58 protein-coding genes (2 of these 58 running past the window's edge) are annotated in these 57,671 nt (G+C 34.8%); 7 read left to right on the top strand and 51 right to left on the bottom strand.

The features are described from left to right. Positions 1-464 carry the 5' portion of a GNAT family N-acetyltransferase gene (locus BN2390_RS07350; RefSeq protein ID WP_053983701.1) on the bottom strand. The gene continues 22 nt to the left of window position 1, outside the view, so 464 of the gene's 486 nt are visible here — the first part of the coding sequence; it begins with the start codon at positions 462-464; its stop codon lies beyond the left edge, outside the window. A 581-nt stretch (positions 465-1,045) separates the two neighbouring features. Next, the gene (locus tag BN2390_RS07355) at positions 1,046-1,450 is read right to left on the bottom strand and encodes a pyridoxamine 5'-phosphate oxidase family protein (protein WP_053983702.1); all 405 of its coding nucleotides are present in this window, start codon (positions 1,448-1,450) and stop codon (positions 1,046-1,048) included. A 131-nt stretch (positions 1,451-1,581) separates the two neighbouring features. Here BN2390_RS07355 and BN2390_RS07360 point away from each other — a divergent pair, with 131 nt between their 5' ends. Next, on the top strand, positions 1,582-1,908 hold the full coding sequence (locus tag BN2390_RS07360; RefSeq protein WP_053983703.1) for a winged helix-turn-helix transcriptional regulator: 327 nt from the start codon (positions 1,582-1,584) through the stop codon (positions 1,906-1,908). A 122-nt stretch (positions 1,909-2,030) separates the two neighbouring features. Here the strand turns inward: BN2390_RS07360 and BN2390_RS07365 are convergent, their stop codons facing one another. After that, positions 2,031-2,333: a hypothetical protein gene (locus BN2390_RS07365; protein WP_053983704.1), complete on the bottom strand. Its 303-nt coding sequence runs from the start codon at positions 2,331-2,333 to the stop codon at positions 2,031-2,033. 159 nt (positions 2,334-2,492) lie between these two features. Between BN2390_RS07365 and BN2390_RS07370 the strand changes: the two genes are divergently transcribed. After that, positions 2,493-2,969, top strand: coding sequence for a hypothetical protein (locus BN2390_RS07370; RefSeq protein ID WP_053983705.1), 477 nt, complete (start codon positions 2,493-2,495; stop codon positions 2,967-2,969). 48 nt (positions 2,970-3,017) lie between these two features. Here the strand turns inward: BN2390_RS07370 and BN2390_RS07375 are convergent, their stop codons facing one another. The 15 genes from BN2390_RS07375 to BN2390_RS07445 form a co-directional block, all read right to left on the bottom strand. Further along, a complete protein-coding gene (locus tag BN2390_RS07375) occupies positions 3,018-5,171 on the bottom strand; it encodes a PTS sugar transporter subunit IIABC (protein WP_053983706.1) in 2,154 nt (717 codons plus the stop codon). 305 nt (positions 5,172-5,476) lie between these two features. Next, positions 5,477-6,637: a carboxynorspermidine decarboxylase gene (gene nspC, locus BN2390_RS07380; protein ID WP_053983707.1), complete on the bottom strand. Its 1,161-nt coding sequence runs from the start codon at positions 6,635-6,637 to the stop codon at positions 5,477-5,479. 10 nt (positions 6,638-6,647) lie between these two features. Next, positions 6,648-7,847, bottom strand: a complete 1,200-nt coding sequence (locus tag BN2390_RS07385) for a saccharopine dehydrogenase family protein (protein ID WP_053983708.1) — start codon at positions 7,845-7,847, stop codon at positions 6,648-6,650. Between the two features lie 59 nt (positions 7,848-7,906). Next, positions 7,907-8,749 (bottom strand): polyamine aminopropyltransferase, encoded by an 843-nt coding sequence (gene speE / locus BN2390_RS07390; protein WP_053983709.1) that lies wholly within the window; start codon positions 8,747-8,749, stop codon positions 7,907-7,909. 25 nt (positions 8,750-8,774) lie between these two features. After that, positions 8,775-10,229, bottom strand: coding sequence for an aminotransferase class I/II-fold pyridoxal phosphate-dependent enzyme (locus tag BN2390_RS07395; RefSeq protein WP_053983710.1), 1,455 nt, complete (start codon positions 10,227-10,229; stop codon positions 8,775-8,777). Between the two features lie 454 nt (positions 10,230-10,683). Next, positions 10,684-12,681: a glycoside hydrolase family 31 protein gene (locus BN2390_RS07400; protein ID WP_053983711.1), complete on the bottom strand. Its 1,998-nt coding sequence runs from the start codon at positions 12,679-12,681 to the stop codon at positions 10,684-10,686. 146 nt (positions 12,682-12,827) lie between these two features. Beyond that, the gene (locus BN2390_RS07405) at positions 12,828-14,756 is read right to left on the bottom strand and encodes a glycoside hydrolase family 127 protein (protein ID WP_053983712.1); all 1,929 of its coding nucleotides are present in this window, start codon (positions 14,754-14,756) and stop codon (positions 12,828-12,830) included. Between the two features lie 12 nt (positions 14,757-14,768). Continuing rightward, positions 14,769-15,602, bottom strand: coding sequence for a carbohydrate ABC transporter permease (locus tag BN2390_RS07410; RefSeq protein ID WP_154668874.1), 834 nt, complete (start codon positions 15,600-15,602; stop codon positions 14,769-14,771). 10 nt (positions 15,603-15,612) lie between these two features. Beyond that, the gene (locus BN2390_RS07415) at positions 15,613-16,521 is read right to left on the bottom strand and encodes a carbohydrate ABC transporter permease (protein WP_053986285.1); all 909 of its coding nucleotides are present in this window, start codon (positions 16,519-16,521) and stop codon (positions 15,613-15,615) included. 100 nt (positions 16,522-16,621) lie between these two features. Beyond that, the gene (locus BN2390_RS07420; RefSeq protein ID WP_053983714.1) at positions 16,622-17,932 is read right to left on the bottom strand and encodes an extracellular solute-binding protein; all 1,311 of its coding nucleotides are present in this window, start codon (positions 17,930-17,932) and stop codon (positions 16,622-16,624) included. A 118-nt stretch (positions 17,933-18,050) separates the two neighbouring features. Next, a complete protein-coding gene (locus BN2390_RS07425; RefSeq protein ID WP_053983715.1) occupies positions 18,051-19,256 on the bottom strand; it encodes a sugar ABC transporter substrate-binding protein in 1,206 nt (401 codons plus the stop codon). A gap of 11 nt (positions 19,257-19,267) precedes the next feature. Next, positions 19,268-20,785 carry a response regulator transcription factor gene (locus BN2390_RS07430; protein ID WP_053983716.1) on the bottom strand — a complete coding sequence of 506 codons (1,518 nt, stop codon included), beginning with the start codon at positions 20,783-20,785 and terminating at the stop codon, positions 19,268-19,270. 2 nt (positions 20,786-20,787) lie between these two features. Next, on the bottom strand, positions 20,788-22,605 hold the full coding sequence (locus tag BN2390_RS07435) for a cache domain-containing sensor histidine kinase (protein WP_242847655.1): 1,818 nt from the start codon (positions 22,603-22,605) through the stop codon (positions 20,788-20,790). A 196-nt stretch (positions 22,606-22,801) separates the two neighbouring features. Then, positions 22,802-28,591: an Ig-like domain-containing protein gene (locus tag BN2390_RS07440; protein WP_053983717.1), complete on the bottom strand. Its 5,790-nt coding sequence runs from the start codon at positions 28,589-28,591 to the stop codon at positions 22,802-22,804. Between the two features lie 252 nt (positions 28,592-28,843). Then, positions 28,844-29,164: a hypothetical protein gene (locus tag BN2390_RS07445; protein ID WP_053983718.1), complete on the bottom strand. Its 321-nt coding sequence runs from the start codon at positions 29,162-29,164 to the stop codon at positions 28,844-28,846. A gap of 162 nt (positions 29,165-29,326) precedes the next feature. Here BN2390_RS07445 and BN2390_RS07450 point away from each other — a divergent pair, with 162 nt between their 5' ends. From BN2390_RS07450 to BN2390_RS07470, 5 genes are all read left to right on the top strand, one after another. After that, positions 29,327-29,881, top strand: coding sequence for a hypothetical protein (locus BN2390_RS07450; protein WP_053983719.1), 555 nt, complete (start codon positions 29,327-29,329; stop codon positions 29,879-29,881). Between the two features lie 109 nt (positions 29,882-29,990). Further along, a complete protein-coding gene (locus BN2390_RS07455) occupies positions 29,991-30,455 on the top strand; it encodes a hypothetical protein (RefSeq protein ID WP_053983720.1) in 465 nt (154 codons plus the stop codon). Positions 30,456-30,739: 284 nt separating this feature from the next. Further along, positions 30,740-31,216, top strand: coding sequence for a hypothetical protein (locus tag BN2390_RS07460; RefSeq protein ID WP_053983721.1), 477 nt, complete (start codon positions 30,740-30,742; stop codon positions 31,214-31,216). Between the two features lie 100 nt (positions 31,217-31,316). Continuing rightward, the gene (locus BN2390_RS07465; protein ID WP_053983722.1) at positions 31,317-31,790 is read left to right on the top strand and encodes a hypothetical protein; all 474 of its coding nucleotides are present in this window, start codon (positions 31,317-31,319) and stop codon (positions 31,788-31,790) included. Between the two features lie 307 nt (positions 31,791-32,097). Then, the gene (locus BN2390_RS07470; RefSeq protein ID WP_053983723.1) at positions 32,098-32,922 is read left to right on the top strand and encodes a dipicolinate synthase subunit DpsA; all 825 of its coding nucleotides are present in this window, start codon (positions 32,098-32,100) and stop codon (positions 32,920-32,922) included. A 108-nt stretch (positions 32,923-33,030) separates the two neighbouring features. Here the strand turns inward: BN2390_RS07470 and BN2390_RS07475 are convergent, their stop codons facing one another. The 33 genes from BN2390_RS07475 to BN2390_RS07630 form a co-directional block, all read right to left on the bottom strand. After that, on the bottom strand, positions 33,031-34,110 hold the full coding sequence (locus tag BN2390_RS07475; protein ID WP_053983724.1) for a ComEC/Rec2 family competence protein: 1,080 nt from the start codon (positions 34,108-34,110) through the stop codon (positions 33,031-33,033). Between the two features lie 491 nt (positions 34,111-34,601). Beyond that, the gene (locus tag BN2390_RS21640; RefSeq protein WP_154668794.1) at positions 34,602-34,772 is read right to left on the bottom strand and encodes a hypothetical protein; all 171 of its coding nucleotides are present in this window, start codon (positions 34,770-34,772) and stop codon (positions 34,602-34,604) included. A 97-nt stretch (positions 34,773-34,869) separates the two neighbouring features. Continuing rightward, the gene (locus BN2390_RS07480) at positions 34,870-35,688 is read right to left on the bottom strand and encodes an HNH endonuclease (protein WP_053983725.1); all 819 of its coding nucleotides are present in this window, start codon (positions 35,686-35,688) and stop codon (positions 34,870-34,872) included. Between the two features lie 259 nt (positions 35,689-35,947). Further along, a complete protein-coding gene (locus tag BN2390_RS07485; protein WP_053983726.1) occupies positions 35,948-37,099 on the bottom strand; it encodes a hypothetical protein in 1,152 nt (383 codons plus the stop codon). 124 nt (positions 37,100-37,223) lie between these two features. After that, positions 37,224-37,919, bottom strand: coding sequence for a M15 family metallopeptidase (locus BN2390_RS07490; RefSeq protein WP_053983727.1), 696 nt, complete (start codon positions 37,917-37,919; stop codon positions 37,224-37,226). A gap of 2 nt (positions 37,920-37,921) precedes the next feature. Then, positions 37,922-38,170: a hypothetical protein gene (locus BN2390_RS07495; RefSeq protein ID WP_053983728.1), complete on the bottom strand. Its 249-nt coding sequence runs from the start codon at positions 38,168-38,170 to the stop codon at positions 37,922-37,924. A 59-nt stretch (positions 38,171-38,229) separates the two neighbouring features. After that, entirely contained in the window at positions 38,230-38,673 is a 444-nt protein-coding gene (locus BN2390_RS07500) for a hypothetical protein (protein WP_198524876.1), read from the bottom strand. Between the two features lie 189 nt (positions 38,674-38,862). Further along, a complete protein-coding gene (locus BN2390_RS07505; protein WP_053983730.1) occupies positions 38,863-39,081 on the bottom strand; it encodes a hypothetical protein in 219 nt (72 codons plus the stop codon). 32 nt (positions 39,082-39,113) lie between these two features. Next, positions 39,114-39,521: a hypothetical protein gene (locus BN2390_RS07510; RefSeq protein ID WP_053983731.1), complete on the bottom strand. Its 408-nt coding sequence runs from the start codon at positions 39,519-39,521 to the stop codon at positions 39,114-39,116. Then, positions 39,518-40,390 carry a hypothetical protein gene (locus BN2390_RS07515; RefSeq protein WP_053983732.1) on the bottom strand — a complete coding sequence of 291 codons (873 nt, stop codon included), beginning with the start codon at positions 40,388-40,390 and terminating at the stop codon, positions 39,518-39,520. Before BN2390_RS07515 ends, BN2390_RS07510 begins: the two co-directional genes overlap by 4 nt. A 10-nt stretch (positions 40,391-40,400) precedes the next feature. Continuing rightward, positions 40,401-40,988 (bottom strand): collagen-like domain-containing protein, encoded by a 588-nt coding sequence (locus BN2390_RS07520; protein WP_053983733.1) that lies wholly within the window; start codon positions 40,986-40,988, stop codon positions 40,401-40,403. Positions 40,989-41,000: 12 nt separating this feature from the next. Further along, entirely contained in the window at positions 41,001-41,681 is a 681-nt protein-coding gene (locus BN2390_RS07525; protein WP_053983734.1) for a phage tail protein, read from the bottom strand. 1 nt (position 41,682) lies between these two features. After that, positions 41,683-42,237, bottom strand: coding sequence for a phage tail protein (locus BN2390_RS07530; protein WP_053983735.1), 555 nt, complete (start codon positions 42,235-42,237; stop codon positions 41,683-41,685). Positions 42,238-42,241: 4 nt separating this feature from the next. Next, on the bottom strand, positions 42,242-43,354 hold the full coding sequence (locus tag BN2390_RS07535; RefSeq protein WP_053983736.1) for a baseplate assembly protein: 1,113 nt from the start codon (positions 43,352-43,354) through the stop codon (positions 42,242-42,244). Further along, positions 43,351-43,665, bottom strand: coding sequence for a hypothetical protein (locus BN2390_RS07540; protein ID WP_207642818.1), 315 nt, complete (start codon positions 43,663-43,665; stop codon positions 43,351-43,353). Before BN2390_RS07540 ends, BN2390_RS07535 begins: the two co-directional genes overlap by 4 nt. Before the next feature lie 3 nt (positions 43,666-43,668). Beyond that, the gene (locus BN2390_RS07545) at positions 43,669-44,208 is read right to left on the bottom strand and encodes a phage tail protein (RefSeq protein ID WP_053983738.1); all 540 of its coding nucleotides are present in this window, start codon (positions 44,206-44,208) and stop codon (positions 43,669-43,671) included. A 1-nt stretch (position 44,209) separates the two neighbouring features. Further along, positions 44,210-44,407: a hypothetical protein gene (locus BN2390_RS07550; RefSeq protein WP_053983739.1), complete on the bottom strand. Its 198-nt coding sequence runs from the start codon at positions 44,405-44,407 to the stop codon at positions 44,210-44,212. Positions 44,408-44,410: 3 nt separating this feature from the next. Beyond that, positions 44,411-45,301, bottom strand: coding sequence for a phage late control D family protein (locus tag BN2390_RS07555; RefSeq protein WP_053983740.1), 891 nt, complete (start codon positions 45,299-45,301; stop codon positions 44,411-44,413). Positions 45,302-45,305: 4 nt separating this feature from the next. Beyond that, a complete protein-coding gene (locus BN2390_RS07560) occupies positions 45,306-45,515 on the bottom strand; it encodes a tail protein X (RefSeq protein WP_053983741.1) in 210 nt (69 codons plus the stop codon). After that, entirely contained in the window at positions 45,508-47,367 is a 1,860-nt protein-coding gene (locus BN2390_RS21925) for a phage tail tape measure protein (protein WP_053983742.1), read from the bottom strand. Before BN2390_RS21925 ends, BN2390_RS07560 begins: the two co-directional genes overlap by 8 nt. 153 nt (positions 47,368-47,520) lie before the next feature. After that, positions 47,521-47,856: a hypothetical protein gene (locus tag BN2390_RS07570; RefSeq protein WP_053983743.1), complete on the bottom strand. Its 336-nt coding sequence runs from the start codon at positions 47,854-47,856 to the stop codon at positions 47,521-47,523. Between the two features lie 33 nt (positions 47,857-47,889). Beyond that, a complete protein-coding gene (locus tag BN2390_RS07575; protein ID WP_053983744.1) occupies positions 47,890-48,402 on the bottom strand; it encodes a phage major tail tube protein in 513 nt (170 codons plus the stop codon). Continuing rightward, positions 48,402-49,847: a phage tail sheath protein gene (locus tag BN2390_RS07580; RefSeq protein WP_053983745.1), complete on the bottom strand. Its 1,446-nt coding sequence runs from the start codon at positions 49,845-49,847 to the stop codon at positions 48,402-48,404. Before BN2390_RS07580 ends, BN2390_RS07575 begins: the two co-directional genes overlap by 1 nt. Before the next feature lie 14 nt (positions 49,848-49,861). Further along, on the bottom strand, positions 49,862-50,368 hold the full coding sequence (locus BN2390_RS07585) for a hypothetical protein (protein WP_242847656.1): 507 nt from the start codon (positions 50,366-50,368) through the stop codon (positions 49,862-49,864). A 15-nt stretch (positions 50,369-50,383) separates the two neighbouring features. After that, on the bottom strand, positions 50,384-51,043 hold the full coding sequence (locus tag BN2390_RS07590) for a hypothetical protein (protein ID WP_053983747.1): 660 nt from the start codon (positions 51,041-51,043) through the stop codon (positions 50,384-50,386). A 1-nt stretch (position 51,044) separates the two neighbouring features. Further along, a complete protein-coding gene (locus BN2390_RS07595) occupies positions 51,045-51,365 on the bottom strand; it encodes a hypothetical protein (protein WP_053983748.1) in 321 nt (106 codons plus the stop codon). Positions 51,366-51,379: 14 nt separating this feature from the next. After that, complete coding sequence (locus BN2390_RS07600) at positions 51,380-52,423, bottom strand: major capsid protein (protein WP_053983749.1); 1,044 nt, start codon at positions 52,421-52,423, stop codon at positions 51,380-51,382. A 15-nt stretch (positions 52,424-52,438) separates the two neighbouring features. Beyond that, on the bottom strand, positions 52,439-52,780 hold the full coding sequence (locus BN2390_RS07605) for a hypothetical protein (protein WP_053983750.1): 342 nt from the start codon (positions 52,778-52,780) through the stop codon (positions 52,439-52,441). Continuing rightward, entirely contained in the window at positions 52,780-53,862 is a 1,083-nt protein-coding gene (locus BN2390_RS07610; RefSeq protein ID WP_053983751.1) for a head maturation protease, ClpP-related, read from the bottom strand. The genes BN2390_RS07605 and BN2390_RS07610 overlap by 1 nt, the downstream gene beginning before the upstream one ends. Continuing rightward, positions 53,863-55,401 (bottom strand): phage portal protein, encoded by a 1,539-nt coding sequence (locus BN2390_RS07615; protein ID WP_082238667.1) that lies wholly within the window; start codon positions 55,399-55,401, stop codon positions 53,863-53,865. 51 nt (positions 55,402-55,452) lie between these two features. Next, positions 55,453-55,686, bottom strand: a complete 234-nt coding sequence (locus BN2390_RS07620) for a DUF6148 family protein (RefSeq protein WP_053983752.1) — start codon at positions 55,684-55,686, stop codon at positions 55,453-55,455. 145 nt (positions 55,687-55,831) lie between these two features. Then, positions 55,832-57,661: a phage terminase large subunit family protein gene (locus tag BN2390_RS07625; protein ID WP_053983753.1), complete on the bottom strand. Its 1,830-nt coding sequence runs from the start codon at positions 57,659-57,661 to the stop codon at positions 55,832-55,834. Further along, positions 57,654-57,671, bottom strand: partial view of a MerR family transcriptional regulator gene (locus tag BN2390_RS07630; RefSeq protein ID WP_053983754.1) — the 3' portion only. Its footprint extends 516 nt past the window's final position; the window shows 18 of its 534 coding nt (coding positions 517-534); the start codon falls outside the window, past its right edge; it ends in the stop codon at positions 57,654-57,656. Before BN2390_RS07630 ends, BN2390_RS07625 begins: the two co-directional genes overlap by 8 nt.

The following is a 57,671-nucleotide window of genomic DNA, read 5'->3' on the forward strand; positions in this document are numbered from 1 at the left end:
TCATTCCATTTACTTCCACCATGTGAAGAAGCGGATACGCCTAGATGCTTAAATCCAAACTTTTGATAGTAATGGACTAAATGGTCTTTACAAGTTAATACGATTCCTGTCTTTCCTCTTTCTTTTGAAAGCTTTATAAGATGGCTGACAAGTTGTTCTGCAATACCTTGTTTACGGTATTGTGGCAATACGTTTAGTCCGAATACGGTTTGATAAGCCCCTTCTGGCTTATGGAGTGCTGTATCATGATAGAGGGCATCAGGTAATTCTGGCTTGTCTGTTACACAGCCGTTAATAAACCCTACCACTTTTCCCTCTTCTACTGCCACTATAAAGTTTTCTTGAAACACATTAAAGCGTTTTCGCATATCTTCCTCCGTTGCGGCTTCTGCTGGCGGAAAACAAATTTGCTCGATCTTAATAAGTGCTTCTAATTCTTCTTGCTTTGCTTGCCTAACTTCCATAATATTCTCCTCCATTCTATCTATTTTTCTTCATCTAATACTGCTTTTAAAATTGTGTCTATATCTTCATTGATGCTCATGCTTTTATGAGCAAGGAAACGAATAATGACAGATGTATTATACCCTACACCTCATTCAATTAAAATAAGTTTTTTATCTTTAACACCATCTAAAAGCCTTTATAACTTTTCCATATGGGGTGCTTCATTTAAAGTATTTGTGTTTCTTTATTACTATCATTCATATAGGGTTCTTTATCTTATCTCAATAGAAGTATCTTCTTTATAAGCGTAATAAAATCAGTCTTTTAAAAAATGGCTACTTATATTTATCTTATAAGTAGCCATTCTATATTCTAATTACTTTATTAATAAGTCTTTATAAATCCTATAGCCCTCATCTTAAAAGCCATTGATTATCTTCTTATGTATTACATCTTTATGTTCTTCTAAGAATGTCTGGACTGTACTTAATGCAATTTCAGCGGCTCTATGTTTAGGAAATCTAAACTCAACTGTTGAAGTACATCAAAAGGCAATAGAGCATAATCCTTTACTGATTACTTGTATCAACCAGCTTCTTTAGCATGCATATACTTTAGGTGGGTTACCTGAAAAATCTGCAATAACAGCTTCAGCTTCTTCAAGGTAGAAGATTTCAAATACTGGATTTTCTGCTGTTTGATAAATAGATTTTACAAGTGGACTTGTTTCAATAATTGTTGCTTTAATTTCTAAATCATTAGAGAATACTGCTTTCCCACTTAGTCTCATCCAAGCAAATTCTGGGTTTGATGTAACAAGTTCTACATAAGGGTTATTTTGTAATTCTTTATAAACCTCTTTCATATTACTTGTGCAAAAATAAAGTTTACCTTCTTTTTCAAGCATAAATTGGAATGGTCTTGCTTTTGGTCTTCCATCAAGTCCTACTGTTGCAAAATATTGTACTTTATTGTCATTTAAAAATTGAACGACTTCTTTCATTTTTCATTCCTCCACTATTATAAGTTGCAATTGATTGCTTATATGCTTATAATAATTCCAAATGTATCTTTTGAAAAGTAAGCACTTTAAAGTGCTATAGGTACCTATAAGAAACTATTGGAGGCATACATATGTCAAAACTATTACCACCATGTCCTGTGGAGACTACCCTACTTCTTATTGGTGATAAGTGGAAGGTCTTAATCCTTAGAGATTTACTTGATGGCACCAAACGTTTTGGAGCATTAAAAAATTCAGTGGGAACAATCAGTCAAAAAGTATTAACACAAAATCTACGTAAAATGGAAGAGGATGGACTTGTGATTCGTACCGTCTATCCTGAAGTTCCTCCTAGAGTAGAATACTCATTAACAGAGCTTGGCTATAGCCTACAACCTATTATGAATGCCTTAGGAGAATGGGGCGAATACTATCAGAATCTCACCAAAGAATATTAGGCTCATCATTCTTTATAAGTACAAGAAAAGCATTAGAATTTTATCATTCTAATGCTTTTATCTTCTTTATTTTGCATATGATTTTCAAAGAAAGTAATGACTGCTCTCTTAATTCATAAATACTATCTTAATGTATTACGTCTCTGATCATAAAAAGTCGATTCAAAAATGGTATTAATCAATGCTAAAATAAATCCTAGTAAAATGACTACGATAAAAAAGTTTACAGCAAAGAAATTACACAAATAAATTGTCCCGAGTACAGCAACAGCTAAACTACTATATTGCCATACTTTCTTACTTTCTAACTCTCTTGTTTTAGCCTGTACCTTTTCGAACGGCTCATATTTACTTTGATTAAGTTTTTCAAAAAGAAACTCAAACCCCAAGTCTGCTGCAATAATAATGATAAGATTAAGTAGCATACTCTTCCCTCACTTTAGTATAATTTTTGAGCTTTATGTAAGTCCAATAATAGTATTATACGCCTAACTTGTGTAGAATGCAAAAAGGACTCATAATTTATAGTATTTTTGAAAAAACTAAATATAGTCGTTATGTAATGATTTTGTAAAGGAGTTTCTATGAAAATTATAAGTTTTAAACATTACCTATGCTCTCTTATTTGTTTAATTTGTATCGGCTCTTTAAGTCTAACACTCTTTGCTAGTTCTACTTCCACTATAGATATGCAGCTCACTTCTTCTATAAGTGACCTTAAAGACATTGAAAACCAGGTCGTAAATTCAGCAAAAACTATTTATATCAATAAACTCAATAATAAAGCAAATGATGCAAATCAATCTTCTCTAGACTTATATTCACAAAAAGTCACTCAAATTCGTTCTAATCTTGCTCAGTTAAATAATGATACTACGCTTAATAAAGCTCAGAAAACTAAAACCTCTACGCTTATTGCTACTGCCTCCTACATGCTCTTTTTAATTGGGAACTTAGGTGACTATATTCATTCAACTGACCCTATGGAACAATTTGATCTACTCTCTACCCACTTCCAAGTACTCTCTCTCATTACACAAATCTTTAGTTATATAGAATAAAAAAGACTAAGTAAGATTTTCCTTACTTAGTCTTTTTATTTATATGAATTAACCTATTTGAACACGGTTACTTTCTTTTGCTTTTACAGCCCCTGCTTTAATCTTAACACTTTCTTCTGGTGTTAAGTCTGTAAAGAGAACTGGTGTGATGATAGATGGTACTTTATCACGTATTGCTTCAATATCAACAGTTAATAATAAATCTCCAGCTTTTACATGTGTTCCTGCTTCTACATGTGTTGTAAAGCCTTCACCTTTAAGTGTAACTGTATCAATACCAAAGTGAATTAATACTTCGCGTCCACTATCACTCATAATACCAATCGCATGTTTTGTTGGGAATACATTCACAACTTCACCTGATACAGGTGCATAAACTTGACCATTTGCTGGATTAATAGCAAATCCATCACCCATCATTTTTTCTGCAAATACTGGGTCTGGAACAGTTTCTAATGCTACTAATTCACCTTCAATTGGCATAAGTACTTCTAACTTTCCATTTGAAGCTGGTTTTTCTACTGCTTTTGGTTCTTCTTTTGCAACTGTTTTTGTTGCTTCTGGAGTAGGTGTTTTCCCTTCGATGATATCCAAGATATCATTTTTGATAATATCAGAACGTCCACCAAAGATCGCTTGAATATTATCGCCTACTTCCATAACACCACTTGCTCCAAGTGCTTTGATGCGGTCTTTATCAACTGCAGCTACACTTCTTACAGAAACACGTAAACGTGTAATACATGCATCTAAGTTTGTAATATTTTCTCTTCCGCCAAGTGCTTCTAATACATTATGTGCTAAGCTTAAGCCATTGTCACCTTCACCTGTAGCAGCATCATCATCTTCGCGTCCTGGTGTTTTTAAATTAAATTTCTTAATAAAGAAGCTAAATGTAAAGTAATAGATTGGGAATAAAATAGCCCCAACAATAATAACGTAAATCCAGTTAGTTGGAACACCTGCGCCTGCTGGTAAAAGTCCAAATAACGTAAAGTCAATTAATCCGCCTGAGAATGTCATACCAATGAATACGTTGAAAATATCCATAAGCATAAAGCTTAAACCTGCAAGTACAGCATGTACACCATAAAGAACTGGTGCTACGAATAAGAATGCAAATTCAAGTGGTTCTGTAATACCTGTTAATGCAGCTGTTACAGCAGCTGAAATAAGTAAACCTGCTACTTGTTTTTTACGTTCTGGTTTTGCTGTACGATACATTGCAAGTGCTGCACCACTAAGACCAAAGATCATGAATGGGAATTTACCTGCCATGAAACGTGTACTACCTTTTACAACTTCACCCATAACATCTGGTGTTGCACCAACAAGTGCACCCATGTTTGAAAGTTGTGCAAAGTAAGCTGTATTCGCACCATCAATAAGCATTGTTCCACCACCATCTAATAATACATTAGATTGTACAAAACCTGTAAACCAGAATGGTGTGTAGAATACGTGATGTAATCCTACTGGAATAAGAGAACGTTCAATTGTACCATATAAGAATGTCCCAATTGGACCTGATTCATTTACAAGACCTGCAATAACAGCAATACCATTTTGAAGGACTGGCCATGCCATCGCTAAAACAACCCCGATTGCTAACATTGTTACACAAGTTACAATTGGAACGAATCTAGAACCACCAAAGAAACCGAGTACTTGTGGTAATTGAATCTTATGATATTTATTATGTAAGAGTGCTGCTGTTACCCCGGCGACTATCCCACCAAATACTGAAATATTTAATGTAAAGATACCAAGTGTTGTTGTTACATATGTAGCATATTGTGCTGGAATATTATCTGGTGTAATTACACCAAGTGGTGTAATACCTAATGCTAAAACAGTAGAAATAGTTTGATGCATAACAATGAAACCGATACCAGAAGCAAGAGCTGCTGTACCTTTGTCTGCCTTAGCAAGACCTACTGCAATCCCAATCGCAAAGAGTAAAGGTAAATTTGCAAATACAATATCCCCTACGTTTTTCATGATGGTTAGAAGGGCTGTAACCCATGGGATACTTACAAATTGGATTAAACCTTCATAGATAGCTGGTGGGTTTTGAAGTGTTGTTAAGTTTAAAAACGCTCCACCTACACCTAATAAAATACCGGCTGCTGGCAATAAAGCAATAGGAAGCATGAAGGCTTTTCCTACACGTTGTAAAACGCCAAATAATTTACTAAACATGTTTTCTCTCCTTTATTCAATTGAAGTTACTAAGTTATCCAGTTATTTAAACAACAAAAAAAGCATAAACTTTTCCTGTTAACAGTCCCTAAAACTTAAAAGTTTTATTAACGTTATATCGAGAAAAGTTTATGCCAGCTTATCTGTAACACACTTTAAACTTATTAACTTATGTTATTTTCGTTTTTAGTATACTATCTTTTTAGTCAATATGTCAACTTTTTCTTTAAAATAAGTAATAATTTTTATCATCATAGCTCTATTTTTACAATTTTATCATAATATTATTATCATTACCTACAATCTTAAAGTCTTGACTTAAAGTCTTCATAACCAAAAGATTTTATTTGTACTAAACCTGTTTCTTCCTTATAAAGGAGTATATCTGGTAAGTTAATCCCATTAAAGGTATTGTTCTTTACCATTGTATAATGACCCATATCTGTGAAAACAAGCTGGTCACCTACTTGTAATGGCTCAGGGAAAGAATAGTCTCCTATTACGTCTCCAGCAAGGCAAGTGGCACTCCCTAGTCGATAAGTATAAGGGTATTCTCCTGGAAGTCCTGCCCCTATAATCTGTGGACGATAAGGCATCTCTAATACATCTGGCATATGGCATGCTGCTGATGTATCTAGAATTGCAAGATCCATTCCATTTTGTAAAGTTTCTAAAACAGTTGATACTAAATAGCCTGTATTTAAAGCCACTGCTTCACCTGGTTCTAGATACACTTTAACTTTATATTTATCTTGTATGCGATCAATACATGTAATCAGTTTCTCTACATCATAGTCCGGTCTTGTAATATGATGTCCACCACCAAAATTGATCCATTTCATTTTGCCAAGGTATGCTCCAAACTTCTCTTCTACTGCGTCTAAGATACGTTCAAGCGTATCAGAGTTTTGCTCACACATGGCATGGAAGTGAAGTCCATCTATTCCCTCTAGTGTACCTAAGGCTTCTAATCCTTGTTCAAACTGTTCCAGTGTTGTACCAAGTCTGGAATTTGTAAAACATGGATTGTAAAGATCTGTTTCAATCTCTGAATACTCTGGGTTAATACGAAGTCCACAAGAGATCTTTTTGTTATGCGCTACGCAATAGGCTTCAACTTGTGGCTTATATTTCTTCCATTGATTAAAAGAATTAAAAACAATATGATCAGAGTAACTCATAATCTCTTCAAATTCATTTTCTCTATAGGCTGGTGCATAAATATGGACTTCTTTTCCCATCTCTTCGTAGCCAAGTCTGGCTTCGAAGAGTGAGCTTGAAGTAACGCCTGATAAATACTGGCCTATAAGAGGAAAGGTTGCATACATTGAAAAACCTTTTTGAGCAAGAAGGATCTCACATCCTGTACGCTTTTCAATGGATTGAAGCAATTCTAAGTTTTTGGTAAGTAAACGTTCATCTACTATATAACACGGGGTAGATACCCCCTCATAGTACTTTTTCATTGTATACCTCTTAATCTACTAAAGTTGGATTAAATGTTTCTTGCCATGGTAAGCCCCATTTGTTAAGTGCATCCATGAATGGATCTGGATCGAACTCTTCTACGTTAAATACTCCTGGTTTTTTCCATTTACCTGTAAGTACCATCATGGCACCAATCATAGCTGGTACACCTGTTGTATAAGAAATCGCTTGTGAGCCAACTTCTTTATAACATGCTTCGTGATCACATACGTTGTATACGTAGTAGTTACGTGGTTCGCCGTCTTTTACCCCTTGCATAATACAACCAATGTTTGTTTTACCTTTTGTTCTTGGACCAAGTGATGCTGGATCTGGTAATACTGCTTTTAAGAATTGAAGGGGTTGGATTTGTTGACCATTGTATTCAATAGGTTCAATAGATGTCATCCCAACGTTTTCAAGTACGTTAAGGTGTGTAATATATTTTTGTGAGAAGGTCATGAAGAAACGAATACGTTTAATACCATTTAAGTTAAGGGCTAATGATTCTAATTCTTCATGATGTAAAAGATACATATCTTTTTCACCGATTTCTGGGAACGCGTATACTTTCTTAATTTCAAGAGGTTCTGTTTCTACCCAATTGCCATTTTCAATATAGCTGCCTTTTGCAGTAATTTCACGAATATTAATCTCTGGGTTAAAGTTCGTAGCAAATGGATAACCATGATCACCTGCATTGGCATCTAAAATATCTAAGTAATGAATTTCATCAAAGTAATGTTTTTGTGCATAGGCACTAAATACACCTGTTACACCAGGGTCAAATCCACAACCAAGAACAGCAGTAATCCCTGCTTGTTCAAAACGCTCTTTGTATTCCCATTGCCATTTGTATTCAAATTTAGCTGTATCTTTTGGTTCGTAGTTTGCTGTATCTAAGTAATCTACACCTGTTGCAAGACAAGCATCCATGATTGTTAAATCTTGATAAGGTAGGGCTACGTTAATGACAAGGTCTGGTTTGAAACTTTCAATTAAATCAATAACCTCTTGTGTGTTATCCGCATCAACCTGTGCTGTATGTATGATTGTTTTGCCTCCGTCTAACTTTTCTTTTAAGGCATCACATTTTGATTTTGTACGACTGGCAATACAAATTTCCTCAAATACCTCATGATTTTGGCAACATTTGTGAACCACTACGCTAGCTACACCACCAGCTCCAATAATTAATGCTTTTCCCATTTTTCATCTCCTCCTAGAGTCTACATATTTTTTGATCTATTTAAAGTAAGATAAATAGCTTATTTAAGTAATTTTTGAATGTAATTGGGTAGGGCAAAAGCCCCTCTATGTAAAGTTGTATTGTAATAATCTGTTTCAATCCCTAGCTGATTCCACTTTTCTTCATCTAAGTCTTCTATTGGATGATAAGCTTTAGAAGCAAATCCAAAGAGCCAGTAGCCTGTTGGATAGGTTGGAATATGCGCTTGATAAAACTGAGTGATTGGAAAACATCCTTCTAAAGATGCATAAGCTCTCTTTAGTGATGCAGCATGTTCACTATAATAAGGACTTTCATGTTGATTAATTAAAATCCCCTTGTCTGTTAAAGCTTTAAAGCAATTGCCATAAAAGGCTTTTGTATAAAGTCCTTCACCAGGTCCAAATGGATCTGTAGAATCTACAATAATTAAGTCATAGTGATTTTCTTTGGCACGAATAAAGCGAAGCCCATCCACATAATAAATTTGTACACGTGTATCTTCTAACTTACAAGCTGTTTGAGGAAGCCATGCTTTACAAGCTTCTACAACCATCTCATCGATTTCTACAAGGTCAATTTCATCAATGGATGGATATTTAGTAAGTTCGCGCACTACACCACCATCTCCACCACCTATAACAAGAACACGTTTCACATTAGGGTGTATGGCCATCGCCACATGTACCATCATCTCATGGTAAATAAATTCATCCTTTTCAGTAAGCATCATACTGCTATCTAAGGTGAGGAATCTACCAAATTCATTGGATTCCATAATATCAATCCTTTGAAACCTACTTGTATGAGAATACAAATGCTTATCTACTTTAATAGAAAATTTCACATTTGGACTATGTTCTTCCTTGTACCATAATTCCATTTAGATCACCCCTTTCATCATCTATTTATAAAACATCTACCACATTAATCTTTTCTATTTGAGGATCTTCAGTACCTGTCATAAAGCACCCTTTTGCTTTTGCATACTGAATATAATCTATAATCTCAGGTGTAATATACTCCCCTGGTGCTAAAATAGGTATGCCTGGTGGATAACACATGACAAATTCACTACAGATTTTTCCTGCACTTAATCGAAGTGGAACCTGTTCTTTATCTGCATAAAAAGCATCTGCTGGTGTCATTGCTACATGAGGGTCTACATATTCATGGTTCAGCATACCTGATTTATCTTTAGCATAAAGTCTTTTGATTTCTGCTAAAGCAGCAATTAGTCTTTCAATTGCTAAATCTTTATCACCTACTGATAAAATTGCTAAAATATTACCGATATCACCAAACTCTATTTGAATATCATATTCATCTCTAAGCATGTCATAAACTTCAATTCCCGCAAGCCCAATGTCACGGGTGTGAATAGAGAGTTTGGTTACATCAAAGTCATAGCATGCATTACCATCTATGATTTCTTTGCCAAAAGCATAGTAACCACCCATCTCATTGATTTCACTTCTAGCATATTGGGCAAGCTCTATGACACGATCAAAGATTTCTTTGCCATTTATAGCTAGATTCTTACGTGAAATATCTAAAGATGCCATCAATAGGTAAGAACCACTGGTGGTTTGGGTTAAGTTAATAATTTGTCTTACATAACCTGGATTGACATCATTTTGAACAAGCAAGAAGGAGCTTTGTGTAAGTGACCCGCCTGTTTTATGCATACTGACAGCTGCTAAATCTGCGCCTGCTTCCATTGCTGAGACAGGTAGATCATCATGGAAATAAAAGTGTGTGCCGTGGGCTTCATCGACTAAGACTAATAGGCCATGTTGATGGGCTAAATCCACAATTTTTTTAAGAGGTGAACAAACGCCATAGTAAGTCGGATTATTGACTAAGACTGCTTTCGCATCTGGATTTTCTATAATTGCACGTTCTACATCTTCATAGGACATCCCAAGAGGTATTCCTAATGCTTCATTCACACCAGGATTGACATAGACAGGCACTGCACCACATACAACCAGTGCATTAATGGCACTACGGTGCACATTACGTGGCATAATAATTTTCTCACCTTTTTTACAAGCACTCATTACCATTGCCTGCACAGCTGAAGTTGTACCACCTACCATCAAAAAGGCATGCTTTGCACCAAATGCATCTGCTGCTAATGCCTCTGCTTCTTTAATGACTGAAACAGGATGACATAAATTATCAAGTGGCTTCATAGAATTTACGTCTACACTCATACATTTTTCACCTAAAAAATCAGTGAGTTCTTTATTCCCTTGCCCCCTTTTGTGACCTGGCACATCAAAAGGGACTGTACGACTTGCTTTGTACTGTTCTAGTGCCTCAAAAATAGGCATTTTTGATTGTAAAAGTTTGTTCATTTCGCTCTTTCCTTTTCACAAATTTTACCCTTTATAAAAATAAACTTTTTGTTTACAGTTGTTAAACTTACTTTTCGAATTATACAAACTTTACCTTTATTCGTCAATATGAACTTTGGTTTAACTTTATTATAAACTGATAAAAAATTTAGTAAGAGTATCATAATATCTATTTTTATAACACTTCATATTAACGTTGTGTTTACAGGGTTTATATCAATAAAATTTATTATTTTAAGTATAAAATTTAGTAATACTGTTATTTTATTTTTTATTTTTATATTTTTTATTTATCCAACATGACAACAATAATGTTTTTAAAATTTAGTAATACTATACTTTTATTTTTTATAATTTTTTTCAAAAAAAGAGTGGCAGCCTCTATTTAATCTGTCACTCTTTTACTCTTTTTTTACTTATTTTATCTCTCTATTCATTGATGTATAAAGCCTACCTAAAATATCTGCATTTCATCTCTAATAAATACAGGAATTTGCTCAAGAGGTGCCTGAACTTGCAAAGTTTGCCCACCTAAAAACTTCTCTTTTGTCCATAGATTGGTCCATGTAGATCCTTTTGGCAAATAGACCATCCTTTCTCTTACACCTTCATATAAAATAGGTGCAACAAGTACATCTGGGCCAAACATATATTGGTTTTCAATTTCCCACGCCACATCATCCTTAGGAAAATCATAGAAGAGTGGTCTCATGACAGGCGTTCCCTTTTCATGAGCTGCTTGCATCAATTGTGTGATATAAGGTTTTAACTGCTCTCTCAGTTGAAGATATTGCTTACAAATTGTATAAGCCTCTTCACCAAAGCTCCATACTTCATTATCTGCGCCTGATAGGCATGCTGCACCCCCTGTTGTGCCTTGTTGAGGTTTGTGTGGTTCACGGTCTCCATGGAGCCTCATAACAGGGCAAAATGTCCCATATTCAAACCATCTTATAAGTAACTCTCTAAAATGTGGATCTTCTATGTTTCCTCCATGAAATCCGCCTATATCCGTTGTCCACCAAGGAATGCCTGCAATACCCATATTCAATCCAGCAGCTAACTGATTGCGAAGGCTTTCAAAGCTTGAGTGAATATCTCCAGACCAAACCAATGCCCCATATCTTTGTGATCCTGCCCATGCACAACGTAATAAATTAATAATGTTTTCTTGCCTTGCTTCTTGCATCCCATCAAAAAATGTTTTGGCATACATGACTGGATAGATGTTGCCCACTTGTACATTTGCCCCTAAATGATAACGATAGTTATCAAAATCATAGACACTATATTCAGGCTCTGCCTCATCTAACCAGAATATTTTAATCCCTTTATCATAATAATTTTGTTTGGCTTTATGCCATAGGTAGGCTCTAGCACCTGGATTCGTGGCATCATAATGAACGGTATTGCCCATATAGTCCATACTCATTCTAAAGCCCCGTTCCGTACGAATAAGATACCCTCTCTCTTTCATTTCTTGGAAGTTCTCACTTCTATAGTCTACAGTCGGCCAAATAGATACCATAAGCTCAATGCCTAGCGTTTTAAGTTCTTCGATCATACCCTCTGGATCTGGCCAATAGGTCTTATCAAATTTCCACTCTCCTTGTAAGGGCCAATGGAAAAAGTCTACGACGATCACTGAGATGGGCAAGCCTCTTTTCTTATATTCTCTTGCTACTTGAAGGAGTTCTTCTTGATTTTGGTAACGTAATTTACATTGCCAAAATCCCATAGCATACTCAGGCATCATGGGTACAGTACCTGCTACTTTTGCATAAGCTTCTTCGATTTCAGCAGGTGTATCCCCTGCCGTAATCCAGTAATCTAACACTTTAGTAGACGTTGCATGCCAAGATGTCACATTCTTACCAAAGGTTACACGTCCTACTGCAGGGTTGTTCCATAGCAATCCATACCCTAAAGAAGAGATCATAAAAGGCACACTGGCTTGTGAATTACGATGGGCAAGTTCTAAGTCGCTTCCTTTCAAATCAAGATAAGGTTGTTGATATTGGCCCATCCCATAGATTTTCTCTATTGGATTAGACTCAAAACGCATGGTTAAGGCATAATCCCCTCCACATAGTGGCTTAAATTCTCGTCCTTCAATTTCTAGTGCACTACAATAAGTGGCTTGAATGTCCATACGATTTCTCACATACTCATCAAGTAAGACTTTCCCCTCTATATTGTAAAAGGTGAGTTTCCCCATAGCTGTCAGTTTAGCAATGAGCTTACCATTTTGAATACTTGCACCTTCACTGCTTATGTGAATGACTGTACAACATGGGCTAGGGTTAGACAACAATGCCCAATCCTCTTCTGGCATTTGATGCATTTTGGTTGCCCTTACACGCAATCCATTCGCTCCCCATCCCTCAATCCATAGGATTTCTGCATCATACTTAAAAATAAGACGCCCATTATTCTCACTCCATCTACTCATATCTATCCCTCTTTCTTATTAATGTACCCATCCTCATTCCTTAATAACGTAAAAACGTTAGACCTTAGCAACGCTTGATCTTATAAAAAGACCTCTCGAATGAATCTTAATCTCCGAGAGGCTTTCTTTTTACATGGTTTCTATCTTCAATTGAATGTTTTCATCCATACTAGCATTTCCCCTACGCCTCTATTGTTCCAGTAAGGATAAGGTATCGCCTGGAGGGTTGTATCCACCATTTTAGGCTTATGGGTACTATAGAGTTTAGCCTTATCCCAACTCTCTGTTTCTACACGTTTTCCTGATACTTTTAGTTCTACAATCCCCTTCCAGTTTGCTGAAGGCATTTCTTCGATTGCTTTTGTTGTATCTACATACAGACTTGATAAGTTCTCGCCGTTATCTTTTTCTTCTAAGCAATAAACAAGTGGTCCCCTTTGTAAGGCTACTTTCCCTACATCTGCACGTACACTAGGATTTGCATAAATCCATCTTGCTGGTGCTAAGAAGGATACGTTGATCTCACTTTCTGCATCAATCAAAATATAAGCATAGCCTTTTTCTACTGCATACGGAGCTTCCTCACCATTTACCAATACCTTATAGTCTTCAGCATAATCTGGTACACGCAGGGCTACCTTTATAGGTGCATTAGGCTTAGCAATATGAAGTGTATAGCTATTATCTTGTGGGAAACAGGTGGTTAACTGTACCTGTATATTTTCATTTTCCAATGGTATGCAAGTATCATTTGAGATGAAAAGTTGTACAAATAACGTACGTTCTTCTACTGTATAAATGTATTGCCCAAGTGATGCCAATGTTCTTGCGATATTAGGTGGGCAACAAGCTACACCAAACCATTTCTGTCTAATGGGCTTAACATGCTCTTTAGAAGTACGATGGATACATGCCTCTGGCCACACTTCAAGAGGATTCACATAGAAGAAGCCCTTACCATCTAGTGCAATGCCTGCTAGAACAGTATTATAAAGGGCACGTTCTACCACATCTATGAAGCTTGCATCTTTGGTCATTTGTGCCATACGCAATCCAAAAAGGGCAAGCCCAATCGATGCACAGCTTTCTGAGTAATTGTATTCATTAGGCAGATCATAGTCTGTTGTAAAACGTTCCAAAATACCTGAAGATCCTATACCACCTGTTATATACATACGCTTTGTGACAATGTTATCCCAAAGCTTCATACACGCTTTATAGAGAGATTCATCTTGGCAATACTTTGCAAGATCCGCCATGGCACAGTACATATAAACCGCTCGTACTGCATGCCCTTCAGCTGTTTCTTGCTCTCTAACAGGTAAGTGAGACTGTGAGTAACGTGGATCATAGTCTTTAAATTCTGGGAAAATATATTGATAACCAGGTCGTGCCATCTCTTTTAAGAAATAGTTTTCGCCTACGCCTCTTGTATCAATGAAGTATTTCGCCATCTCTAAATAACGTTGATTTCCAGTCACTTCATAAAGCTTAATCAAACCTATTTCAACTTCTTGATGTCCTGGGTAGCCATGGATTTTGCCTGCTTCACTTCCAAAGGTCTCACAAATTAAATCTGCAAATTTCATAACGATTTCTAAAAAGCGTTTTTTACCTGTCCCTTTGTAATAGGCTACAGCTGCCTCCATCATATGCCCTGCAGTATACAATTCATGTCCCTCACACAAGTCTGTCCATCTATCTTCTGGAGCCTTCAATGTGAAGTAGGTATTTAAATACCCATCTTCACATTGAGCCTTTCCAATGGTTTCAATGACTTCATCTGCCATTTTTTCAAGGGCTTCATCTTTATGAGTAGCAAGTGAAAAGCCTACTGCTTCTAACCATTTTGCTACATCTGTATCTTGGAAGACAGCGCCATAAAACGCACCTTCTGCTTCTTTTGCAGCAATTTTAAAGTTTTCAATACAATGGCTAGATTCTGCATCTTCAATACGATCATTCATCGCCTCCCATTGGTAAGGGATGATGACATCTTTTACTAAATCAATATGTTTAGACCAAAAGGGGTCTTGAATGTTTATTTGTTCTAAAGGTATAGATTTTGGTTGCATCACGAAACTCCTTTATGCCTTTACGGCTCCATTTGTTAATCCACTTACAATGTATTTTTGCATAAAGATAAAGATTAAGATGATTGGGAATATGGCAATGATCCCGAAGGCCATTGTTGAATTCCACAAGGTTTGATATTGTTGTACATAATTATAGATACTTGACGTAATGGGTCTCATTTTTGGGTTGGTCATAAAAGTAATACCATAGATTAAGTCACCCCAAGCGTATACAAAGGAGAAAACTGCAGCTACGACAACACCTGGTTTGGCAATAGGTAGCATAACTTTTACAAAGGCTGATAGATGCCCACAACCATCAATCTTTGCGGCTTCATCTAATTCTTTTGGAATAGAGATAAAGTACGTACGTAAGATGATAACAGAGAAAGGAATACCGATCGTTGCATCTGCTAAAATAGGTGCTAAATAATTATTGAGAAGCTTCATATTTGAGAAATTGATATATAAAGAAGTTAAAACTAAAGTGGATGGTAGCATTTGTGTAATAAGGAAGAGTAAAATAATGATTTTCTTCCCCTTAAATTTAAAACGTGCCAATCCATAAGCTGCTGGAATAGAAAGGACTGTAGAAATAACAGTTGCACCTGATGCAATGATTAAACTATTTTTAAAGCCTTGTAGTGTATCACTAGAAGAGGATAATTGCTTCTGAAATGCTTCAAAAGTTAGATTTTCTGGCCATAATGGTGTAGGTATCTGGAAAATCTCCACTTGCGTTTTAAGGGCTGTTACGATCATCCAATACAATGGGAAGATTAAAACAAGGAAGATGAGTCCACCAATAAGGAAAAGCATGAGCTTTTGTTTATTTTCGTTTGTCATTTTTTTCATCTTACATCACCTCATCATCATCAATTGCTTTAATATAGAAGAACCCTACGCAAAGCAAGATTAAAAATAGTATATTAGAAGCCGCTGCACCTTTACTGAATTGGAACTCTTCAAAAGATAAGCGGTACGCATAGGTAGAAACAAGTTCTGTTGCATTAACAGGGCCGCCTTTTGTCATAACCCACACTAAGTCAAAGACTTTAAAGGTATAAACAAAACCTAAAGTAAGTACAGACATGATCGCAGGTTTGATCATAGGAATGGTAATATGGGTCAATGTTTGCCACTTATTTGCACCATCTAAGCTAGAGCTTTCATAGATTTCATTTGGAATCGTTGTAAGACCAGTTAAGATGAGCATCATATTGAACGGAATACCAATCCAAATATTTGCAATAACGATAGCAACCATAGCTGGTGTGCCTTGTAAAAGCCACTCAATAGGTTGTTCTATTAAATGAAGTTGCATTAAGAATTGGTTCACAATACCACCACTTACTGCAAACATAAATTTAAAAAGTAAACCTACAACGGTTACAGGTAAAAGCCATGAAATCATGGTTACGCCTCTAAAGAATGAACATCCTGGAAACTTCTTATTAAAGAGTAATGCAAGTCCAAACCCAATAATGAATTGGAAGAATATCGATGCAACGGTAAAGATTAATGTATTGATGATTGCTTTTAGTAATATGGAATTCGCTCCTGTAAAGAGCTCTCTATAATTTGCAAGTCCTACAAATATCTGCTCATCTGGCTTTGCAAATGTATACACATTAACATTTTTAAAACTTAAAACAATATTTTGTATCATAGGAACACCTATAAAAAAGAGCATATATAGAAGTGCTGGTAATGTAAAAGCAATACCAAGTAGTGCTCCCCTACTTAATTTTATTTTATTTTTCACGAAAAGCCCCTCCCCTCTAAATTCAATAAGGGCATCACAAAATTTTGGTATACCCACCTTTTGTGACACCCTTGTAGGCACTATAAGTTAAGAAATTTGTTTATTTAACCGCATCTACAGCTGCTTGTGTATCTTTAGCTGCTTGTTCTGGTGTCTTACTAAGTGTAAGCACTTCTTGGAATCCTTTTTGGATTGCTGATGAGTATGATGGCCAAACTGCTGATGGTCCACGTGGAATAGAGGTTTCAAGTTGTGTAATAAATGCTGCTTGAACAGGATCGTTAGTCCAGTAACCATCTTTTGCTGCTTCTGTTTTTGGAGGGAATGAACCATATTGTTTCATCGCTTCTACCATCACATTGGTTTGATCATAATATTCTAAGAAGGCTACTGCTCCACCTACATCGTCTTTATTTACAACACCCATGTTTTCTCCACCTAAGATAGATGTTGCTTGACCTGATGATGCATCTTTTTTAGGTAATACGGTTACACCATAGTTTAAGTCTGGTGCATTAGCTTCAATACCTGGTATTTGCCATGGTCCATTTTGTTGCATTGCTAAGTTGCCTGCCATAAAGTTGTTATTTACATCAGATTGTGTCCAGTTTACACATTCTTTTGTCCATGATCCATCACTGATCATCTCTTGCATAAGTTTGTAAGCATCTACACCTGATTCAATATCTGTATAGCTTCCACCTGCTGTATAAAGCCATTGTAAGCATTGGAAGGTTCCTTCATCTGTGTTAGTTCCTGCATTACCAAATCCGAAAACACCATTTTTAGTAAGGGTTTTTGCCATGCCCTTAAACTCATCCCATGTGGTGTTTTCATCTGGATAACTAAGACCTGCTTCATCAAACATATCTTTGTTATAGAAAAGGGCTGTACAGTTGGTTGCAAATGGAATACCATAATGTTTGCCATCCATCATTGTAGATTCTAATGGCCCTTGAATATATTCATCCCACTTAATATCAGAAGCCTCATCTGTAATATCTGCAAATAATCCAAGAGAAATGAAGGATGCCATACCACAACCATCTAAGATAACAATGTCAGGTAACTCACCTGATGCAATCCCTAATGTTAATTGTTTTTCATAGTCTGCAAAAGGAACATACACATGAGAAGCTGTAAATGCCTCTTGAGAACTATTAAAACCATCAATTAATGTTTGCATCATGGCTTTTTGTGCATCTGTTTCAAAGTAGTCCCAGATCACAACTTCTTTCTTTTCCTTAGGTGTTTCTTTAGGTGTTTTGGCTGATTCTGTATTGGTTTGTGTCGTTGTAGATGTTTGATTGTCTGAAGTGCCACTTGAAGCGGTTTGCTGTGAGCATCCTACCCCCATGCTACTTATGAGTAATGTGGTAATCAAAAAGGCTATTGCTTTCTTCATCTTCATAAAAAGATCCCCCTTGTAATAAATTTATCTCTCTTGCTTTGATAAGTTTATTATAAGGGGGATTATTTTTAGCTTAAACTCTAAATATTTAAGATAGGTGGAATATATTCATATGAATTTATTGTAAGTGTAAAGCTGCAGCATCTACGGTCATTTCGCCAGTAAATAGACCATAAATACTTTCTGAAAGCTTGCCTGAAATCCCTTTCCAATTGCTAAAGGATGTTCTAGAAATACAGTCATCCATCTGCTCAACAAAGACTTGATACATCTCATTCTTATCAGCGAATGCTTTTGCTTCTTCTTTACTTGGAGGCAATACACTGGCCTTTTGGGATACACGTTGCATGACTTCTGGACGTCTATAGTAGTCTAAAAAGGTCAGTGCACCTTCCACGTTTTTTTCTTTTAAAATACATAAGTTTTCTCCACCTGTCAGCATTAAGCTCACTTCTTGAATAGGTAGGCGTACAATACCATACTCTACATTGGCTTCTTCAAGCATAGGTAAGACCCAAGGTCCATTTTCCATCATAGCAGCTTGACCTTCTATAAACTTTCTTGCCACATCATTTTGAGACCAATTAATACAGTTAATATCCATATAGGCTTCTTCTACTAATGTGTGAATTAGTTCAAAGGCCTCTTTTGTTTTTTCCCCTCCTAATGCTTCAATATCTTCTCCTGTAGACAAAATCCAAGGTAACATTTGAAACAGGGACTGTTCACCTGCTATAGCTGACATAGCAAATCCATAGCGGTCTTCAGTAGTTAATGCTTCTGCACATGCTATAAATTCCTCCCACGTACTTGGCGGTGTCAGCCCCTCTGCCTCAAAGTCCTCTTTGTTATAAATAAGTGCTAAGTTATTACAACAAAAAGGTAATCCATAATATTTACCCTCATGTTCTACAGACTGCCATACATTTTCATAATACGTGCTTGTAATATCTTCTGCTTCAAAGTAATCATTCAGTTCTTCAAAAATGCCCAGTTGAATATAAGCTGGCATATCTGGATTATCGATAATCACCAAGTCAGGCAATTCATTTTCTGTTACGCCCATGGCTAACCTTTTGCTGAAATCGGTCATAGGCACATACACCCAGCTGAGTAGGTAGTCTTCTTGTATTGTATTAAATTCTTCGATTAATAAATCTAAACTCTCTTTTTGTGCTTGTGTTTCATAATAAGACCATAATACAAGCTTCTCTCTTTGAGGCTCTGGTGTAACAACTTCAATGTCTTTGGCTGTGGTACATCCTACTAAAAATATGGATAAAAACAAACTCATTTTCATGATCTTCCTTGTCTGCTTAAACATATTCTTCCCCCTTATTGCTTTTGTCGAAACTCCTTAGGTGAAATCCCTTGTACTTCTTTGAAAACACGCATAAAGTATTTAGCATCACTGTAGCCTACAGCTTCTGCTATTTCATAGATTTTTAAATCTGTTCCTTTTAATAAACGCTTTGCATGACTGATACGAAACTGCTTTAGAAAGTTAGAAAAATTAATATTCATTTCCCTATTAAAAAGTGTACTTAAGTACTCTGGTGTCAACTCCATTTTCCTTGCCACTTCTTCAAGGGTAATCCCTTCATTATAATGATCACGTATGTAGTTGATGACTTTTAAAATGGTGTAGTTACGAATATCCTCCTTTTTCTCGTGTACATTTTGCATACTGTTTAATAAATCCATAAAGAGTTGTTGAAGCTCATTTCTTGTATAAACCTCTCCAACACGTTTTAACAAGCTCATACTTTGAATCTGATCATAAAGCTTTTTATCTATTTCTTGTACCATATGTATGATAAAAGTAATCATCTTAATATAATTATTTCTAATTTCCTCAGGAGACATTAAGTGCTGCTCAAAATAATCATAAAAAATTTCTGCTAAATCAGGCAGGTTCTCTAATTCACCTTTACAAATGGCCACTTTAAATTTATTTTCTATTTCTATTGGATAGCTGTACTTCTTGAGTGTAGTGTGTGCGTGCACATTTTGCTTTAATAGATGATCATTCCCATAGGTCAAACTTAAATTTAATAGAGACTGAATACTTTGGAAGACTTCACTTAACTTTTCAAGGGTATCAAACTGCTCTACCGCCCACGCTGGTTGATATTTTTGTTCTCTATAAGGCTTAATCATATGCTGTATAAAATAGGATTCCCATCCCTCTAAGTCTTCTTCTCCTACGACTAAACAAACAAATTGCTGCAACGTTTCTACAAAGAAGGTATAGCATTGACATTCAGGATAACGCCCTATAATAGAGGGCATCCATTCCTTAAAGTGATTTTTATAGGCTACAGGTGCACTTCCCGTATACCCTACATATAGTCTATAGTGCCAGTCCTCCTTTAATGCCATTAAATGTTTGAGCTTGTGGTAACTTTCTGCTTCATCTTCGCTACTTCCAAGGATAATGTCACGAATAATACTTTCACACGATCCTTGTAGCATTTTATTTTCTTTTTCAATCTCCCCTTCCATACGATTTAAAAGATTCATCACTTCTTCCGGCCCAATAGGTTTTAATAAATAATCCTTTACACCTAAACTGATAGCCTTTTTGGCATAGTCAAATTCGGAATACCCAGTTAAAATAACAGCTCGGCTCGGTACTTTTTCCTCTTTTAGTTGGGTTAACATCTCTAGTCCATCCATAACAGGCATACGTATATCTGTCATGATTAAATCTGGCTTATATCTTAAACTCAGTTCTATGCCCTCTTTTCCATTTTTTGCTTCCCCTATAACTGTATGGTCAGTCTTGTGACTGATTAGCCTTGCTATACCTTCTCTTATTTTCACTTCATCTTCTACTATTAGTATGCGCATCTCTACACCTCTTCAAAAGGAAGTTCTAATACAATGACTGTACCCATATCTGGTATACTCTTTACATTCCAACTTGCCTTATTGCCATAATACATATACATTCTTGAAAAAGCATTTTGTACCCCTATACCTTCTTGTTTATCTTTAATCATTTCTTCAATATTGTTATATAAGTCCACTTGCTCCTTGGACATGCCATGTCCATTATCTTCTATAATGATTTGGATGGTTTTGCGTGTCTTACTCATTAAAATATCAATATGTAGTACGCCCCCTTGTTCTATGCCTTTAAACCCATGGATAATAGTATTTTCCACAAAAGGTTGGAGTAATAATTTATGAATCTTCACTTGTTTTGTTTCTTCTTCTATGTTGAGCACCCATTCAAAAACATTATTAAAACGCATTTTTTGTAAGCTTAAATATTTCTCTAACCAATCTACAACACCTTCAATGGTTACCATCTGATTACTTTTATTCACACTATAGCGTAAAATAACCCCTAGATTTCTGATCATTGTACTGATTTCATATTCATCTTTTTCAATGGCCATCCAGTTAATTGAGTCTAAAGTATTATATAAAAAATGGGGATTAATTTGAGCTTCTAATGCACGGATTTCAGCATTCTTTTGTTTATCCGTAGCTATTTTCACCTCTTCAATCAAGCCTTTTACCTTTGTGGTCATAATGTTAAAGGTTTGAGCAATATGACCAATTTCATCCTCACTCTCTACAGGTACAACAACTTCTAAATTGCCTTCTTGAACTTGTTCCATACCCTTCACTACATTTTTAATAGACTTATCAATCTGTTTAACAGCAATTGTAATTAACCCGCCTGCAAATAATAATCCTATAAATCCCATAATTACATATATACTTTGAGATCTTTTTACATCTTTTAAAACATAATCTTTGTCGTAGACATTATAGTAGGTCCAACCTGTTGTTTGATCTACATAAGCATTCACAACCATATCCTGTTTTTCAAAATAGCCACTAGATTGTACCAGTGCTTCAATATCCTTTTCAGCATCCATCTGATAACCATTAAAATCTAAGTTAGGATAGGAGACCACTCGCCCTGTGGGATCTACAATAAAATGAATACGATGGCTGACTTCGCCCGCTCCCCTTTCACCTTCACTACAAATGGTATTGAGAATACTTGAATCAATACTAATAATAGCCGTCCCAATGGCACCTTTGTTTAAATCATTAAGGTCAAAGATCTGTTTAGAAAGATGAAATAAATAGACTGGTTTACCATTATCATCATACTTCTCGGTTGGGGTTAAAATAATCCCTACCTTATCTTTCGCATTTAAATAAGGGGCTTGTTCATAAATATTTAAGCCTCTCCATACATTGCTGACAGCAGAACCTGTCTGATAGTCATAAATAACAGGCCCACCCTCATTAGAGATAATACTTATACTTCTCATTCCTAAATCTGAATGATTATACTGCTTAAGCCTATTGTTAATATAGTTATAGGCTACAGCTTTACTATTAGGTTCATTACTGTTGTAACGACCAATATACTCAATAACTTCATCATCTGCATTAATCTGAAGGAGTATAGTATTATAAGTATCTAGAGTAAGTTTGACACGTTCCGCCATCTGCCTTAAATTTTGTACAGCTAATTCATTAATCTGCCGTGTCATATTATTGGCGTTGATATTATACGAAATACTTATAATCCCCCAGATTGGAATCACTACTCCAATAACAAAAGCAAAAGACATCTTAGTTTGTATCTTCCAGTTATGATACGCTTTTACATAAGATTTTTTTATAGTTTTTCTCTTCAAGTCCGTTTCCCCCTACCTTATTTATTGTATCCTTAGATTTGTAATTTTTCAATTATTTTATAATATTTTTCACAAAATAGATATTTGATTTTTATTTAACATTATGCAACATTACTGTCTTTCTAAGACCATCTACCCCTATACCAAATAAAAACTGTTGCATCCCTATTCTTAGAGATGCAACAGTTTAAAGTAATTATTTAAGTTGTTCTATCATCTTGTAAAGTATACTACAAGCTTCTGCCCTTGTTACGACTTGAGTAGGATTAAAGCAATCTCCTTCTAAAATACCAAGTCCTTTTAATTTCTGCACAGCTTCTTTTGCATAATCTGCAATAGCTGTTTCATCTTGATAAGCTTCTACTTGTTTTTCATCAAATAGGGTCTGATCAAAACATACTAATGTATTATAGACCATAACAGCCATTTCTTGTTTTGTAATGGTATCACCTAAACCAAATTGTGTTTGTGACTTTCCATTGATAATCCCTTGAGCTTTAGCTGCTACAATGGCTTCATAAGCCCAATGATCTTGACTTACATCTGTAAAGTTGACTGTTTTGCCTGTTACATCAAACTGGAAGATTCTATGAACCATAGTCAAGAACTGCTCTCTTGTTACATGATTTGCTGGTGCAAAGGTTGTTGTGGTTAAACCTGTAACAACACCTCTTGCAACTAATTCACAAATCCCATCTTTTTCTTTCAATGTATCAATATCTGTAAAAGTATGCTCTACTTTTTCTTTAAATACTATAGGTTGAAGATCTTTAAGTACAACTTTCATTGTTTGAGTAGATGAATTATAAAGACTTAAGGCAATAGTCCTATTCTCTTGAACACACACACTATTTGCTAAATCTATATTCACATCATTTGCTTTAATTTCTACAATAATAGGTTTTGCAAAGGAATAAACCATACGGCCATCTTTCTTAAGTTGAAGCTTAAAGCCTTCTTCCATCTCTACTAATTCTAATTGAATTAGACTACCTATATTTTCACCTTTAAGCTGTTCAACAGACTTCTCATTAAGGGTTACAGTATAATGTCGCCCTACACTTTGAACGACTTTACTTGTAGAAGTTTGTGTTTTATTTGGCTTACTACTTGGTCTAGATATAGAAGGTTCTTCTGGTTCTGGTGTTGGATCTGGATCCGGTGTTGGGTCTGGATCCGGTGTTGGGTCTGGATCTGGTGTTGGGTCTGGATCTGGTGTTGGGTCTGGATCTGGCGTTGGGTCTGGATCTGGCGTTGGGTCTGGATCTGGCGTTGGATCTGGATCTGGGTCTGGCTCTGGTGTCTGTGCCTGAACTGTGATAACAGCTTTTGCCTTAAGTGGTGTGATCGCCTCACCTGCTATGGTAAAGTGAACAGTTCCTGCTACCTCAAATGTTCCAGATGTCATCAATTTTTCGTCATCATATGCATCCCAAACAACCTGATTACTTACATTATCTCGTGAACCGTCATTATAAAGTACTTCTACATGTTGAGGAAGCTCTAAAGTTCCACCAACTGGTACTGTAATATTTACTGTCTCAATGGTATTTGCCATCACATTATTATGTGTTCTTACATAGACTGTTGCATCCACAAGTTTATTGCTTCCTAGTACACTACCTTTAATATTAAAGCTACCATCTTTAGATAATTTATCTTCACTTATTTCTGGCCATGTTACTTTTGCTGTATGTTTAAGTCCATTCCCTAAGGTCATCTCAACTGTTTCTGGAAGCTTAGGTTGTTCACCTACTAAAGTTGTCACTTTAAATGAAGGCATTTTTTCAACAGGTGTTGCAAATACTCTCCATTCAGAAATTCCAGTCCAAGCTGTATCTGGTTTATAGATTACAACGCGCATTGCATTGGTTACTACAGGTTCAAAAGTTGTTGTATTGTATTTACCTCTTGAAATACTATACCCTTCTGCATGAGGTACTGGTTTCCACTCACCTGTTTCCATATCTTTGTATTCATAGACATAAGCTTTAGGAAGTAAGATTCCTCCACCATCATAGAACCAAAACATTTCTGTTTTACTTATTACTACCGGCTCTGCCCATGTATATTGTACCCATTGAGATGCACCACTTACAGCCCAGTTACCGTATTGGCCAGCCCCTGTTGAGTTAAGAGGATCTTTACCATCATTAACAGCTGATACGCTTTCCCATGGTGAACAGTAGGACGTAGATGGTGTAGCTTCTAATGCTACATTCACTTCATCAGGTGTTCCTATCGCTTCTACTTCAATACGTTTAACTGTTTCAAGATCTCCATCACTTACTACAACTTCAAGGATATATTTACCTTCTTCAGTAAAGTCTGCAACGGTTTCAAATACATTTTTACTTTCAAATGCTATTTCACCAGGCCCTTCTACTTTGCTCCAATTTGTTGTAAGGATACCTGATGGTAAAGCATCATCTTTTACTTCTGTTATCAGTACAGTTCTCAATGTTTTTCTATTATTAAGATCTTCATATGCAACAACTTCTGGTGCCTTATTAACAGCTGTTGGCGCTTCAACAGGTGTATTAAATACTTGGATTTCCTTTAACCCAACTGCATAACCTGGTTTCACCTTCATCACGACACGTAATTTTTGTGTTGAAATAGTGGGGAACTCTACATGGTTGTAATTGGCTTGTAACTGAGACTTGTATTGGTCAGGTACAACAGACCAATTCGAACCATCCCAGTATTCTAAGTAATACATATAAGGCTCACAGTAATTATTTTCATTTTTATCACTATAGAAATAAAGTTTAACGTCATTCATTGTTTGTGTACTACCAAAATCTAATTCAAACCATTCTTCACTATGGGTTGAGCCTTTAGTTCCCCAGATTGGTACATCTACAACAAACTTACTCTTACTGGAGTTAATACCACTTACACTAAAACCATTAACTGCATAGTCTAGTCTTGTTTTAGGTGCAATATAAGATGCAGATGGTGTTGCCTGAAGTGCTAAATTCTTACAGCTACCTGTATCCTCTGTTACATCAACTGCTGCTTTTTGGAACATCTCTACAACTCTTTCTTCTGTTAATTCTACACTTGCAGCATCTTTCATCGTATTCATTGGCTCATTCACAATGACTTGTGGTTTTGCTTTTCTTTCTGCTTCTACTAACTCTATAAGTTCAAGTGCTTCTTCGGGGATTGTTTCATCTTCTACTTCTTCCCTATCTTCTTCGGGTGTTGTTTCATCTTCTACCTCTTCCCTATCTTCTTCAGGGATTGTTTCGTCTTCTACTTCTTCACTATCTTCTTCGGGTGTTGTTTCATCTTCTACTTCTTCACTATCTTCTTCAGGGATTGTTTCGTCTTCTACTTCTTCCCTATCTTCTTCAGGGATTGTTTCGCCTTCTGCTTCTTCACTACCTTCTTCGGGTGTTGTTTCATCTTCTACTTTATCTGCATCTTCTTCTGATGTTGTTTCATCTAGGCTACTGCGTCCTTTTGCAAATAATACGGATGCCTCTCCTATGGCTGAAGCGCCTTCTTCCTCTAAGTTCTCCTCTTCTAATAATAGTTCTTCATCTAAGTCTGGGAATTCTACTTCCCCTGTTGTAGGATCCCAAATAACATGAACAAGTTGATCTATGCGGAATACTTCATCTCCATTTAAATAAATAGAATAGCCTTCTAATCCATCATCATAATAGTCTAACCCATCATCTACTGCATCCCATACAATGGTTAAGTCTTGGTCATGATATCTTAAATTGTTAACTGTAAAATGATCCCAACCTACGTCAATAGGATGAAGTTCTATTTTTTCATCAAGTCTTGGTGTTAGACCTGCAAAATCTTCGATTATCGCATAAGTATAGTTACCTAAAATATTGTGATGAATCCATGAACGATAATCTATCGTATCACTATTTTCATTGTAATTTGCCCAAAACTCATTATTATCCAGGTAATCCGTATTCCCATCAATACACTGTGCCCATGCTACCCATTCTATTAACATTTCATACATTTCAGGGCTGATGTACTCTGAATCATAGGTTTTAATAGCTCTTGAGAAAAGTCTAAAATCACCTGAAGCATTAATGTTGGCAAAGTTATTACTTCCCGCTTGCCCAGCTTGGGTTGCAGCTTGTTTATCTACTTGATTTGCTGTAAAAAATGGAAATACAGGAAATTCATTTTTATCTGCCCAATATCTAAGTGCCTCTTCATAACCTGCCTCATCTCCAGCTGGTACCAAATCAGGTTCTGCCATTGGGTAGTAGTTGTTGGTATCTTTCCAAGGGATAAACGTATCCGTCTTTACATCTCGTTGCAAGAACATTTGACTTTCTTCATCCCAAAGCTTTGTAAGAATAGATTGACGAATATTTTCAGCTAATGCATACATCTCATCTGCTTTTTCTGTGTTCCCTAGTAATTCGTAAGCTTGTGCTGCAGCTTTGGCATTACCATAAACATATGCACTTTCTGTACGTGTTTGTGTTACATCTCCACGGTCTGCAAAGTAGTGGAATGCCACCGCATCTGCATCATTCCCCGTTAATGAGGCCCAATCATATTCAATTAAGTAATCATCATTCACATCAAAACGGTCTAACTGCCCCTTCGCATCTTTCTCAGCGTATCTTGCTAAGTTATTTAGGATCTTGGTTTGCCCACCATGTACTTTATAAGTATCCATAGCGGCTTCACCAATATACTGACAATAGCTATTGTTCCAGTTATCAGGATTTCCTGGATTATCTACAAATAAAGAATCACGAGAAACTTCTCCAGCTGATATCCAATCCCCATAAGCATAGTAAGGTGTCCTTAAGTATTTTAGATCTTGCATATGTAAAGGTTGTGTCAGTACAATGGCATTGTTATATCCAAGTACACCTTCAATTGATACAGGGAATTGATAATCATTGCCCGGAATATTTGCATCTAACATATTAAAGCGATTAAGCCACCATCTATAATAAATAACCTTTTTAACATTTTCATTTGGGATATCAATGTATGGAATATTATCCGCCCACCATTTATTATAAGCTTTCATATGTTCATATTTTGCTTCACTAGAAGTGTAGCCTTTATACGTCTCATATTCTTCAGTTGATTCAGGATTTTCTTTACTTGTAAAACCCATCACAACTTTGATTGTTTGAGATTGGCCTGGTGCGAGTTGAAGGGTTTGTTTAAGCACACCTTCTTTTGCATCCATATTTTCTCCACTTAATTGAGTATATAAGGTTGTAAGTTCATTTTTTACTTTTACAATGCCTGTTAGTTCATCCCCTTCTGTTGCTTTGACATAAGGAGATTCAACGGTTACTTCAACTTCTTGATCCTCTTTGCCTGTATTGGTTAAAGTTAATAAGGTAACCGCCACATTCTCGTTTGTAATAAACTTTGTTTCCTCAACACCTATTGAACCTGATGTGAAAACACCTGACCAATAACTTGGGCATTGATAACGTTTGGAGACCTGCTCTTTTACTGCTCCTGTTGATAAGCTAATGGTATAAGCATCTTGGCCACCTTCTAACTCATGCCAATAGGCTGTTCCACCTGAAAAACCTAATACGCCTGGATTATGTCCATACATATAAAGTGAACGTCCACGAGTCATGATATCATTTCCCTCTGGATCTTGGCCTTTTCTTTCAAGTACACGGTCCATCCAATAAGATGTACCACCATCTGCTAAGTCTTTCTCATACATACTCTCCATCATACTTCGGCTTGCATCATAAGATACAGGTTCCTCTACTAAGCCAGAACCGGTAAAGACAGGTTTTTTAATTATATAACTGCCCGATGTAGTATACTGGGTACCAAACTCATTAATTGTAAGACTGGCGGGTGTAGTTACATTTGTTCCTACTAAATCATTAAAACTTCCTGCATTCATTTCACTGGCAAATATAGTAGTCTGTGTGCTTGTTACTGTCATTACGCCCACCATTAGTATGGCTAATCTTTTTACAACGCCTTTAAATTTTTTCATAACGTCCCCCTATTCTTAAAAATTTAAACCGTTCCTTATAGTGTCTATCTTTTTATAAGTCATTGATCTGTAATAAAATTATATCAATGGAGATATAGGGACTTAAATTCTAAATTCTTAATATAGGTGTATATTCTTAAGGTAAATTTTGTCATTTACTTTTATTTTTTATTGCTCAATAAAAATAAGCCCCCTTACATAAAGTTGTACCTATCAACTTCATGTAAGGGGACTTATGGGCACTAGATTCTACTATTTAAAATAAATACTTGTCATATCTACTTTTTCTGCAACGCCTTCTTCTACTAAAATAGCTGCAATATAACTTACGATACCCGCTTTTCCTATATGAGATACAATCCATTCTCTCATACTATCCGTTTCTACTTTACCATGCCCTGCACCAATTCGAACGGTTCTTCCCTTAAAATAAGCTATAAGGTCAGCGTACTGAGTGCCTGATATGTAGAGAGAATCTTCACGATTTTCTCCATAAAAAATGGTCATACCACTTTCAAGTGTTCCTTCATATGCAAAACTTTTTTTCTTTTTTAATGTATATAATTCTTTCATATCTGTATCCTCTGTATTATATGTCTTTAACTTTAAATTCTATGAGCAAATAAAACTTCTACATTTATTATAGTACACTTATTATTATTTGTATATTTTACATTTACTTTGGTCATCAATAAACCGATATTAATAGTAATCCTATTTATTCAGAGGTGAACAATGAAAATTGACAAATATATGCCTATTACAAATGACCGTACCCTATCTACTTCATCATCTAACAAAAAATCTGTGATCCATGAACAAAAATCTTTTCAGCACTCTATTAATAAGGTTTATGCTCACCATACCACCTATACAAAGCAAGGATTGGTTGAGACAACTACAAACAAAAAAGTATTAGCCATTACTGCTGATTATTTAGAACAGCTTCTAGCCAATGATACTTTAAATATTCAAACTGACGGGGATAAATATTGGGTCATTATTGATGATTTATTATATGAGTTTAGCATTATCCCAAAGGATTCCCATAAAGAGGACTCAAAATCCAATACTCAAGTTCTTTTAAATACTGTTCAGGAGTGTTTAGAACGCAACCAAGAACAATTAGATAGAAAATTTAAGGATTGGACTCTAAAAAAAGATATTCTTTATCCTAATCAAGGTAAAAATGCACTCATTACTCTAGATGATCTTATTGAGAAAAAGCTTGAATACCTTTCTTATTCTAAAGCTCTTAAAATTTATGAAGATGATCATGAGAATCTTTAAAATTAAATCCTTATCTATTTGAGTAAAACTTAAATCAATTTAATTCTTACATATTTTTTTAGTTATTGCTAATCCTTATATTAAAAGATTTTTTTATATGGGGTGTATTATGAAAAAAAATTCCTTAGCTAAGTTTATGGTAATCATAACTATTCTTTTAATTCCCTTATTTTTAATGGCTTCTACACTAGATACCACTAATGATTTTAATAATTTCTATGAAGAAATTACTAGTCTCCAAAATCAACTTAATGGCGTCTCTCAATCTTTATACATTTCTAATCAAAAAGGAGAATCATTAACGTCATTACAAAATAGTTTGTCCATTTATAATTCAAAAATAAAAAATCTTAACACAAGGTTATTTGATTATGCAACAAATAGCAACCTTTCCTCTATTGATAAAATTCGTACAGAAGCTCTTATTGTAGCTACTAGACTACTTAATGACTTATACCTTATTCTAAGTGAACTTTTGATAACCGAAGATTATGAAATAGAATATAAGTTGCTTAAAGCCTTCTTTTCCGCTAATTCTCTTTTAACTCAAGGTCTTTCTTCTTTTCCTATTTAACCAGCTTAATAAGAAGCAAGCATACACCCCTGCTAGTCTGACACATATAAAAAAGATGTATCAGACTAGCAGGGGTGTATATAAGTACTTTTTAGTATGAGCACTTATAAGTTATTCTCTACTACATATCTCTTTACTTATTTTCTTACATAAACTACTTCTGTTTTAGTTACACTAGCTATATACTATTAATTTTTCTTCAAACAATATTTATATAAAAATCTTTTTCAAGTAAATACACTAAAGTAATATCAACACCTATAATTAAAAGGAGTTTTGTTAAAATGAAATTTAAACGTCTATTTTTATCTTTATTTCTATGCTTGATTATCTTCTCTGTATCTATCCATGCCTCAACCACATCTAATGATGCACATAAACAAGTACTAGAAACCTATATTAGCAAATTAACTCAAATACAAAAAGAACTTTCTTCATTATCTGACGCCCTTAACGCTAAAAATTCTAAAGCTAAGTGTAACATCGGATTTAATTTTATAAATAAGCAGCTAGATGATCTACTTCAGTCTATGAACACTTACTCAGATTCATTAGCTAGCAATTCACCTGACCAAAAAGAAATATTGCTACTAATCAATGCAACCAATTTCCTTAAATGTGCCTTATTAGAATTAGATGCCATTAGCTGTAATTCCTCTTCTCTTGATACGTTGCTAATTTTAAAAAACTACTTTAAATTTGTAGATTTATCTGAACAACTTATTAACACAGTTAATGAGTCATTATCCTCTACTTCCTAAGAACCTATCATGTTATAGGTTCTTTTTTCTTTTTAAAGTATAGATCCTCTAACTTCAACTCATAATACTTATAGTTATATTAATTTGTGAGGTATATTTTATGCAAAAAAACTCTTTTAAACGTTATATTATTTGTACTCTCTTAATTAGTTCCATGTACTTTTCAATTCCTGTACTTAGTAACACTACCTCTTCTGTAAATGATACTATAGACACTTCCTACTCTTCTTTGACTAATATACAAAAACAATTACGTGTAATCGTTAAGAATTCTTATGTAAACAAATTAAATGATGTATCTAATTCAAATAACAAGAAGCAACTTGATATATACTCCTCTCAACTTACTAAAATTAAATCTGATTTATTTACTATTTCTATCACAAATAATCCAGAAGCGAATAAAGCAAAATTACAATCTTTACTAACTATCTCTTCATATCTTTCATATATAGTTGAAAAAACAAATGACTACTTATCAACTGCAGATCCATCTGACCAATATGAAACGCTAGATGCTATCTCTATTGCTAATTCTTTAGTACGTCAAATTTCTTCTTATATTACGCCCTAATAAACTGTGTAATGTATGCCTTATTATTAAAAGTCATATTCAAGAAGATAAAATGACGCCTAAACATATCTCTAGTATAAATAAGGTTAAAACAATAAAAAGCAAGTTCTATTGATAGTTATAGAACTTGCTTTTCTTATTGGCATTAATACTCTAACGCCTAAAATGTTAAGCGTATTATTCATTACTCTAAAAGATTTGTTTCTCCATTACAAGAAATCATTTTTTATTTCTATACAGGCACAATGCCAAGCTTAAATTCATAGGTTATATTACTGACATTAATAAATAGGCAGGAGGAGATACTTTGAGCATAATTTCTATAGCCATCGTTGGTGGAGATTTACGTTTTGTTAGACTTGCTAAAATACTCTGTGATAAAGGATTTGATACTTGGGTTTATGGTATCACACATCCAGATTTGCCAAAGAATGTACATCTTGCAACTTCTCTCGAAGACATCAGCAAGTGTCAGTATATTGTTGGTCCAATTCCTTTTACAAGGGATGGGAAAAATCTTTTTACACCACTAAGTAACACAAGTATTTCTGTTGAAATGTTTATGGAAAACGTAAAAGATAGCTTTTTATGTTTATCCGTTTTGAAAAAAGATATTATTAAGCTTTTAGAAGAGCGCAACCTTAGATATAAAGACCTTCTTTCAATGGATGAAGTGGCTGTTCTTAATGCCATTCCAACAGCTGAAGGAGCTATACAATACGCTATGGAAAATAGTGAAATCACTTTAAATGATAGCAAATGCCTAGTTTTAGGATTTGGAAGATGCGGTAAGATTCTTGCACAAAAACTACATGGTATTGGTGCACGTGTTTATGTTGAAGCCCGCAAGACCCTTGACCTAGCTTTTATTGCTTCTTATGACTACGTTCCTGTTCCACTTGATGAACTAAAAAAACATTTATGGAAATTTGATTTCATCTTTAATACCATTCCAGTACCTTTCTTAGATCCTTCTTATATTGATCTATTTAAAAAAGAAGCTGTTTACATTGAACTTGCTTCTACTCCTGGTGGTATTGATATCCCATATTGTGAACAAACTGGCGTACACTACGTACCTGCTCCAAGCTTACCTGGAATTATAAAGGTACATAATTTCTACAGTCACTGAACATAAGCGTTGATTCACTCTATTGAATCTATCAGTACCTTGATTACTAGCTACCAGATATCGTAGAAACAAAAAAAGACCCTAAAAATTTTTTAAGGTCTTTTTTATTTAAGGCAGGCATACTTGGCAGGCTGTTAAGCCTTTTGCTTTGGCCTCTTTTACCGTACTTTCAATCTTACTTTTTAATGTTTTACATGTGCCTTTATGATACTTTTTACCTGTTTTTGTAATATATACTACTGTACTATCAGCAGATGTTATTGGCTTTGTTACCACTGGTGTATTACTTATTGTAGTATTGGTAATAGTATCTATTTTAGTTACTGTAGATACTTGTGTAGCTTTCCCATCTACTTTTTGTGTTGATGTCGTAAGTGTTTTACCATCTGTAGTGATAACTATATTTCCATTCAAATCTGTTCTATATGTTTTAATAGATTTAAGCCTTTCTGATACATCTTTATGTGGATGGCCGTATTTATTATCTTTTCCACAAGTAATTATAGCAACCTCTGGCTTAATCTTATCTAAAAATTCTTGGCTAGTAGAAGTATTACTACCATGATGACCTACTTTTAACACATCAATATCTAGCATTTTTTCTAAGATAGATTTCTCCACATCTTTACCTGCATCACCTGTAAATAAAAACTCATGTTCACCATTTTTATAAAACATCACTAGGCTTCTATCATTTACATCTTTTGCTTGGCTTTTTGTATTATAAAATTGGAATGTACCGTTTCCTAATGTAAATACTTTATCTTCTAATGGTACACTTGGCTGTAGTTTTTTATCTATAGCTGCCTGAACAAAGTCTTTATAAGTCTTAGTATCTGCACTACCATTTCCAATTAATACTGTACCAATATCAAAGTTTTTAATTACGGCATCTAATGCACCACAGTGATCTGCATCTGGATGTGTAAGTACTATGTAGTCAAGTTTTTTAATTGCTTGAGCTTTTAAATACTCAACCAAAGACTTCTCATCATCGTTCTCGGCACCATCAATAAGCATATTTTTACCATTATCTTTGATAAGAATAGCATCGCTATTACCAGTGTCAATGAAATGTACTTCGACTGGTTTAATAGTAGTAGCTGGCTGCACACTTGCTCCAAATAACGTAGTAGTAACTAGTAATAAAGTCATAATAAATACTAAAACTCTGTTATTGTTTTTCATATCATCGCCCCTTCCTAGTTACTATAATATAGCAATTTCATTTGATGAACAACTATATATTTAGGGCTATGGCTAATATAACAGTTATTACAAGTACCGTTCCAAAGTAACTTGTTACTAAAACTCTTCTCAAATTAAATCTATCCATAAAAATAGACCACACTCCTTAGTTTTCTAGAGTATGGCCTATTTTTTATATATTTATACGGAAGATATTATCATTTATTATCATAACACTTTATTTAAGTTTTTCTTAAACTGCACCCCTCCATATAATGACCGGAGGGGGCATTATGATAGTAAATCATAATACCTTGCCTAAAACTATCTTGTTAATACATAAATCATGACTAGGAGTGCTAATAAGTCTCTCATGTCGCCACCTCACTCTCACAGTAAAGTTGCTATATAGCACGTAGTAAGTATATCTATTGGTAAAACGTATGTCAACAGGTAAATTAATCCAATAAAAACAGGGTAAAGCCTAGGCTCTACCCTTTATAATCTGTTGGTACCTCTTTGTACCCTTTTTCTAATATTTGTTTAAGGTTATGATCTAATAACTCTCTACTGTATCCACCATTGCAGCTCACATATCTACCAATCTCTAAAATTATGTTTTCTTTTATTTGATCTATATCTACTTCATATATCTTTTTCATATTCATCCCCCTTTTTATTCATTATGCCACTTATCAGAGATAAAATAAATCAAAAGAGTAGGCATCATGCCTACCCTAAAATGATATTTTTATTCTATTAAAATGTATCTGAAACTTCTATAGTCCCTTTTTCTTCATCATAAACCACAAGTATATTTTTAGAATATTCGTCATATCTTAGGTCAAAATATGTCAAATTTATAAATCCTGTCTCCTTCTTACATTCTATATATATTCCCTCACCAGGTTCTAAATGCATTTTCCCATTAACTACTTCGACCCACCCATCTTGTGTGTCATAGCTTTCTTCTAATAGGTCATCATCACTTTCCCATCTTATATTTAGTGCAGGTTCATTTCCTATATTTTTTATATAAATACTATACCCATCATAGTATTGCTCATTTAACATATGTACTATTTGTGGGTTTTTATTGCTATCTACAATTTTTTCTGACTCATGCTCGTGGCCTATTGACCTGTTGTTCTGAAAACTGCCTTCTATTTTCTTCACAATTATAAATGGACCAACTGCTCTACTTTTATCATATTTTATTTGATATTTTAATGTATCTTTTTTATCATTCAAAGTATCTCTAACCCAATCTTCATGTTTTCTTTTCATTTCTTCAAGCTTTTGAATAGTATATGTATTGGGTTGATCATCTATTAATTTATGATGTATGCTGCACATTAATATTAAATTATTATATGTATTTCTTTGTTCTACTGATAAATCTGATTCTCCTCTAGGTCCATTAGTTTCTCTTGCTACAATATGACACTCTTCGCCAATAATAGATTCATTATCTATTTTTGTCGCATCCATTACCAGTTCATGTCGACATTCTGTGAAATTACATCTGTTCGCAGATTTACCCCATAGCATTTTTCTTGTTTTTATTGTTATAGACATCAGTTATCCCTCCATAATATAATAGAAAAATTATATCACAGTATATATTATTTTATTATATTTATTTTCTTTTATCATTACTTCTTGATAAAATCATCATTTGAACAAAAAAATAGAAGTAGAGCCAACGCTCTACCAATCAACTATTTGTTAATCCTGGTATATCATACAGAAGGGGCTATCTAGCCTGTTAGTATAATCGTTTTATTGCTAAGGAGTTGCATTACACCCATACACCATAACAAATTGGTTTTAGCAACTACTTATCTCCACGCAGAGTAACAATTGTTGCGTCACTCAAATACATATAGTATGTAAAGTTAGTATCTTCACATATTGCCATTGCCATTTCATATTGATAATCATGTCGCACAGTAGCATATTTTCGATATTGAAGCTCGTGCTCATCCTCTAGTTTAAACACTTCCGAATCCATAGGTTTCATTATTCCAATGATGCTCTGCGTTACTTTGTCTTTAAGCATGATTATAGGGTAGCCTGAGTTATAACATTTAATGCGTTTGTCATCGGGGTTATCCATTCTATCATAGCAAAGCATCACATGGTATTCATCTTGGATACTTGTAGGGTCAACCTCTATGAAGTAGTAGTGGTTCTTAGGAGAACGGAATGCCCGAGCATCCTCCTTCGTTTCAAATACCATGTATGTGTTAGGATTGTAAATCCTATGAGTCACATACTTGCAGTCATTTGATAAGTAATATTCTTCAATAAACTCACGTGAATCTGAAAGCAATTGTTTACAAAAATCTAAACTTCTTTTTAAAACTTTCAAAGCATCTTCCTTTATATGCGTACGGCTATCCTTGGTAAATGACGGTATAGAAACACTTCCCGTAGCTGAAAGAATGTCGAAGCGATTATCCACATAAATCTGATACCTATGTTTAAGTATGTTATTAAAATCTGCAATATAACCATATTGCGAATCAGATGGTAAACCTTTAAGTGTCTCTAAAAAGGTTCCTGTATATTCGGGACACGTGCCTATCTTTTGTACTAGCTTGGATAATGTGACACCCTTAATCAACAGGGCATTTTCACCTAGTAAAGCCGAATTTAACCACTGTGCATAGGTATCAAAAAAGTTATGCAATAACCCCAGTATCTCCATTGTTAGTTTGTCCATAAGGGAGGTAACGCGCATCTCTACACCTAAATAGTCAACAGTATTTGTATGTGCTGAATATTTCCCCACCCCAGTTTGTATAGCATCGGAGTATACCTTTGCAACCCTTTCAGCTTCATCTGTCTGGTAGTTCTCAACTATGTTTTGAAGTGCCTGTAAACTTGTCTCGGCAAAGTATAACTTGTAGTCACATGAGGTATAGAACTGGTATGAATCGGCTACCTTCTTATCTTTTAATAGTTTTAAAAGCGTATCTGACATATATTTTCCCCTCAAATTCTAATTTATCGATCTTACAAATATCTATTTTTCTTATTTTAACTTTATCATATTTTTATAATTAAATCAGTATTTGAACAAAAAAATAAAAGGTAGAGCCTAAGCCCTACCTACACCTACTCCCATATTTAATTAAGAGACTTCTTACATGACTTACATTGTATTTACCTGTGGTCCACAATGTTGCATCTGAAATAACGACCTCCTTGACAAGCTTATCTATTCCACCTAGCTTATTTAACAGTGCTGGTACATTTTTAAGATTGATTCTATCTAGCCTATTCCAACTTGCATCATTAATCTGTATTCCACTATCAATGATCTTCGTCACTGCTTTTTTCAGTTCTCCATCTTCTTTCATAACTGGCTCTTTCCAACCTTTAGGCACTTGAACATGTGGTGAGTCTCCAAAAGCTCCTCCCCATTCTAATCCTAAGTCAGATACAATCTTTCCACACTTATTAAAGAAAGCTTTATCACTATACTCTTGGCCTTTTACATTCTTACAGAAGTCAAAAGCCATACCATCTAAGTGATTACTATCCAAAGTCCATGTAACTTGCTTCTCTGATGGATTAGCATATTTCTCAGCAAATGTTGCAGGTACCCCCATAGCTTTTGCCTGTGCTACTGTTCTACCTTGGCATGCTAAATAATATTGTCTTTCTTTAGTTCTTAATGTCTCTACTATGAGCACATTTAACTTTTGCCTCTCGCATTCTTCCATAAAAAGAGCACAAGCCTTTTGAGCCTGTGCTGATAATTTCTTTACATCCCTACATTGTTTTATTAAATCACTCATTATTACGCACCTACCTTATCTTGAATTTTATCTACTTTGCTTTCGATAGATTCTAACTTTACTGTGTATGTACCAATAATCTCTGCAAACTTCTCATTTGCTGCATTTGCCTTACCTAACTCTGTATAGAGTCTCTCTTTATCATTCAACTGGGCTTGATACATTTTCCATATAAATAAGCCACACGCTCCTACCATCGTAATAGGAAACCCCAAACTGCTTACTAATGTCTGAATTACATCTACATCCATATTTTTTCCTCCTACAGCAAAAAAAAGATGATAACTATTAAGTTAATCATCTTTTTTACTTATTTTTGTCTCACTTCTAGAAAGCTTAAAAACTCCCTCTCTTTTATACTCTCTATCTCAATTCTATATATAGTATCTCTTAGTATTTTGTTAATATAAATTATCATTTCACCTTCCTCTATACTCTTTCCGCACACCTGCACTTCTTCAGCATATATAGATAAATAAATAGGTGTACGATGATTCTCCACTCTAATAATAATGTTCTCTCCATTACTCTGATATATTTTAATGCGTTCATTAGAATTGCAAGAAACATATATTTTCCTTAGAATATGCAATGAATTTTTAATATTTAATTGTTTAATCTCCAATTTATTAACTTGTTTAATCTCTATACTTCCTTCTTTAATAAAATCTCCTAAGTTATTTATATAGTCAGAATCTCTAATTTTAAACTTCTTATAAAAATAACTCAAATATGCTATTACTTTTGTTACCATTACCTTAGTGCTCATTAAATTTTTTTCCTTTTATCTCCTAAAATATTTTTCTAAAAATAATAGCATATTTTCTGTAGATTTATGTAGTTTTGTAGCTAATAATAACGTTTTTTGTAATGAATAACAATTATTATAAACTACTGTCTATTCATTTTCCATTCTTATTCTCCATCCACTCAGCTCATTCTTTTATTCTATTAACCCAAGTTTCTTTTTGACTTCTTCTTGATACTTCTCTGGAATAACTTTTTTCCCTATTCCTTCTAACTGCCATTCATAATCAGCAATAAGGACTACACAGATTTCTGTTTGTTGTGCAGCTGGACACTTTTCTACTTTCTTTCTTCCTGCATCTACTAATCTTGCATTTGCTCTTACTTGTACTGGATATTGTACTGTATCAATCATTGTGATACCTCCTTTAAATTATTTTATTTATCTCAGGCCTTTTGGCTTAATAATTGATTAAGTTTCTCATCTATAGAAGTTAATAGTTCCATAAGTAATAACGAATCGTTACCTGCAGTTGTTACCTTCCCATTTGTATCTAAACCCAGCTCCACGCTCATTAGGCTATCCTCTCCACTTTGTAGGCATAACCCATGAGTTCTTTCAATAATCTCTTTCTCCGTTAATGGCCTCTTACAGAGTTTCTCTAAGGTCACACCTTGTGATTCTTCGTGATATACCAATCTATACATATAGTCGTCTTGTGGGACTATAGGAATAACTATATCATCAGGAACTCTAATACATCTTGGATCATCCATATACGCTTCAAGACTTTTTACCGAATTATCACTGTGTGACCATAATACTGTGTTCTCATCACTTACATAAATAATCATAGTACAACCTCCGTTCCTAAAATTTTAAGTGTAGCTGTTCCTACATACCATCCTGAGAAATATAAACATTGTCCCTCATGTACATACATATCAAATATACAGTTTTTATTATTATTCACCGCTTTGTGACCAATCTCCATAACGGTTTTCATAGTCATGTACGTTGGTGAACCTATGTTATGTATATTAGTATTTAAAAGAAGCCCTTCCCAACTTGTATAAGAGCTATTTATTCCATGACTAGATGATAGTGTAGCCTGTACATCTGGATTGGTGTAAACAGTAATTCTTGAATTATCTGTACCATTTGTAGTTAGGAAACAAACTCTAATTACACCTGACCTTTTAGCAATAAATCTTCCCATGTAGCTCTGAGCACCATTGCTAAAAGCATAAGCTGTACATAAGGTAGCTAACACATTGCTTGCATGTGGTTGATACACTTTTAGTCCACTTGTCTCTGCTGTAATATGATTTTTAATAACATCTCTAGCTGAATTTACTGCAGTAGTAATATTTGTCTGAGTTGTACTCATACTTTGATTAAGATTATCTAATTTAGCACCTCTAGCATCTGTCCAAACACTTTTTTGTGGCAGTCCATTAATGACATTTAAAATAGCTGTTTTAGCAGAATTAATCCATTCATTAATCAAAGTATTAAGCGGTTTAGAAGTATCTGCATTAACTCTTTCGTTGACAACCCGTCTAACATCACCCGAAACATCTATACCCGTTATTTTCTGATCTATACTTTTAATTTTTTCTTCTGCACTCGTTCCATCATCCATAAATACAACGTCTGCAGATGTATGAGGATGAAGCACATCTCCATTATCAGCCTGAAGTTCTCCTTTTAATTTAGCCATGTCATGCCTCCTATTCTATTACTTTAAAAAATAGTTTTCTTGGTACTGCATTGGATGTAGTTGTCCCAACTTTAATGCCATCACCTGGATCACCTTTAGGCCCCTGTGGTCCTGTTGCCCCCTTTGCACCTGCTGGCCCTTGCGGCCCCGTTGCTCCTGTTTCTCCCCTTGGACCTTGTGGCCCTGTGGCACCTGTCGCTCCTACTGGTCCCTGTGCTCCAGTTGTTCCTCTAAAGTTTCCTCTTTTAGTCCAAGTTGTAGATGCTGTTTTTTCAAATACATCTCCATTAGATGTGTTTAGTGCCCAATCTCCTACTACACCTAATGATGTATCTGGTGTCCCAGTAACATTATGCATTCTAGATCCTGCAACTCCAGCTGGACCCTGTGGGCCTGTGGCTCCTATAGGACCTTGTGGACCAACTGCTCCCGTTGCACCTTTGGGCCCTGTTAATTTACCTCTATCTAGCTTTTGTTGAAAGGTTTCTCCATCTGAAAATGTAACAGCATCTGCAGATGTTAATACATCCACTTCTTCGATAACTGCACTTGTATTTTCATCTAATAATTGTACTCTTACCTTTTTTAATGCTGACATATTGTTCACTCCTTATTCTTTTATTTCAATCCCCATATTAGGGCTTACTTTTATAATGCCATTGCTACTTCCACCACTTTGTCTACTTGTAACTTTAAAATACATCTTCCCCTTTACTCTATCTTGAATAGGAATATCTGAACCTTCTGGTATAACATATGGACTAGATAAATTCTTGATTTGATTGATTAACTCAGGGTGTGCGACTGGATTAATATTATGATTCTCAATGTCTTCTATAGTTGCATATACTAAACTTTGATTAATTGTGGCACTCACATTTATGGCATTTCCTATAATCGTTTCAATAGCCACAAACTTTTCTAATATTTGACTACCACCACTAGAGGGAATATATTCAGCTAATGCTCCTGCATTACCATAGCAATAGAGTATTTCTCCTAAGTCTGGATCTGTTGCATAAAGCCCTAACTCTCTCCAATAAAACCCCGTGTCAATGTCCTGATTCGTAAAGGTACCACCTATACTTGCAATACCTCCAGTGAGTACTTTTATGTTTGATATAGGAATATCTAGTTTTTTACTTTTTAAATCTGTCAATTCTAAAATAGATTGACTCCCTAGTTCACCATCACCTATGGCAAGCTTAGTAAAGTTAAGTTTCGTACCAACTTGTGCCTTTGATTGCAGCACCTTTCCTCTTGTTGTAAAATCTACACTTCCAAAAGCCATTTCATCCCTCCTGTCTAATGATTATTTTGTCACCTGTATGTACTATAAACCCATAATAAAGATTTAGATTTGCACTCATCATCACTAATACTTCATGAAGTCGTGTACTTTTCCTTTTTACTGCTTCTACTGCTTTATGAAATTGCTCTGCAAGTTCTCCTGTTACTTTCGTATTGGTTGTAAGTACTCTAAAATGATAAGGTTGTCCATCATACTCATACCATTCTTCTATTTGGCCATCTCCAAAATAGTCTGCTATAACTTGCTCTATAGCATAATTAGTACCAAGTGTTCTGAATACCTTATTGCAATTTCTAATTATATTTCTCTTGATATCTGCATTCGCATTAGCATCATACCAAAATATATTTCTTTCTATTGCAATGGTATCTAATACTTCTTCTGGTAAGTCCTCTAGTTGTGTCCTTATTAAACTTCTACCGGTATCTATTTCATTTAATATCTCTGTTAGTACTAAACTCATTGCCTGTGTTGTCTTATCCTGCTTCATTGCTGATGTTTGCAATGTGAGTACATTAACATTACCTAGTTCCATTAAATCATCCTTTCAATCCTCCATAAATAATACTTTTAGTCGTCACTTTAGGAACTTGTGTCTCTTGAATTTCTGTATATATAGGTGATGTAATATCAACTTTATATGCTCCTGCATTTAAAATAAGTTGTTTTAGATAATCTGGATTAACTGATCTGCCTATTTTAGAATCCTGCCACTTAATATATTCATTTACAGACTCAACAACCTTAGCCTTTATAATGTTTTCACTTGCTGCATTATCTAAAGCAATGTAATAAGTTAAAGAAATACTATATTCTGATACTGTAGGCGCTGCTACACTCACTTTATCAGTCATTGGTCTTGCCTTTTTGCTATTACAAGCATTCTTTATTCTTTCTATAATAGCTTCTGATGGCAACTGGCCATTTTTCATTAGTGCTGTTATTAGTATTTCTCCTGGTCTAGGAGAAGTTACTATAACATCATCAATATCTGTATCTGCACTTTTAGCATGATAGATATAACCTAACTCATGTCCTGCTGTAGATATTTTAGCTGCTGCTAATCGAATTCTTTCTCTATAACCACTCCAAATATCTACTCCATTATCATCCTCTTCCTCTTCTGATCCACCACTGCTAGTTGTAATATTTGATACGCTCCCAACAAAAGGAATCATATCAACCAATGTCTTTATCTGTCCTGGTGCAAACCCATTATGATTCACTCCTGCTACAGTTGCCACTACATCTACTTCTAATGATGCAGTATTCGCGCTAATAAACGTATCAGAAAGAGTTTCAAAGAATAACAACCCATCTGGTGTAACTCTAGTTCCTTTAGGAATATGAACTGTCTGCATTTGAGCACTAGATAATCTAAATTCTACTCTACACATTGCCTTTTGAGCTTGTAAGCGTTTTGTATCATATTCTATTCCTATAGCATCAAGAACTTGTCCTTTAGCATAGGTAAGTAAGTTTTGTTTAGCACTTTCATTAATTGCATTATAGATACCAACTATAAGCTGTACTTCTTGCTCTAAAAAGATACGTCTTTCATCTCCTGGATAAAGTACTTCTCCTAATGCTTGTTGAAACTGCACTAGTATTTCATTATATAATTGTTTTGCATCTACTTTTACAAAATTCAAATCTCAACCACCACCTTAAAAGCCATATGTCCCTCTTCATCAATACTTATAAATTTAACACTCTTTATCACTACATCTTCTTCATATGTCTCAATCATTCGATATACTTCTGATATGTAAAGCGCAATAGCTTCATCTTTAGGTAAATCTAATATTGATGGATCTAATCCTTTAGTCCTATCATAAGCTACCTCATATCTCCATGTATTGAGTAGTGTTCTTATATTTTGTAGTTTTCTCTCTACACCCTTTGCATTCCAATTTAAATCATTTCTTTGTAATGTATCTATCTCATATAACAACTTTCTCACACCCTATTTAATTCTATTTAAATCTGCTTTTTGAGATGGACTAAGAACGTTATAAACAGACGTAGTATCTTTTTGCTTAGTACTCTTTGAGCTCTTTACAGCTTTTGTTTTTTTTGACCTCTTTGTACTTTCTTCTTTTTTACTACCAGCCTTAACAAATTCTTCAAATTTTAATGTTAGTGTAGCGCTAAATAAGTTACCAGCTGCATCAAAGTTTGTTTCATTTACGGAAACATTTTTTAATATCCACTTTGTATTCATAAGTGGCTTTCCTTTTATCAAAAAGGGATATGCTTTAGCTTCATCTTTAACCTGCATCCATGATTCTATTTGTTCAAGAGGCTTAATGCCTAATTCTGCTTCTAGCCTAACCTTTATGCTAAAAGAATCAAGCCCAGCACCTTTGATATAGGTACTAGGCTTCTTATCCTTACTTTCTTGTGTTTCTGTATCTAATCCTGATTCAAGTCCAAACTCATCAAATGTAACTACCTTTTCACTACTTACTGTAAATCCCTTAGGGCCAAACATTGCTAAATACATTCTAGCCCTCCTTTACCTTTGCACTTATTATTCCATCTGTAAATGTATTTCCATAAAATGATACTACTACTTTATCATTTGTTTTTAATGGGCCAACGTGCTCTGCAACATCTAATAGATTTGTTAAAAGTCCTTTTTCTCTTATAAATACTTTTGCCTTATCATCTTTGATAACCGATATTTCACCTTTTAAATTCATGAATCACCATCCTGGAATCGTTCTTAACTTAAGTGAAGTCAAATTAGAACTTATGTTTTGAGTACATTGAAATACATAGTATTTATTATCTGCCAATCCAAATCCATTTAAATCCACCGTGCATCCTGCTGCAATACCAGGATTAAATTTGATATCAAACTCCATAATACTCTCGTACTTATTCACTGATCTTAGGCCATTCTTTGCAAATCTCTCTGATTCACCAATGCTATTTGTTTCAATATCTAAGTTTATTATAGGTCCTATTGTATCTTCACACAGATAAATATAATCACCTATTCTCGCTCCACTATATGTTTTTGTTAACCCATCATAAAATCTAAATTCACCAATAACATCACTCATATGAATTTCAATAGGATGTTGAGCTTCCATAAATTTTTCATCATATACCACTAATGAGTTATTAGTAATCTTCATCACATAACCTTCAATCATGCATCTTTTACTTATGAATACAAAATCAGACTCCTCAACTTGTGTTAACCTATGGTATCTATAATTATTTATGTTATAAGTTTTAAGCTTTAGTGCATTTTTATTAGCAAATTCATTTAGTAGCTCCATTAAAGTGACGTTCTCCCATGACTTTGTGTGCTTTTCTTTAGCCTTAGTCTTAACAGGCAAACAAATCATCTTAATACATCCACTTAATTGTTGCATACCATTGATATACATTTGTCCAGATGAGAAACCTTCATGCTTAATTAGCACCATCTGGTTCTTTTCAGGCTTCCATGAACTCCACTGATTCTCATGATTATTAAATATTATTTCAACTGAATCAAACTTTTCACCTGATAAGTCATGTATTTTACATGTTTGAATATCTACTTCCGATGCTATGTCTTTTCCTTCATATATAAGTTGCATATTTTCACCTCTTCCAAGGAGGGAGTGTTTCTGGAATATCCTCTTCAACAACTGGAACCTTAAGTACTACTCCCGCTTTAAAAGTGATTATCTTAGCGTATGAAGGGTTAGCTTGAATAATTAGATGTGATTTAAATTCATCATTGTACATATCCAAAGCAATAATATCAAAAGTATCACCATCAACTGTAGTGTACTCAATATAATTATCCAAAACTTACAACCTCCTCTTCATACTCTAATTCTTGTAATGCCTGTTTCACTGCTTCTTTAATATCTAATATAGATTGCTTACTTGTATCACCTGTAACATTAATAACGATATTTGCAACCTTCTGTGCCACTTTTTCAGTAACCGATTTATTCACACCTAAAAATTCTGCTGTTTGATTTAATAAATGAATAGATCTTGGTGTACGTTTTAAAGGTATTGCCATTTCTGGACCTGCTTCACCAAATATAGATGCTTGTGTTGCAATCCCTCCCATTGCAAATGTAGGAATTGTAGGGATATTAAATCCTAATGTCTTTCCACCCAAGCCTGGTACCCAATCTGGTACGCTAATTTGTATTTTATTAATACCTTCTGGAATCCTATTAATTCCACCTATAATAAAGTTTACAAATCCTTTAAAGCTTTCCTTTACACCCTCCCATAATCCACCAAACCATTCACCTATTCCCCCAAATGCAGACTTCATTCCTTCCCATAGCTCAAACGCTTTGACCTTAACTGTATCCCAGTTTTTCCATAATGCTACACCTACAGCTATCAGCGCCGCTATACCTAGAACAACCAAACCTATTGGAGATGTGACGAATGCTAATACTGCTCCAAAAGCTCCCATTATCCCTGTACCTATAGCCATAATCCCGTTAAGTGCACCTTGAGCTGCTGTCATTGCCCATGTTCCTGCTGTACTTATGCCTTTTACAACAGCATCTTTTGAATATAAAGCCATTAGATATAATGTTTCTGCTTTATCCTTTATCTTAGCAAGGGTTAGTAATTTAGTAAAAGATGTAAGTTTTCCTACCCATGCAACAGTTTCTGAAATACTCCTAACAATATTTATAGCTTTTATAGATGTCATTACACCAGCTAAAGTTAGTCCTGTTGGTATAATCCAATCTATATTATCTTTCATCCAACCAACAGCATCTCCCGCTAATCTAAATCCATTTTCTATATTCAATATGACCATGTCTATATCAATTTGCTCTACGAAAGCATTAGCTTTAGCTGTTAAATCTGTCAATAGTGGTATGAATTTTGCTAATACAGCACTAGCCTTATCCATGATGTTATTCTTAAGAAGTCTTTTCTGATTCTCCCAAGATGTATCTAACGTTCTAGCAAAGTCTCCTTGAGCATCTGTAGACATTTCTAATAAATAGTTGTATCTCAATAGCGTTTGCTCTGCTTGTGTCATATCTTTATATGACTTCTTAATGCCTTCTCCTAAAGCGTATGCCTCTAGATTTGCTACGCTCATATTAATACCTAGTTGTTTGAGTGGTTCAGTCTCCCCTGACATACCAGCTCTAACCTTATTCCAAGCATCCTCATGAGATAGGTTGTAGAATGATGAAAAATCCCCAGCCAATTCAGCTAATGTTTTAGACATTATGAGCATATCATCAGCAGCTATACCACTACTCTTAAGCATTGCTCCCATACTCCCAGACCATTGTTTAGCCTGTAACTCTGTAATACCAAAAGCCTTTAATGTAGTCTTTGACCAAGCATCAATTTGAATAGCACTTGATGAGAATGTAGTATCTACAACGTTTTGCACTTCAATAAGGCTACTTGCAGTTTCTAAAGCTTGTGTTCCTAATTGTTTAACATAGTTCGTTACGGTCCTTATACCATCATAGACCATGTTACCTATCACAGAACCCTTAATGATATCCCCAAGTCTACTCGCATGCTTTGATGATTCTTGCATACTCTCTCCAAGGTCTTTAGTTCCTTTAGTTGCTTTAGATAATGCATTTTGCAAACTAGGATCTACTTTACCAGCTAAAGTAATTAATGCCTGTAATTCTTTTTTACTTGCCACTCTCTCCCTCCTTCCTCATAGCTTGTGATTCCTCTACTAGATATCTATAAAACTCAACAAAATCTATAAGAGTCATATTGTAGCAATGTTCTGCAGAAGTAGATGTATTAAGCGTTACCCTAGCTATTTGCCTATGAAGAATCTCATCTCCAATTATTCCTCCAAATTCACGTAGAAAAAACTCCTTGCCAGCTTAGCGCCTTTTTGAATATCCTTTGCACTTAATCTAAATACATCTGACATATCCATCTCTGGATTTGCTTTTACAACAGCACCTGCAAATAAGTACATGTGATAATCTGTATCTAGTTCTTCAACAGATATCGGGATACCATCTGATTTAATACGTTTACCTACATTTAACTTGTCTCTAGCAGTCATACTTTCAAAGTCGTAAATTAACTCTTTTACTTCTTTCCCATCAATAAAGATTGGTTTCGTAAGTGTTAACACGTTTGTTTTTAATGCTTCTACCATTTTTTCATTCATCTCATTTCCTCCTAAAATAAATTGAGCCACTCATTATAGAGCGGCTCTGATTTTTTCCATGTAATCTATTCCATTAATTTTGTATATGCTGTTAAGCTTATCAATAAGCAATACTTCTTTGCCATTGATTACTTGTCTGTATCTCAATACTTCAAACTCAATACTACCATCCATAGTAGCACCATTTTCTATTTTACCTGGATCATATTTTTTATTAACTCCAGAAATGAATATCTTAGTTCCCTCTGGAATCATACTACCATCTGCTTGCATAATATCTCGGATAAATCTTAATTCAAGATTTTGCACTCCTGGCTTTGCAAGTTCAGAAGCACCACTGTTAATTGAACGTGATGAAATAGAAAATACCATACTATTTACTTGACCTGTCATTGGCATATCAATAGGTCCCATAATACCTGCACCTTTGATTTCTTGAGTTGGTTTTTCAATTGATGGCAGTTGGCATGATACTTGATCATCAATCTCTACATTATTTGATAGTAACTTATGTGCTATAATACTACCACTAATTACTTTTGACATTACTCATCACCTCCAAATAATACATCAATACCTTCTACTGTGTAACAAATCTTAGCTGTTAAGCTTTTCCCTGGTGGTGTGGTGGTTGTTGCTATATCAAATACAAAGTCACCTTCTACAACATCTGATGTAGGATTGCTTGTCTCTTCAAATACAATTTCTCCTAAAAGTATTTTCCCTTGCGCAATAAGATTATCTAACCATTCTTGCATATCATTTAAGATTGTATCTTTAAGCGCACGATTCATAGGCTTATCCACTTGAATACCATATCGACTCTGGAAAGTATTCGCTATGTACTGTAGCATACGAACGCTACAATCAAATACATTCTTCTTATCAATATCTTTTCCATATTCGTACTCTCCAGTATGCCCACCCCAAAGTACCCATCTTCCACCCCAGTATGAAAGTGTTCTAATACCTTTATAATTAAGGTCATTTGCTTGTACTTGATCAAATATAATAGGTTTTCCATCTGCAAGGCACATACCAACTACATCAACTGGCTTATTTGATGGTGTTTCATATGGTACTCCACCATTCTCATAATCCACCCATTGCATAGTTACTGTCGCTAATGTAGATAGATGATATTTTTTTGTGCCTTTATAAGCCATAGGCCAGCAAGGACTTTCATTACTACTCACATAGCTTTTTTCAACTTTAGCTTGCTTAGCATGTTTAATTGTTTTTACAGATGTACTTTCAATATCGCTATTAACAAAAGCATACCAATGGTTATTAATCTTTTGGCTTGCTGCTTTAAGTGCTGTGTCTACAGTTTCTTTCTCACTCCATCCTGGTGCACAAAATAGAGTAGGAACCATATTGTGAGTTAAATATACGTAATCAACTACGCTAATACCTGTTTTAATCCCTGTTTCTGCATCGGTTCCACCTATCAATTCTGATTCAGTAACTAATGCTAAGTCAACTTCCTTAAATGATACCTCTACAGGAGTTAAAATAGTTCCTTTGATGTCCTTAATTTCTATCCTATTTCCATCACTAGTGTATTTTACATCATAATCTACCCCTAATTGTTTATCAGCTATACTAATGCTATCAAGAATCACTTTATTATTCTCTATATAGCCTGTCTTATTTAACAGCGATACTGTAACTGTTTTATTTTCTGTAGCATGTTTTGAAGGATCTAATACATTGATTAATACAATAGGCCCTATAGGCTTAATATTATTTCTGAAATGTGCATCAATAGCTTCACACAGTGTAAAACTGCTCCATTCATCATTATATCCAGCTTGAACCTCTGCAGCACTAAAACTAGAGACTAAGATAGGTGTATTAACTTTATCTGAGTACTCTCTAAATTGATGTACTGGTAGCGTACCGAAATAAACAGGTAACGTACCTAATGCCTTTGGTGGAATATAATCCTTTGTAGCCATAATCTCAGCAAATGCTCCATGTTTGTACATTACATCACCCTTTCCTAACTATTTAGTAATTTTTCTATATTGACTTTAGGATAAGCTTTACCAGAAATTCCAAACGTCATATAACCATACCAATATGGATATGGTTGGTCCTGATACATATCCCAAGATATTTCTTCTCCAATACAAAGTGTATTATTAATAATCTTTTCTTTAACAAGTTGTGATTTTGTTAAATCTATAAGATTTAATAAGTCAACATACCCATTAAAATTAGGTGTATATTCTCCTTGTTCCTTATGCTCTCCTGGAGAATACACTGCAAACGATATTTTTATTTTAAACTCGTTTATACTTCCATCATCTGAGCCACCATCCATTCCTACTATCAAGCATGGTACATCACCAATATTATCTGGCAACATACCATTAGGAGGTAGCCAGCCTGTGAATACGCTAGGACTAACTAGTTCGTAAGCAAATATATCATTGTCAGATGCCTTTTGAAGCTTTATCTGTTTTGATACATTTTCTTCAAGGAACGATTTAATCTCGTTTAACACATATACACTATTCAACTAATTCGCTCCCTTCACCTTTGATTGTATTTTTTCTAATGCCCTTTGGGTTTCATGCTCTAACCTCTGCTCAAATTTTTCTAAGGCAAAGTCTTGTATTCTCTTTTCCATTCCTTCTGAGGTAATCATTTGAGGTATAGAAAGTGTTCTAATAGGAGCAATCATTTCACGCTTATATCCTTTTTCAGCATATCTACCTCTTGTAGATTTCTTAAATACACCTATTCTCCTAAATACATTAAATTGAACCTTATCTTCACCTTTTGCGCCAGTCGTAGCTGTAAAACCAACTTTAGAAGGTACTTTAGGGCTATTTTTTTTAATAGTAACCTTAACAACTGCACGTTTACCCTTTCTAATTGCTGTCTTAGGAGTAAAAGGAAAATGTGCAAAGCTTAAAAGCTTCCCTTTTGATGTTAGAGAAGCTTTTAAATTTGATTTAGTTGGATAATTAACTCCACCAATAAATGATTTTTTTATCTCTTTCTGCTTAATAGCATATTCTTTAGGAACTATCCTACCTATTTCAGTTTTTGTCTGATCTAGGCTTCTTTTAAGTGCATGATAAATAGCAGTTTGAGTTTGTTTAGGAAATGATTTAAGTTCTAAACTAAGTAAGTCTATTTCTTTTGTATCAATCCAAACACTCCCTTTACCCATATTAACCACCTACTAGGTTTTGATTTAGAATCACTTCATAGACTCCGTTATCTTCTCTTAACGAAAATACATACATTTGCTTTTCATCAAAAATAACTGGTCCATCTTGCTTAAGTTTTGCACTTAACCTTGATTTTGGCACAAAAAATAACAGCTCACCAACATATAAGCCGTCATACTCTTTTTTAGATCTCTCTTCAAGTCTATCATTATCTACTACAATACTTATTTTCTGTCCGTTAATAATGTGCTCTTCTGTAAATTCATCTATATTGAAAAATGTTTGTTCTAAATCTTTATTTATTTGTTCTTTGAATCCCATTTAATTTCACCCTCTTAGCAAACACCTGTTGCCACTACATATGAATCTACATCGGGCATCCATGGTAACGGTCTTGACGCCAATCTCTCTGTATCAATTTCTTTTTCATCATCAACAGAGTACTTTGGAACACGTTTTTCCATGTATTTTACCCATTTACCATTTTCCTTTTGTGTAATTGCTCCGTATGTAATATTACCAGAACCAGATTGTGCAATAATACAAGTACCTTTTGGCAGTAATTGCTCTGCTACACCATTCGCTTTTACAATATTTGAGTAAGATACTACTTCAATTCCGTATTTAGTGAATCTACCATATGAAGTTACTCCTCTGCCTTTGTATTGTGCTTCAGCAAAAGAACCTGCTTGTGCTCTTAATTGAATAATTTCCTTTACAAATGAATTATTGGCAAATGTTTTCCCAGCATCAGGGTCTAAAAGAATAATGTCAGGCGTTGCTGATGATTTTGTTAAGATATTTTTTTCAATCCATTCTTCAATTTGTTCAATAGGATTTACTCCTTCTGCTGTCCACTTTTTAGCAGTGGCAACACTAATTTTATTGGTGAATCCAAAATCAACGTTGAATGTCCCAGCTTCTTTGCCGCTTTCATCATATTCGGTAATGTCAAATGATGATCCTAATAATACCTTTGCGCATAACCATTCTTCTGATAAAGTAATCTCTTGATCCATTTCAATTAAGTCTTGCATTAGCATTTCTGCTGCAATTTGATCAGGTGATTTTGTTGTATATGTATTATCCCCTGGTTGTCTCTTCTCTAAGTCTTCTCCAGTCAATACACGTTTAGGTGCTACTCTTGGAGTAGTGATTTCATTTGTTGTATAACCACGTCTAGTTTCAAGTACACCATTAACTCTTGGTGCAACAAACGGCGCTGCTGATACACCACCTTTGATAATATCAATAAGAGCCTTCTCTGTTTTCGCAAACTTTGGATTGTTAAAGAATGTATCTCTTAAGAAAGTATGTACTGGTGGTGTTTGTCTTAAAGCTTCTAGCATTGTAGCTGTTTCATAAATATTAATTCCCATTAGTTATTTCCTCCCTTATTTTAAAAAGATTCCTAGTTTTTGCAGTTCTAATTCAAAGGATGTTACTGTAACATCATCACCTACAGTAATTTCACTTGCTTTAAAATCACCACTAATATACATTAAAGCTGTAGTGGTACCAGATGAGTTTTGAGTTACATCATCACATAAAATCCCTACTGGAACATCCGATGTGGCTGTACACATAGTACCTGTTGCATTAATTAATGTACCCCTTACAAGTACACCTGATCCTGTTGCAATTTCTACCCCCTTTGTATCTATAGGATGCGTGTTCCCTGCAATAAGCTTATCTGGTGTGAATTCACCAACTTTTTGAAATGCTTTTCTTGACATTATCTTCTACCTCCCATAATTTTTTGACCTGCCGCAACTAATATGTTTACAGATTCATTTTTATCATCTTTATCACTATTTTGTGGTGCTGGTTCATTACTAATATTGTTAATACCACTTTCATTAGCATCCTTCATAACATTTTGAAGATGATTTTCACCAATCTTCTTTTGTGCATTAATAATATTAATTGCTACTTCACCAGCACTAAGTCCTCTTTCAATGCCATCATCTATAACATCTTCTACGCCCTGCACTGATAAATTTTGAATTGCTTTAATACGTGATCTTTCATTTGTTACTGCTTCTTTTTGAGCATCTTCTACAATTTGATTATAGATAGATGGATGCTCTTGTTTTAATTTGTCCACCGTCATTATTTCTTCCTCCTTAGAATTTGTATTTGTATTGTCAATGGTGTTTGTTACACCACTAATACCTAAATTTTTGTTAAGTAATGCTTTCTTCATATTCTCGACACTCCCAAGATTGATAAGCTTATCTATAACTTCTTGCTTATTCTCTAAAGAGTTGTAGATCTTTGGTGCTGATACATCATTGTTTATAATTTCATCAATAATACCTACTTCTAATGCTTGTTCAGCTGTAAACCATGTTGTTTTATCCATCAAAGCAATCATTTCTTCATCTGTTTTTTTATTTCTCATTGTGTATGCTTTTACAATAGTATTATCAACCTGCTCTAGAAAACTTGCATTATCACGATGTGATGGAGCATTGCCATGGTTACCATTTGCTGCTCTGTGAATCATTATCTGAGATAATGCACTTGCTTGAACTGTATTAGCAGCCATTGCAATAAATGATGCTGCACTCGCTGCAACTCCTACAATCTTTGCCGTTGTTTTCCCTGTATATCCTTTAATAAGGTTAAATATTTCGTAGCCATCAAATACACTACCACCACCACTATTGATTAAGAAGATTACTTCTCCACCATTAGCTTGATTAAGAGCATTTTCAATCTGTCTAGGACATGTATAATCCCACTCCATCCAGTCATAAATCCAGGCATAATCATTTGGTATAATGTCACCTTTGATATTAATATTCTTTGGCATCTATTCACTTCCTTTCTCTTTAATTACTGTTACCATACTGAGTTCTTTTCTTGCTTTCTCTTCTCGTATTCGTTGTCTATTATTGTCAAAGAAATCTCCACCATTCATCTCAATAGTTTCTTGCTGTCTTGTAGAAAATCCTTGTTCTACTCTTATAGTAGCTGCATTAGCTTCTTTAACTGGATCTAATTGTCCAGGAGAAGGTCCACACCAATCACATTCACAGTATACTTTTCTTATAAGTGGGTCTGAAAAGAATCCAGGTGCATAAATGCGACCTTTTGCAACTGCTTCAGTCAGCCATTCCTCATAAATAGGCTGACAAAAATCATTTGCCAACCATGTTCTACGCATCCTGAACATTTTCCATGCTTCAAGCAACGCACCTCTTGATGCTGAATAATTGTTAGTGAACTGCTTTAATAGTATTTCTGGTGGTATTTCTAATGCCGCCCCTATTTGTCTTGCCATTGCATTTACAAAACCCTCAAATGCTGTATTGGGCCTACCAGGATTAGCAAAACTTGCTTTTTCTCCAGGTGCTAAAGCAACTACTGCCCCACTTCCTAAAGCAATTTCACTTTCTTCCTCTTCGTATGTATTCTCTTCATTATCCTCTCCCAGTGGTTTTTGATCTGTTGTTTGAGTCTCTATAAATACCGTATACATACCACTAACTACAGCAGCCATAAGTTCTGCATCAGTGTATCTACCTAATTGTTTTAGAGTTTCTATAACAGGTGCTAAAAGTGGAACTCCTCTACGTTGTCCAACTCTCTCACTTTCCATACAATGTATAACATTTCTTCTTCCAGTCTTTTCTCCATATGCACGAACACGCTTTATCTCTCTTCCGTTTGGATTCATAGATGATAACGGATGATAGTTTGCTATATGGTACGCAACAATTTCACCATCTGTATCACACTCTACTCCTTGAATGATATTTGACTCATATGTGCTGAATGTTGGATTACATACTCTATCAGCTTCAATAAGTTGTATTCTTAAATCATAAGGCATTTGTGGCCTAGGCTTATATGGTAATAATGCAAATACATCACCATTCATAATCCATGACAAAAAGGCTAATTGCTGAAGTTCATAAAAGTTATTTATACGTTCCATATCACATGCTGTAGATTCAGCCCACAAGCTAAATTCTCTCATAGTGTCACGTTCCCACTTCATTGCTTGTTCCTCTGTAAGTCCAATGAATTCACTATCTATATTTGGTCTTGGTTTTAATCCACTGCCTACAACATTAGTTCTTGTTGTTTTTAGAGCACTTGTTGCTATAGGTGCACCACCCATATAACTATCTCGCGAACGCTCTCTTAATGTTGGTAAATGATCTTCTATATCTTCCTTATGGCTTCCTCCACCATGCCTCCATCCTTTGCTTGCTTTTCTAGTGTGGCTAGCACCATAGTTACCATATCCACTATTAAGTATTTCTAACTTCTTCCTAGCTAATGTTCTATTTAAAGCTGCTTGTGGTGAAAAAATGCCTATTGCTTTGTCAATTAATTTCAACATTAATCCCTCCTTTCTTATAAATTTAGGGCTATGTGCAAACCTCACATAGCCCTAATCCAATGGTACTATTCTATATATCCTATTCCTTGCTTTTTTCTTACTTGATACTTCAATCTTTTCAACTTCATTTTTCCAAAATACTATTTGTTCTCTAATTTCTTTAAGATTTGCTCGTGTAAGCCTTCTCGAACCTATGGTGTATTCTTGTCCTGATGTTACAGTTAATTCAGCTTCTAACCATGCATTTAGATGGGTTCTTGCTTGTTCTAATGTCCACGCTGCCATGATTTTCACCTTCTCTCAATATTTTTTTATTTATTTTAATACCTAGTTTCTTTAACTCATCTATACTACCCGTACCACATCTTAATGCTTTAAAACATTCTGATATAGTTACATTTTCCATAAATACCTCCATAAAAATAAGACCCTATAGGCCTTTTGATAATACTCTTCTTTTCTTCTTAATTATTTTTTGCTCATACTTTGTTCCAGTAACACCTTGTTTTTTTAATAACTCAAAATTAGGATTAAAAATCTTAATAGCAGCTTGAGCATAGTTCCTTACATCTAGTGATTCATTTCTTATTGATGTACTCTTCTTTTCCCAGTAAATTTTCTTTCCTCTTTTTGTCATTTCTTCTACTTGTACCTCAGAAGTAAGACCTTTGAAATAATCCTCAGTATAACCTCGTATGTATTCTCCCTCTTCCCCCATAGGAAAATGGCAATATCCATCATTAACTCCACCTATATTTTCAAGCTTTAATCTCGATTGTAACATTTCTTTACCATCATCTACACCAAGTATAAATAGTACTGCTTTATTTCTTTTAGTATATGTTTGATGATAGATAAGAGGAATGCCTACACCACCTTTACCTTTGATAGCATAAATGCGCCTATGCTCTCTAACTTTTGTGAAATCATAAACATCGGATGTATAGTGGCCTCCTGAGTCTATACATGTACATGATACTCTTATTCCTGAACCATCTTTAAATCTAAATGTAGTTTGCAAATAATCATCTAACTGATCCCATACTGCCTTTTGTCCTGGGTCACCATAGAATACTTTATATTCTATCCCCCAGCTCTCCTCACCAACACCCCATCCAACAATCTCACATTCAAGACGATTATCTTGTGTGTCTACTCCGGCGGTAAGAACTAATACATCATCTGGAACTTGTGCTTCATAAGTTTCCCTCCTATCTTTAATCACTTCATAATCAAGTTGCTCCTCCTTGGCTTTCTCATATGGCAACCCTAACCTCGTATTAACAAATACCCTCATAAGTTCTTCTTTTTTCTTTGCCTTAACATATTCATCGGCTAACCTATCCCATGGTACCCATGGACTAGAAAAAGAAGTTAAATGAAAACCTCTTGTACGTCTTTCTGGATACTTAGCAATCCATTTGCCTTTTTCTCTTTTCCATTCATATTCAGTATGTACAGAACCACAGTAGGGGCACGTTAATGTGTAGTTGTTAGGATTAAATAGATCTATCGTAATAGCTACATACTCACCACATGAAATACATTTGTGATGCCACTCTTCTTGTGTAGACTCTTCATACTCAAATTCTATACGAGATTCACCTTTTACAAGCGGTGATGATACCATTACTACTTTTCTATTCCAAAAGTTTGATGTACGCCCATCTGCTAATTGTGATGGATCTCCTCCTGTTCCTGCACTAGGTGGGTAAGCATCTACCTCATCCATTAGGATTACTCTTAATGGTGCAGAACGTAAACTTGCTTCACTATTTGCACCAGCTATTTTAAGCCATCCACCAGGAAACATCTTCATTAAAGTATTATTTTTACCATCACGCTTACTTGAATCACTTATCTTATTAGTTAAACAGGGAGTATCTCTAACCATACTCATGACACGTGTTTTTGCAAAATCCTTACATAAATCAAGTTGTGGCATTACATACATCATAGGAGATGGTTCTATATCTATAAAATATCCAAGCATATTCAGTAAGAATTCTGTTTTTCCAAGCTGAATACCACACATGATGACTGTTTTTTCTGTCCTTACATCACTTATTGAATCCATCATTTCACGCTGATAAGGAGCTCTATCAGTATTCCACTTTCCTTTTTCTGCAGAAGCTTCATCAGAAAGCATACGATTCTCATCTGCCCATTGTGATATAGTCATTTTCTTTGGCGGTGCAATCATTCTTACTATTTCTTCAAGTACTATCTTAGATAAGTTAACTTGCGACTTTTTACTCATCACTATCAAC

Source organism: Niameybacter massiliensis (assembly GCF_001282685.1).
Taxonomy (GTDB): domain Bacteria; phylum Bacillota; class Clostridia; order Lachnospirales; family Cellulosilyticaceae; genus Holtiella; species Holtiella tumoricola.

Coding starts and splice junctions, on each gene's coding strand:
- BN2390_RS07400 (WP_053983711.1), bottom strand. CDS start 12,681: ATGAGTAGATGGAGTGAGAATAATGGGCGTCTTATTTTTAAGTATGAT.
- BN2390_RS07420 (WP_053983714.1), bottom strand. CDS start 17,932: ATGAAGATGAAGAAAGCAATAGCCTTTTTGATTACCACATTACTCATA.
- BN2390_RS07595 (WP_053983748.1), bottom strand. CDS start 51,365: ATGGGATTCAAAGAACAAATAAATAAAGATTTAGAACAAACATTTTTC.
- BN2390_RS07500 (WP_198524876.1), bottom strand. CDS start 38,673: ATGGTAACAAAAGTAATAGCATATTTGAGTTATTTTTATAAGAAGTTT.
- BN2390_RS07490 (WP_053983727.1), bottom strand. CDS start 37,919: ATGAGTGATTTAATAAAACAATGTAGGGATGTAAAGAAATTATCAGCA.
- BN2390_RS07450 (WP_053983719.1), top strand. CDS start 29,327: ATGAAAATTGACAAATATATGCCTATTACAAATGACCGTACCCTATCT.
- BN2390_RS07375 (WP_053983706.1), bottom strand. CDS start 5,171: ATGTTTAGTAAATTATTTGGCGTTTTACAACGTGTAGGAAAAGCCTTC.
- BN2390_RS07505 (WP_053983730.1), bottom strand. CDS start 39,081: ATGATTGATACAGTACAATATCCAGTACAAGTAAGAGCAAATGCAAGA.
- BN2390_RS07525 (WP_053983734.1), bottom strand. CDS start 41,681: ATGGCTTTTGGAAGTGTAGATTTTACAACAAGAGGAAAGGTGCTGCAA.
- BN2390_RS07430 (WP_053983716.1), bottom strand. CDS start 20,785: ATGCGCATACTAATAGTAGAAGATGAAGTGAAAATAAGAGAAGGTATA.
- BN2390_RS07460 (WP_053983721.1), top strand. CDS start 30,740: ATGAAATTTAAACGTCTATTTTTATCTTTATTTCTATGCTTGATTATC.
- BN2390_RS07515 (WP_053983732.1), bottom strand. CDS start 40,390: ATGGCTAAATTAAAAGGAGAACTTCAGGCTGATAATGGAGATGTGCTT.
- BN2390_RS07605 (WP_053983750.1), bottom strand. CDS start 52,780: ATGTCAAGAAAAGCATTTCAAAAAGTTGGTGAATTCACACCAGATAAG.
- BN2390_RS07440 (WP_053983717.1), bottom strand. CDS start 28,591: ATGAAAAAATTTAAAGGCGTTGTAAAAAGATTAGCCATACTAATGGTG.
- BN2390_RS07530 (WP_053983735.1), bottom strand. CDS start 42,237: ATGGAACTAGGTAATGTTAATGTACTCACATTGCAAACATCAGCAATG.
- BN2390_RS07395 (WP_053983710.1), bottom strand. CDS start 10,229: ATGAACAAACTTTTACAATCAAAAATGCCTATTTTTGAGGCACTAGAA.
- BN2390_RS07425 (WP_053983715.1), bottom strand. CDS start 19,256: ATGTTTAAGCAGACAAGGAAGATCATGAAAATGAGTTTGTTTTTATCC.
- BN2390_RS07550 (WP_053983739.1), bottom strand. CDS start 44,407: ATGAATTTAAAAGGTGAAATATCGGTTATCAAAGATGATAAGGCAAAA.
- BN2390_RS07365 (WP_053983704.1), bottom strand. CDS start 2,333: ATGCTACTTAATCTTATCATTATTATTGCAGCAGACTTGGGGTTTGAG.
- BN2390_RS07615 (WP_082238667.1), bottom strand. CDS start 55,401: ATGTTGAAATTAATTGACAAAGCAATAGGCATTTTTTCACCACAAGCA.
- BN2390_RS07580 (WP_053983745.1), bottom strand. CDS start 49,847: ATGTACAAACATGGAGCATTTGCTGAGATTATGGCTACAAAGGATTAT.
- BN2390_RS07610 (WP_053983751.1), bottom strand. CDS start 53,862: ATGCCAAAGAATATTAATATCAAAGGTGACATTATACCAAATGATTAT.
- BN2390_RS07590 (WP_053983747.1), bottom strand. CDS start 51,043: ATGGGTAAAGGGAGTGTTTGGATTGATACAAAAGAAATAGACTTACTT.
- BN2390_RS07355 (WP_053983702.1), bottom strand. CDS start 1,450: ATGAAAGAAGTCGTTCAATTTTTAAATGACAATAAAGTACAATATTTT.
- BN2390_RS07485 (WP_053983726.1), bottom strand. CDS start 37,099: ATGTCAGATACGCTTTTAAAACTATTAAAAGATAAGAAGGTAGCCGAT.
- BN2390_RS07520 (WP_053983733.1), bottom strand. CDS start 40,988: ATGTCAGCATTAAAAAAGGTAAGAGTACAATTATTAGATGAAAATACA.
- BN2390_RS07600 (WP_053983749.1), bottom strand. CDS start 52,423: ATGGGAATTAATATTTATGAAACAGCTACAATGCTAGAAGCTTTAAGA.
- BN2390_RS07555 (WP_053983740.1), bottom strand. CDS start 45,301: ATGCAACTTATATATGAAGGAAAAGACATAGCATCGGAAGTAGATATT.
- BN2390_RS07410 (WP_154668874.1), bottom strand. CDS start 15,602: ATGACAAACGAAAATAAACAAAAGCTCATGCTTTTCCTTATTGGTGGA.
- BN2390_RS07545 (WP_053983738.1), bottom strand. CDS start 44,208: ATGTATTTAGCAATGTTTGGCCCTAAGGGATTTACAGTAAGTAGTGAA.
- BN2390_RS07495 (WP_053983728.1), bottom strand. CDS start 38,170: ATGGATGTAGATGTAATTCAGACATTAGTAAGCAGTTTGGGGTTTCCT.
- BN2390_RS07445 (WP_053983718.1), bottom strand. CDS start 29,164: ATGAAAGAATTATATACATTAAAAAAGAAAAAAAGTTTTGCATATGAA.
- nspC (WP_053983707.1), bottom strand. CDS start 6,637: ATGAAAAAGTACTATGAGGGGGTATCTACCCCGTGTTATATAGTAGAT.
- BN2390_RS21640 (WP_154668794.1), bottom strand. CDS start 34,772: ATGAAAAAGATATATGAAGTAGATATAGATCAAATAAAAGAAAACATA.
- BN2390_RS07570 (WP_053983743.1), bottom strand. CDS start 47,856: ATGAATGAAAAAATGGTAGAAGCATTAAAAACAAACGTGTTAACACTT.
- BN2390_RS07510 (WP_053983731.1), bottom strand. CDS start 39,521: ATGATTATTTATGTAAGTGATGAGAACACAGTATTATGGTCACACAGT.
- BN2390_RS07620 (WP_053983752.1), bottom strand. CDS start 55,686: ATGGCAGCGTGGACATTAGAACAAGCAAGAACCCATCTAAATGCATGG.
- speE (WP_053983709.1), bottom strand. CDS start 8,749: ATGGAATTATGGTACAAGGAAGAACATAGTCCAAATGTGAAATTTTCT.
- BN2390_RS07625 (WP_053983753.1), bottom strand. CDS start 57,661: ATGAGTAAAAAGTCGCAAGTTAACTTATCTAAGATAGTACTTGAAGAA.
- BN2390_RS07385 (WP_053983708.1), bottom strand. CDS start 7,847: ATGGGAAAAGCATTAATTATTGGAGCTGGTGGTGTAGCTAGCGTAGTG.
- BN2390_RS07360 (WP_053983703.1), top strand. CDS start 1,582: ATGTCAAAACTATTACCACCATGTCCTGTGGAGACTACCCTACTTCTT.
- BN2390_RS07475 (WP_053983724.1), bottom strand. CDS start 34,110: ATGAAAAACAATAACAGAGTTTTAGTATTTATTATGACTTTATTACTA.
- BN2390_RS07575 (WP_053983744.1), bottom strand. CDS start 48,402: ATGTCAAAAGTAATTAGTGGTAGTATTATAGCACATAAGTTACTATCA.
- BN2390_RS07455 (WP_053983720.1), top strand. CDS start 29,991: ATGAAAAAAAATTCCTTAGCTAAGTTTATGGTAATCATAACTATTCTT.
- BN2390_RS07370 (WP_053983705.1), top strand. CDS start 2,493: ATGAAAATTATAAGTTTTAAACATTACCTATGCTCTCTTATTTGTTTA.
- BN2390_RS07465 (WP_053983722.1), top strand. CDS start 31,317: ATGCAAAAAAACTCTTTTAAACGTTATATTATTTGTACTCTCTTAATT.
- BN2390_RS07480 (WP_053983725.1), bottom strand. CDS start 35,688: ATGTCTATAACAATAAAAACAAGAAAAATGCTATGGGGTAAATCTGCG.
- BN2390_RS07405 (WP_053983712.1), bottom strand. CDS start 14,756: ATGCAACCAAAATCTATACCTTTAGAACAAATAAACATTCAAGACCCC.